The organism is Nonomuraea terrae, assembly GCF_044465245.1.
Taxonomy (GTDB): domain Bacteria; phylum Actinomycetota; class Actinomycetes; order Streptosporangiales; family Streptosporangiaceae; genus Nonomuraea; species Nonomuraea terrae.
Window position 1 is genome coordinate 496917 of sequence record NZ_JBITLL010000004.1, and the last position, 57311, is coordinate 554227.

Annotated in this window: 51 protein-coding genes (2 of these 51 cut by a window edge); 31 read left to right on the forward strand and 20 right to left on the reverse strand. The window is 71.1% G+C overall.

Annotated elements, in window-relative coordinates:
* Both ACIBP6_RS20600 and ACIBP6_RS20605 read right to left on the reverse strand, forming a co-directional pair.
* Nucleotides 1-480: the 5' portion of a class I SAM-dependent DNA methyltransferase gene (locus tag ACIBP6_RS20600; protein ID WP_397054314.1), read on the reverse strand. It extends 285 nt beyond the left edge of the window; the window shows 480 of its 765 coding nt (coding positions 1-480); it begins with the start codon at nucleotides 478-480; its stop codon lies beyond the left edge, outside the window.
* A gap of 15 nt (nucleotides 481-495) precedes the next feature.
* Nucleotides 496-1824 (reverse strand): MFS transporter, encoded by a 1329-nt coding sequence (locus tag ACIBP6_RS20605; RefSeq protein WP_397054316.1) that lies wholly within the window; start codon nucleotides 1822-1824, stop codon nucleotides 496-498.
* Nucleotides 1825-1998: 174 nt separating this feature from the next.
* On the opposite strand from ACIBP6_RS20605, the gene ACIBP6_RS20610 reads away from it, so the two are divergent.
* A complete protein-coding gene (locus tag ACIBP6_RS20610) occupies nucleotides 1999-2574 on the forward strand; it encodes a hypothetical protein (protein ID WP_397054318.1) in 576 nt (191 codons plus the stop codon).
* A 157-nt stretch (nucleotides 2575-2731) separates the two neighbouring features.
* Here the strand turns inward: ACIBP6_RS20610 and ACIBP6_RS20615 are convergent, their stop codons facing one another.
* Complete coding sequence (locus ACIBP6_RS20615) at nucleotides 2732-3445, reverse strand: IclR family transcriptional regulator (protein ID WP_397054320.1); 714 nt, start codon at nucleotides 3443-3445, stop codon at nucleotides 2732-2734.
* Between the two features lie 86 nt (nucleotides 3446-3531).
* Between ACIBP6_RS20615 and ACIBP6_RS20620 the strand changes: the two genes are divergently transcribed.
* Genes ACIBP6_RS20620 through ACIBP6_RS20630 form a run of 3 tightly spaced genes read left to right on the forward strand, consistent with a single transcriptional unit; the run spans nucleotide 3532 to nucleotide 8902 of the window.
* A complete protein-coding gene (locus ACIBP6_RS20620; protein WP_397054322.1) occupies nucleotides 3532-4671 on the forward strand; it encodes a pyridoxal-phosphate-dependent aminotransferase family protein in 1140 nt (379 codons plus the stop codon).
* Nucleotides 4668-7433 carry an FAD-binding and (Fe-S)-binding domain-containing protein gene (locus tag ACIBP6_RS20625; RefSeq protein WP_397054324.1) on the forward strand — a complete coding sequence of 922 codons (2766 nt, stop codon included), beginning with the start codon at nucleotides 4668-4670 and terminating at the stop codon, nucleotides 7431-7433. The genes ACIBP6_RS20620 and ACIBP6_RS20625 overlap by 4 nt, the downstream gene beginning before the upstream one ends.
* A 26-nt stretch (nucleotides 7434-7459) precedes the next feature.
* On the forward strand, nucleotides 7460-8902 hold the full coding sequence (locus ACIBP6_RS20630) for an SLC13 family permease (RefSeq protein ID WP_397054326.1): 1443 nt from the start codon (nucleotides 7460-7462) through the stop codon (nucleotides 8900-8902).
* Nucleotides 8903-9038: 136 nt separating this feature from the next.
* Here ACIBP6_RS20630 and ACIBP6_RS20635 read toward each other — a convergent pair whose 3' ends face one another.
* From ACIBP6_RS20635 to ACIBP6_RS20645, 3 genes are all read right to left on the reverse strand, one after another.
* Nucleotides 9039-9350, reverse strand: a complete 312-nt coding sequence (locus tag ACIBP6_RS20635; RefSeq protein ID WP_132613011.1) for an EthD family reductase — start codon at nucleotides 9348-9350, stop codon at nucleotides 9039-9041.
* A gap of 171 nt (nucleotides 9351-9521) precedes the next feature.
* Entirely contained in the window at nucleotides 9522-10856 is a 1335-nt protein-coding gene (locus tag ACIBP6_RS20640) for a YbfB/YjiJ family MFS transporter (RefSeq protein ID WP_397054328.1), read from the reverse strand.
* Nucleotides 10853-11626 carry an alpha/beta hydrolase family protein gene (locus ACIBP6_RS20645; RefSeq protein WP_397054330.1) on the reverse strand — a complete coding sequence of 258 codons (774 nt, stop codon included), beginning with the start codon at nucleotides 11624-11626 and terminating at the stop codon, nucleotides 10853-10855. The genes ACIBP6_RS20640 and ACIBP6_RS20645 overlap by 4 nt, the downstream gene beginning before the upstream one ends.
* A gap of 68 nt (nucleotides 11627-11694) precedes the next feature.
* Here ACIBP6_RS20645 and ACIBP6_RS20650 point away from each other — a divergent pair, with 68 nt between their 5' ends.
* Nucleotides 11695-12306, forward strand: coding sequence for a TetR/AcrR family transcriptional regulator (locus ACIBP6_RS20650; protein WP_397054332.1), 612 nt, complete (start codon nucleotides 11695-11697; stop codon nucleotides 12304-12306).
* A 199-nt stretch (nucleotides 12307-12505) separates the two neighbouring features.
* On the opposite strand, the gene ACIBP6_RS20655 is transcribed toward ACIBP6_RS20650, so the two are convergent.
* On the reverse strand, nucleotides 12506-13153 hold the full coding sequence (locus ACIBP6_RS20655) for a TetR/AcrR family transcriptional regulator (protein WP_397054334.1): 648 nt from the start codon (nucleotides 13151-13153) through the stop codon (nucleotides 12506-12508).
* A 130-nt stretch (nucleotides 13154-13283) separates the two neighbouring features.
* On the opposite strand from ACIBP6_RS20655, the gene ACIBP6_RS20660 reads away from it, so the two are divergent.
* Together ACIBP6_RS20660 and ACIBP6_RS20665 are read left to right on the forward strand one after the other, a co-directional pair.
* Nucleotides 13284-14336, forward strand: a complete 1053-nt coding sequence (locus ACIBP6_RS20660; RefSeq protein ID WP_397054336.1) for an aldo/keto reductase — start codon at nucleotides 13284-13286, stop codon at nucleotides 14334-14336.
* A 45-nt stretch (nucleotides 14337-14381) separates the two neighbouring features.
* Nucleotides 14382-15371, forward strand: a complete 990-nt coding sequence (locus ACIBP6_RS20665) for an SDR family NAD(P)-dependent oxidoreductase (RefSeq protein WP_397054338.1) — start codon at nucleotides 14382-14384, stop codon at nucleotides 15369-15371.
* 15 nt (nucleotides 15372-15386) lie between these two features.
* Here ACIBP6_RS20665 and ACIBP6_RS20670 read toward each other — a convergent pair whose 3' ends face one another.
* Nucleotides 15387-16373: a hypothetical protein gene (locus ACIBP6_RS20670; RefSeq protein WP_397054340.1), complete on the reverse strand. Its 987-nt coding sequence runs from the start codon at nucleotides 16371-16373 to the stop codon at nucleotides 15387-15389.
* 219 nt (nucleotides 16374-16592) lie between these two features.
* Between ACIBP6_RS20670 and ACIBP6_RS20675 the strand changes: the two genes are divergently transcribed.
* From ACIBP6_RS20675 to ACIBP6_RS20690, 4 genes are all read left to right on the forward strand, one after another.
* The gene (locus ACIBP6_RS20675; RefSeq protein ID WP_397054342.1) at nucleotides 16593-17531 is read left to right on the forward strand and encodes an ATP-binding cassette domain-containing protein; all 939 of its coding nucleotides are present in this window, start codon (nucleotides 16593-16595) and stop codon (nucleotides 17529-17531) included.
* Complete coding sequence (locus ACIBP6_RS20680; RefSeq protein ID WP_397054344.1) at nucleotides 17528-18283, forward strand: ABC transporter permease; 756 nt, start codon at nucleotides 17528-17530, stop codon at nucleotides 18281-18283. The genes ACIBP6_RS20675 and ACIBP6_RS20680 overlap by 4 nt, the downstream gene beginning before the upstream one ends.
* A complete protein-coding gene (locus ACIBP6_RS20685; protein WP_397054346.1) occupies nucleotides 18276-19073 on the forward strand; it encodes an ABC transporter permease in 798 nt (265 codons plus the stop codon). The genes ACIBP6_RS20680 and ACIBP6_RS20685 overlap by 8 nt, the downstream gene beginning before the upstream one ends.
* A 443-nt stretch (nucleotides 19074-19516) precedes the next feature.
* Nucleotides 19517-20029, forward strand: coding sequence for a GtrA family protein (locus ACIBP6_RS20690; protein ID WP_397054348.1), 513 nt, complete (start codon nucleotides 19517-19519; stop codon nucleotides 20027-20029).
* A gap of 212 nt (nucleotides 20030-20241) precedes the next feature.
* Here the strand turns inward: ACIBP6_RS20690 and ACIBP6_RS20695 are convergent, their stop codons facing one another.
* The gene (locus ACIBP6_RS20695; RefSeq protein WP_397054350.1) at nucleotides 20242-22104 is read right to left on the reverse strand and encodes an ABC transporter ATP-binding protein; all 1863 of its coding nucleotides are present in this window, start codon (nucleotides 22102-22104) and stop codon (nucleotides 20242-20244) included.
* Between the two features lie 467 nt (nucleotides 22105-22571).
* Nucleotides 22572-23387: a TetR/AcrR family transcriptional regulator gene (locus tag ACIBP6_RS20700; RefSeq protein WP_397054352.1), complete on the reverse strand. Its 816-nt coding sequence runs from the start codon at nucleotides 23385-23387 to the stop codon at nucleotides 22572-22574.
* A gap of 84 nt (nucleotides 23388-23471) precedes the next feature.
* Between ACIBP6_RS20700 and ACIBP6_RS20705 the strand changes: the two genes are divergently transcribed.
* Both ACIBP6_RS20705 and ACIBP6_RS20710 read left to right on the forward strand, forming a co-directional pair.
* The gene (locus ACIBP6_RS20705; RefSeq protein ID WP_397054354.1) at nucleotides 23472-24524 is read left to right on the forward strand and encodes a saccharopine dehydrogenase NADP-binding domain-containing protein; all 1053 of its coding nucleotides are present in this window, start codon (nucleotides 23472-23474) and stop codon (nucleotides 24522-24524) included.
* Entirely contained in the window at nucleotides 24521-25363 is an 843-nt protein-coding gene (locus ACIBP6_RS20710; protein ID WP_397054356.1) for an NAD(P)H-binding protein, read from the forward strand. The genes ACIBP6_RS20705 and ACIBP6_RS20710 overlap by 4 nt, the downstream gene beginning before the upstream one ends.
* Before the next feature lie 48 nt (nucleotides 25364-25411).
* Here ACIBP6_RS20710 and ACIBP6_RS20715 read toward each other — a convergent pair whose 3' ends face one another.
* The 6 genes from ACIBP6_RS20715 to ACIBP6_RS20740 all read right to left on the reverse strand — a co-directional run bounded on the left by ACIBP6_RS20715 (nucleotide 25412) and on the right by ACIBP6_RS20740 (nucleotide 33052).
* Nucleotides 25412-27124 (reverse strand): ABC transporter family substrate-binding protein, encoded by a 1713-nt coding sequence (locus tag ACIBP6_RS20715; RefSeq protein ID WP_397054358.1) that lies wholly within the window; start codon nucleotides 27122-27124, stop codon nucleotides 25412-25414.
* Entirely contained in the window at nucleotides 27121-29190 is a 2070-nt protein-coding gene (locus tag ACIBP6_RS20720) for a dipeptide ABC transporter ATP-binding protein (protein WP_397054360.1), read from the reverse strand. The genes ACIBP6_RS20715 and ACIBP6_RS20720 overlap by 4 nt, the downstream gene beginning before the upstream one ends.
* Nucleotides 29187-30029: an ABC transporter permease gene (locus ACIBP6_RS20725; protein ID WP_397054362.1), complete on the reverse strand. Its 843-nt coding sequence runs from the start codon at nucleotides 30027-30029 to the stop codon at nucleotides 29187-29189. The genes ACIBP6_RS20720 and ACIBP6_RS20725 overlap by 4 nt, the downstream gene beginning before the upstream one ends.
* A gap of 1 nt (nucleotide 30030) precedes the next feature.
* Nucleotides 30031-31008 carry an ABC transporter permease gene (locus tag ACIBP6_RS20730; protein WP_397054364.1) on the reverse strand — a complete coding sequence of 326 codons (978 nt, stop codon included), beginning with the start codon at nucleotides 31006-31008 and terminating at the stop codon, nucleotides 30031-30033.
* Nucleotides 31009-31351: 343 nt separating this feature from the next.
* Entirely contained in the window at nucleotides 31352-32332 is a 981-nt protein-coding gene (locus ACIBP6_RS20735) for a phosphotransferase family protein (RefSeq protein ID WP_397054366.1), read from the reverse strand.
* Between the two features lie 63 nt (nucleotides 32333-32395).
* Complete coding sequence (locus ACIBP6_RS20740; RefSeq protein ID WP_397054368.1) at nucleotides 32396-33052, reverse strand: aspartate/glutamate racemase family protein; 657 nt, start codon at nucleotides 33050-33052, stop codon at nucleotides 32396-32398.
* A 146-nt stretch (nucleotides 33053-33198) separates the two neighbouring features.
* Between ACIBP6_RS20740 and ACIBP6_RS20745 the strand changes: the two genes are divergently transcribed.
* The 6 genes from ACIBP6_RS20745 to ACIBP6_RS20770 are packed head-to-tail and all read left to right on the forward strand — an operon-like array spanning nucleotide 33199 to nucleotide 38680.
* A complete protein-coding gene (locus tag ACIBP6_RS20745; RefSeq protein ID WP_397054370.1) occupies nucleotides 33199-33927 on the forward strand; it encodes a FadR/GntR family transcriptional regulator in 729 nt (242 codons plus the stop codon).
* A gap of 26 nt (nucleotides 33928-33953) precedes the next feature.
* Complete coding sequence (locus ACIBP6_RS20750; protein ID WP_397054372.1) at nucleotides 33954-34718, forward strand: enoyl-CoA hydratase/isomerase family protein; 765 nt, start codon at nucleotides 33954-33956, stop codon at nucleotides 34716-34718.
* On the forward strand, nucleotides 34718-35908 hold the full coding sequence (locus ACIBP6_RS20755; protein WP_397054374.1) for a CaiB/BaiF CoA transferase family protein: 1191 nt from the start codon (nucleotides 34718-34720) through the stop codon (nucleotides 35906-35908). Before ACIBP6_RS20750 ends, ACIBP6_RS20755 begins: the two co-directional genes overlap by 1 nt.
* Complete coding sequence (locus ACIBP6_RS20760) at nucleotides 35896-36936, forward strand: hypothetical protein (RefSeq protein ID WP_397054376.1); 1041 nt, start codon at nucleotides 35896-35898, stop codon at nucleotides 36934-36936. The genes ACIBP6_RS20755 and ACIBP6_RS20760 overlap by 13 nt, the downstream gene beginning before the upstream one ends.
* Nucleotides 36933-37637: an SDR family NAD(P)-dependent oxidoreductase gene (locus ACIBP6_RS20765; protein ID WP_397054378.1), complete on the forward strand. Its 705-nt coding sequence runs from the start codon at nucleotides 36933-36935 to the stop codon at nucleotides 37635-37637. Before ACIBP6_RS20760 ends, ACIBP6_RS20765 begins: the two co-directional genes overlap by 4 nt.
* Nucleotides 37634-38680 (forward strand): aldose 1-epimerase family protein, encoded by a 1047-nt coding sequence (locus ACIBP6_RS20770; RefSeq protein WP_397054380.1) that lies wholly within the window; start codon nucleotides 37634-37636, stop codon nucleotides 38678-38680. The genes ACIBP6_RS20765 and ACIBP6_RS20770 overlap by 4 nt, the downstream gene beginning before the upstream one ends.
* A 16-nt stretch (nucleotides 38681-38696) precedes the next feature.
* On the opposite strand, the gene ACIBP6_RS20775 is transcribed toward ACIBP6_RS20770, so the two are convergent.
* Complete coding sequence (locus ACIBP6_RS20775) at nucleotides 38697-39527, reverse strand: amidohydrolase family protein (protein WP_397054382.1); 831 nt, start codon at nucleotides 39525-39527, stop codon at nucleotides 38697-38699.
* 284 nt (nucleotides 39528-39811) lie between these two features.
* Here ACIBP6_RS20775 and ACIBP6_RS20780 point away from each other — a divergent pair, with 284 nt between their 5' ends.
* Nucleotides 39812-42220: a glycoside hydrolase family 95 protein gene (locus ACIBP6_RS20780; RefSeq protein WP_397054384.1), complete on the forward strand. Its 2409-nt coding sequence runs from the start codon at nucleotides 39812-39814 to the stop codon at nucleotides 42218-42220.
* 3 nt (nucleotides 42221-42223) lie between these two features.
* On the opposite strand, the gene ACIBP6_RS20785 is transcribed toward ACIBP6_RS20780, so the two are convergent.
* Nucleotides 42224-43303 (reverse strand): FCD domain-containing protein, encoded by a 1080-nt coding sequence (locus ACIBP6_RS20785; RefSeq protein ID WP_397054386.1) that lies wholly within the window; start codon nucleotides 43301-43303, stop codon nucleotides 42224-42226.
* 162 nt (nucleotides 43304-43465) lie between these two features.
* Between ACIBP6_RS20785 and ACIBP6_RS20790 the strand changes: the two genes are divergently transcribed.
* The 10 genes from ACIBP6_RS20790 (at nucleotide 43466) to ACIBP6_RS20835 (ending at nucleotide 55379) form a co-directional block, all read left to right on the forward strand.
* Nucleotides 43466-44743 (forward strand): ABC transporter substrate-binding protein, encoded by a 1278-nt coding sequence (locus tag ACIBP6_RS20790; RefSeq protein ID WP_397054388.1) that lies wholly within the window; start codon nucleotides 43466-43468, stop codon nucleotides 44741-44743.
* Nucleotides 44740-45669 carry a carbohydrate ABC transporter permease gene (locus tag ACIBP6_RS20795; RefSeq protein ID WP_397054390.1) on the forward strand — a complete coding sequence of 310 codons (930 nt, stop codon included), beginning with the start codon at nucleotides 44740-44742 and terminating at the stop codon, nucleotides 45667-45669. Before ACIBP6_RS20790 ends, ACIBP6_RS20795 begins: the two co-directional genes overlap by 4 nt.
* Entirely contained in the window at nucleotides 45666-46472 is an 807-nt protein-coding gene (locus ACIBP6_RS20800; RefSeq protein ID WP_223189989.1) for a carbohydrate ABC transporter permease, read from the forward strand. The genes ACIBP6_RS20795 and ACIBP6_RS20800 overlap by 4 nt, the downstream gene beginning before the upstream one ends.
* Before the next feature lie 31 nt (nucleotides 46473-46503).
* Nucleotides 46504-48420 carry a hypothetical protein gene (locus ACIBP6_RS20805; RefSeq protein WP_397054392.1) on the forward strand — a complete coding sequence of 639 codons (1917 nt, stop codon included), beginning with the start codon at nucleotides 46504-46506 and terminating at the stop codon, nucleotides 48418-48420.
* 8 nt (nucleotides 48421-48428) lie between these two features.
* The gene (locus ACIBP6_RS20810; RefSeq protein WP_397054394.1) at nucleotides 48429-49196 is read left to right on the forward strand and encodes an RraA family protein; all 768 of its coding nucleotides are present in this window, start codon (nucleotides 48429-48431) and stop codon (nucleotides 49194-49196) included.
* A complete protein-coding gene (locus ACIBP6_RS20815) occupies nucleotides 49193-51013 on the forward strand; it encodes a right-handed parallel beta-helix repeat-containing protein (protein WP_397054396.1) in 1821 nt (606 codons plus the stop codon). The genes ACIBP6_RS20810 and ACIBP6_RS20815 overlap by 4 nt, the downstream gene beginning before the upstream one ends.
* On the forward strand, nucleotides 51013-52812 hold the full coding sequence (locus ACIBP6_RS20820; RefSeq protein WP_397054398.1) for a right-handed parallel beta-helix repeat-containing protein: 1800 nt from the start codon (nucleotides 51013-51015) through the stop codon (nucleotides 52810-52812). Before ACIBP6_RS20815 ends, ACIBP6_RS20820 begins: the two co-directional genes overlap by 1 nt.
* A 284-nt stretch (nucleotides 52813-53096) precedes the next feature.
* A complete protein-coding gene (locus tag ACIBP6_RS20825) occupies nucleotides 53097-53462 on the forward strand; it encodes a hypothetical protein (protein WP_397054400.1) in 366 nt (121 codons plus the stop codon).
* A 187-nt stretch (nucleotides 53463-53649) separates the two neighbouring features.
* Entirely contained in the window at nucleotides 53650-54723 is a 1074-nt protein-coding gene (locus tag ACIBP6_RS20830) for a sensor histidine kinase (RefSeq protein ID WP_397054402.1), read from the forward strand.
* Nucleotides 54720-55379, forward strand: coding sequence for a response regulator (locus ACIBP6_RS20835; protein WP_397054404.1), 660 nt, complete (start codon nucleotides 54720-54722; stop codon nucleotides 55377-55379). Before ACIBP6_RS20830 ends, ACIBP6_RS20835 begins: the two co-directional genes overlap by 4 nt.
* Nucleotides 55380-55523: 144 nt before the next feature.
* Here the strand turns inward: ACIBP6_RS20835 and ACIBP6_RS20840 are convergent, their stop codons facing one another.
* Nucleotides 55524-56210 carry a MerR family transcriptional regulator gene (locus ACIBP6_RS20840; RefSeq protein ID WP_397055373.1) on the reverse strand — a complete coding sequence of 229 codons (687 nt, stop codon included), beginning with the start codon at nucleotides 56208-56210 and terminating at the stop codon, nucleotides 55524-55526.
* 86 nt (nucleotides 56211-56296) lie between these two features.
* Here ACIBP6_RS20840 and ACIBP6_RS20845 point away from each other — a divergent pair, with 86 nt between their 5' ends.
* Nucleotides 56297-56767, forward strand: coding sequence for a DUF6194 family protein (locus tag ACIBP6_RS20845; protein ID WP_397054406.1), 471 nt, complete (start codon nucleotides 56297-56299; stop codon nucleotides 56765-56767).
* A 96-nt stretch (nucleotides 56768-56863) separates the two neighbouring features.
* On the opposite strand, the gene ACIBP6_RS20850 is transcribed toward ACIBP6_RS20845, so the two are convergent.
* Nucleotides 56864-57311, reverse strand: partial view of an NAD(P)/FAD-dependent oxidoreductase gene (locus ACIBP6_RS20850; RefSeq protein ID WP_397054408.1) — the final stretch only. It continues 644 nt past the right edge of the window; the window shows 448 of its 1092 coding nt (coding positions 645-1092); its start codon lies off the right edge, out of view; it ends in the stop codon at nucleotides 56864-56866.

The window sequence follows — 57311 nt, forward strand, 5'->3', positions numbered from 1 at the left end:
AAGGATACGAAGTTCGGGCACGCCCAGCTCGATCACGAACCGGCCGCCCGGCTCGAGGTGGCGGGCGGCGTTGCGGAAGCATTCGACCTGCTCGGCCTGGGTGAGCAGGTTGGAGATCGTGTTGAAGACGAGATAGACGAGCGTGTACGTGCCCGGCGCGGTGGCGGTCGCCATGTCGCCGTTGACGACGGGGATGGCCGACTCGTCCGCCTTGGTGCGCAGCTGGTCGATCATCGGGCGCGACAGCTCGATGCCGGTGACGGGCACGCCCCGCCCGGCGAGCGGCACGCCCACCCGGCCGGTGCCGATGGCGAACTCCAGCGCCCGGCCGCCGCCCGCCAGCTCGGCCAGGCGGTCGACGGTGGGCCCGAGCACGTCGGGGGCGAACATGCCGGTGCCGGGGGTGTCGTAATGCTGGGCGGCGTAGGCGTCCCAGATGTCCTCCTGTCGCATGCCGCCCACGATGTCCGCGGGCGGCATGCGCTGTCCACTGATTTAACGTCCGCTCGGTTCCGCCTCGTCGTACTCGACGGCGTAGTCCTGCCGCGAGCGGTCCTTGAGCAGGTACGCCGCCACCACGCTGATCAGGGCGCAGACCGCCATGTAGACGGCGATGGCGAAGGAGCTCTGATACGTCTCGTACAGCCAGACCGCGATCAACGGGGCCGGGCCGCCGGCTGTCACCGAGGCGAGCTGGTAGCCGAGGGAGGCGCCGCTGTAGCGCAGCCGCCCGGTGAAGCTCTCGGCGATGAACGTCGCCTGCGGGCCGTACTGGATGTCGTGGATGGGCGCGGCCAGCACGATGGCGAGGAAGACCAGCGCCGGCACGCGGGTGTCGAGCAGCGGCCAGTAGACGAACGACCACGCCACCATGAGGGCGGCGCCGACGATGTAGAGCTTCCTGCGGTTCACCAGGTCGGAGATGTAGCCCCAGAACGGCACGGTGACCAGCGAGACGAGGCCGGCCACGATGACGTACAGATAGACGTCCGACGCCTCGAAGCCGAGGGTCCTGGTGGCGTAGGTGAGGATGAAGACGGTGAAGATGTAGAACGGCGCCTGCTGGCCGGTGCGCAGCAGCGCGCTGAGCACGATCTCGCGCCAGTTCTTCTTGATGACCTCGCGCACGGGCACGCGCTCGATCTTGTTCTCGCGCAGCACCTTCGCGAAGACGGGCGTCTCCAGGATGCCGAGCCTGATGTAGAGACCGACGCCGGCCATGACGATGCTGAGCAGGAACGGGATGCGCCAGCCCCAGTACGGGTCGAGCGGCTGGAAGATCTGCAGGCCGACGTAGCCGAGCACGAGCCCGACGGGCACGCCGAACTGCGGCCAGCTGCCGAGGAACCCGCGCCGGCGGCCCCGGGTGTCGCCCCACTCGGTGGCCAGCAGCACCGAGCCGCCCCACTCGCCGCCGACGCTGATGCCCTGCAGCAGGCGGAGCAGGGTGAGCAGGATGCCGCCCCAGATGCCGATCTGGTCGTACGTCGGCACGAGGCCGACGAGCGCGGTGGCGACGCCCATGGTCATCAGGGTGATGATCAGGGTGGCCTTGCGGCCGATGCGGTCGCCGTAGTGGCCGAAGATCGCCGCGCCGATCGGACGGGCGGCGAAGCCGCCGAAGTACGTGCCGAGGGCGAGCAGGAGGCCGGTCGTGGGGTCGCTGTTGGGGAAGAACAGCTCCGCGAAGATGGTGCTGGCCGCGAAGCCGTAGAGGAAGAAGTCGTACCACTCGATCGAGGTGCCCACGGCGGAGGCGACCACCGCCCGGGTGAGCTGCCGTTTTCTCTCGGGGCCTGTCGCGTCGGGTTCGTGCTCAGTCATCTACCGCACCTCCGGTAGCTCCCGCATTACCGGTGACGGTACATCAGAGTTGATCGCCGGTCACGGGCCTGAAATCTCGCGGAATGCGGCTGTGCCGGGCATGCCGGACGGCGCTGGTTCAGAGGCACTTCTCCGGGTACCCATGGGGCAACGCTGTGAGGAGGGCATGAGCCGATGCGTCCCATCGTCACCGCCATGACCGTGCTGGCCCTGGCGGCCACCGGGTGTGCCGCCGCGGGATACGACACCCTGCGGCCGCCGCCGAACGAAGGCGCCAACGGCGGCGTGACAGGCACGGTCTCCGTACGCAACGCCTTCCTGGTGGGCGGCTCGGACCCGGCCTCTCCCCCTCCTCAGCAGCCGCTGTTCGCCGTGCTGATCAACGAGAGCGCCCGCCCGCAGCGCCTGGAGCGGATCACCGTCGAAGGCGGCGGTTCCGTGCAGCTCGCCGGGCCGCTCACGCTGCCGCCCAACCAGCCGGTCGGCACCGGCAGTCAGCCGATCGGCACGGTCACCGGCGTGCGCGGCACGACGGTGCCGATGACGTTCACCTTCTCCGACGGGAGGTCGACGCGGCTGATGGTGCCGGTCAAGCGGCGCGCGGGAGACTTCGCCCAGCTGCCCACCGCGCCCGCGGGCCCGCCGTCGCCCACCAGCCCGGCCACCGCGCCGCCGAGCCCGGCGGGGTCGCCGAGCCCCGCCGGATCGCCCAGCCCCGCGGGGTCGCCGAGCCCGTCGCCCACCGGCTGACCTGATCGGCCCGCGGTTCACCCGCACGGCACGACGGCGCGATGCGGCTACGTCCCGTGGGCAGCGGCGCGCGTCCGGGACGCCGCCGGCCGCCTGCGACGGCATGACAGTGGAGCTCTGAGCCCTGCCCACGGGTCAGCGGGCTCGGGAGCGGCGGTCAGCCGAGAGAGTCGGTGAGCGTGCCGGCCGCCTGGGTGACGAGCTTGCCGTACTGCGCGCGCAGGTCCTCGGTCATGCGGCTGGCCGGGGTCGAGACGCTGAGACTGGCGATCGGGGCGCCGTCCGGGCCGAGGATCGCGGAGGCGACGGCGGCGATGTCGGCGCGCCACTCCCCGCGGTTGTCGGCGTACCCGCGCGCCCTGACCGCCTCCAGCTCGGCCCGCAGCGCCCGCGCGTCCGTGATCGTGGTCTCGGTGTACGCCGGCAGCTCGTCGAGCCTCCTGCCGAGGTGGGCCAGCACGGCCTTGCCGTTGGCGGAGGCGTGCAGCGGCAGCCGGATGCCGAGCGGCAGCACGATGCGCAGCGGCTTGTCGGTCTCCAGCCGCTCGATCAGCACGACCGCCTCGCCCTCGGGGACCATCAGGTGGATGGTCTCGCCGGTGCGCTGGCGCAGCTCCTCCATGACGGGCACGGCCGCGTCGCGCAGCCCCAGCTCGGTACGGCGGGCGACCTGTAACGCCTTGCTGGTGACCTGCCAGCGGGTGACCTCGCCCCCGGCGGGCCGGATCCAGCCGGCCTCGTGCAGCGTCCTGAGCGAGCGCTGCACCGTGCTCTTGGGCAGCCCGAGCAGGCGGGCCAGCTCGCCCACGCCGATGGGCTGGCGGGCGGAGACCTCTTCGAGCACGCGAAGGGCGGTGATCACGTTCCGCACATTGACTCCTTCCTGAGGCGATCTTAAGGTTAGTGAACCGTACGACGGCACGGTGTGCCGTGACATGGCACAGAGGGGAAGAGACAGTGGGCCGGCATTTCCTGCAGATCCCCGGGCCGACCAACGTTCCCGACCGGGTGCTGCGCGCGATCGCCCAACCCACGATCGACCACCGGGGGCCCGAGTTCGCCCGGCTCGCCTCCGAGCTGCTGGAGCGGCTGAAGGGCGTCTTCCAGACCGCCGGTCCCGTGGTCGTCTACCCGTCGTCGGGCACGGGCGCGTGGGAGGCGGCGCTGGTCAACACGCTGTCGCCGGGCGACAAGGTGGTGGCGTTCGAGACCGGGCACTTCTCCACTCTGTGGTGCGAGATGGCCGCCCGCCTGGGGCTGGTCGTCGACCTGGTGCCGGGCGACTGGCGGCACGGCGCCGACCCCGACGCCCTCGCCGAGCGCCTGACCCCCGACGTCGCCGCCGTCATGGTGGTGCACAACGAGACCTCGACGGGCGTGCGCAGCCGCGTCCCCGAGATCCGCGCCGCCCTCGACCGGGCCGGGCACCCGGCGCTGCTGCTGGTCGACACGATCTCGTCGCTCGGCTCGATGGACCACCGCCACGACGAGTGGGGCGTGGACGTCACCGTCGGCTGCTCGCAGAAGGGCCTCATGCTGCCGCCCGGCATCGGCTTCAACGCGGTCAGCGACAAGGCCCTCGCCCATCGCGGGCGGCTGCCCCGCTCCTACTGGGACTGGGAGCCGATCATCGAGGCCAACCGGCGCGGCTTCTACCCGTACACACCTCCCACCAACCTCCTGTACGGCCTGCGCGAGGCGCTGATCATGCTGGAGGAGGAGGGTCTTCCCGCCGTCTTCGTCCGGCACGACCGGCACGCCGAGGCGACCCGGCGCGCCGTGCGGGCGTGGGGGCTGGAGGTGCTCTGCGCCGACGAGCGCGAACACTCCAGCTCGCTCACCGCCGTGCTCATGCCCGAGGGCCACGACGCCGACGCGGTCAGACGGCTGATCCTGGAGCGGTACGACATGTCGCTCGGCACCGGCCTGGGCCGGCTCGCCGGACGCGTCTTCCGCATCGGGCACCTCGGCCACTTCAACGACCTCATGCTCGCGGGCACGCTGAGCGGGGTCGAGATGGGCCTGGCCGCTGCCGGCGTGCCGATCAAGGAGGGCGGCACGCGGGCGGCGCTGGCGTACCTGGAGGGCGGACGATGAGCCTGGCGCGCACGCTGGCCCCGCTGATCGCGGGCGACGTCCGCGACGACCCGTACACCCGGCACCTGTACTCCTCCGACGCCAGCATGTACGCCATCGAGCCGCTCGCGGTCGCCTTCCCCCGGCACGCCGACGACGTCCAGTCGCTGGTCGTGGCCTGCGGCGAGCTTGGGGTGCCGCTGCTGCCGCGCGGCGCGGGCACCAGCCTGGCCGGGCAGACGGTGGGCGCGGCCGTGATCGTCGACTTCTCCCGGCACATGAACCGCATCCTGGAGATCGACGGCCGCACCGCCCGCGTCCAGCCCGGCGTGGTGCAGGACCAGCTCAACCGGGCGGCCCGCAAGCACGGGCTGATGTTCGGGCCCGACACCTCCACCAGCAACCGCGCCACGATCGGCGGGATGATCGGCAACAACTCCGCCGGCAGCCACTCCGTCCTGTACGGCTCCACGATCGACCACGTCGAGGCACTGCGCGTGGTGCTCGCCGACGCCACCACCCCCGACCTGACCACCGACACCCGGCTGAACACGGCGGTCGCCGAGGTGCTGCGCGGCGTGGACCTGTCGGGGTTCCCGCGCTTCTGGCGGCACTCGGGCGGCTACCGCCTCGACGCCGCCGCCCGCGACGGTCTGACGAAGCTGATCGTCGGCTCCGAGGGCACCCTCGCCGTGGTCACCGAGGCCACGGTGAGGCTGGTGGACCGGCCGCGCGCCAAGGCCATCGCCGTCGGCCACTTCACCTCCACCGCGGCCGCCGTCGCCGCCACCGCCGACGCCCTGTCCTTCGGCGCCGCCTCGGTCGAGCTGCTCGACAAGGCCATCCTCGACCTGTCCAAGCAGCGCGTCGACTACGCCGGGCTCGGCGACATCCTGGAGGGCGAGCCGGAGGCGCTGCTGTTCGTGGAGTTCTTCGGCGACACGCCGCGCGAGGTGGCCGACCGGGTCGACAAGCTGGCCGCCACCTGGAAGTCCGGCGGCCACGGCTACCACACCCTGCGGGCTGTCACCGGAGAGCAGCAGGCGGCCGTGCTCAAGGTGCGCAAGGCCGGGCTGGGCCTGCTCATGGCCTCCAGCGTGGGCAGCCGGCGGCCGCTGGCGTTCGTGGAGGACACCGCCGTGCCGCCGGAGCGGCTGCTGCCGTACGTCGAGGAGTTCGCGCAGATCCTCGACCGGCACGGGCTGCGGGCCGGCTTCTACGGCCACTGCTCGGTGGGCTGCCTGCACATCCGCCCGTTCGTCGACCTGCGCGCGCCCGGCGAGATCGGCACGATGCGCGCGGTCGCCGAGGAGATCGCCGAGCTGGCCGCCCGGCACGGCGGCGTGAACTCCAGCGAGCACGGCGACGGCCTGGCCCGCTCGGAGTTCAACCGCCGGCTGTTCGGCGACCAGATCTACGAGGCGATGCGGCAGGTCAAGCGTATCTTCGACCCGCACGACCGGCTCAACCCCGGCAAGATCGTCGATGCGCCGCCGATGACCGAGCACCTGCGCGACCCTGCACAGCCCGAGCCGCGCCCGCTGGCCACGACGCTGACCTTCGCCGGCGGCATGCACGCCGCCGCCGACCGGTGCATGAACGTCGGCGTGTGCCGCAAGGACGACACGGGCGTCATGTGCCCGTCGTACATGGGCACCCGCGAGGAGGAGCACTCCACCCGGGGCCGGGCCAACGCCCTGGTCAAGGCCCTGTCGTCGCCCGACCCGCGGCAGGCGATGGGCGACGAGCGGCTGCACGGCATCCTCGACCTCTGCCTGGAGTGCAAGGCGTGCCAGTCGGAGTGCCCGCTCGGGGTCGACATGGCCGCGATGAAGAGCGAGTTCCTCCACCAGTACCAGGAGATCCACGGCGTGCCGCTGCGCGCGCGGGTCTTCGGCGCGATCAGGACGCTCAACCGGCTCGGCTCGGCCACCGCACCGGTGTCGAACTGGCTGGCCGGCGCCGTGCGCGGCCCGCTCGGGCTGAGCCGCCGCCGCCCGCTCCCCCGCTTCCACCGCGACAACCTGCTGCGCTGGTACGCCCGCCGCCCGGCTTCGCGCGGCACCCGCGAGGTCATCCTGCTCGCCGACTCCTTCACCACCTTCAGCGAGCCCGCGATCGGGCGGGCCGCCGTCGAGCTGCTGGAGCGCGCCGGCTACCGCGTACGCCTGGAGTCCGAGGGCTGCTGCGGCCGTTCCAGCATCTCCAAGGGCCTGCTCGACCAGGCGCGGACGATGGCGGAGGCGATGGTCACCCGCCTGGCCGCCTCGGACGCGCCGATCGTCGGCCTGGAGCCGTCCTGCCTGCTGACGCTGAAGGACGAGTACGCCGCGCTGCTGCCCGGCGACCCGCGCGTCCGGCAGGTGGCGGCGCGCGCCCGGCTCGTCCCCGAGCTGCTGAGCGAGGCGATCGACGACGGCTCGCTCGTGCTCGGCGACGCGCTCCGCGGACGCACCATCCTGCTGCACGGCCACTGCCACGAGAAGGCCGTCACCGGCACCGCCGCCACACGCGGCCTGCTGTCCAGGATCCCCGGAGCGGAGGTGACCGAGATCGACGCCGGCTGCTGCGGCATGGCCGGATCGTTCGGCTTCGAGGCCGAGCACTACGACCTGTCCATGAAGATCGGCGGCCTCCGGCTCTTCCCGGCGATCGCCGAATCCTCACCCGACACCCTGCTCGCGGCCACGGGGGTCTCGTGCCGCCAGCAGATCGCCCACGGGGCGGGCCGCGCCGCCCGCCACCCGGTCGAGCTCGTCCATCGGGCGGCCGGCATGCCATAACGCTCGGGGGAGATCGGAGTACGCAGTTGTCCGCAGAGCTCCTGTCCATCCTCGCCCTCATCGTCATGTTCCTCGTGGCCACCGTCTTCCCCGTCAACCTCGGGGCGCTGGCCCTCGTCGGAGCCTTCCTCGTCGGCACGCTGGCCGCCGGGATGAGCACCGACGACATCCTCGGGGCGTTCCCCGGCAGCCTGTTCGTGATCCTCGTCGGGGTGACGCTCTTATTCGCGATCGCCACCAACAACGGCACGGTCGACTGGCTCGTCAGGGCCGCCGTGCATCTCGTACGGGGACGGCTGGCCGCCATCCCGCTCGTCGTGTTCGTCATCTCCGCCCTGCTGACCGCCGTGGGCGCGCCGGCGCCGGCGGTGGCGGCGATCCTGGCGCCGATCGCGTTCGGGTTCGCGGCCGACTACCGCATCCATCCGATGCTGATCGGGCTCATGGTGGCGCACGGGACGCAGGCCGGGGCGTTCTCGCCGATCAGCGTGCTGGGCGGCATCGTGAACGGCGTCACCCGCGACTCGGGCCTGCCCTACGACAACCTGGTGCTGTTCCTGTCGAGCTTCGCGTACAACGCGGCGGCGGCCGCGATCGTCTTCTTCGTCTTCGGCGGCCACCACCTCTTCGGCCGCACCCACGTCGCCACCCCTGACTCCCCCGGCTCCGCCTCCCCCGCTTCCCCGACGACCCCCGGCTCGGCATCCGGCACAGGCACCGACCCTGGCGCTCCCGCCCCCGTTCTCAGCCCAGCCGCCCCTTCCGGCCCCGGCTCTCCCAGCGGCGAGGTGACCACCACGATCGTCCCCGGCACATCGTCGGGTACGTCCCCCGGCGCCACCTCCGCTCCCGATGCCGGTGGGCTTCGGCTCACGGCGCATCAGGCGCTGACGTTGACCGGGATCCTCGCGCTGTGCGTGGCCGTGCTGGCGTTCCAGCTCGACGTGGGCCTGACCGCCGTCACCGTCGCCGTGATCCTCTCCCTCACCTCCCCGAAGGCGAACAAGGGCGCCGTCGAGCGCGTCGCCTGGCCGACCGTGCTGCTGATCTGCGGCGTCGTCACGTACGTGGGCGTCCTGCAGGAGATCGGCACCATCGACTACGTCGGCTCGGCGGTGGCCGCGATCGGCATCCCGCTGCTGGTGGCGCTGCTGATCTGCTACGTGGGCGGCGTCGTGTCGGCGTTCGCCTCGACGGTCGGCATCCTGGGCGCGCTGGTGCCGCTGGCCGTACCGCTGCTGTCGCAGGGCACCCTGGGCCCGATCGCGATGATCGCGGCGTTGTCGGTGTCGTCGGCGATCGTGGACGTCAGCCCGTTCTCCACGACGGGCGCACTGCTCGTGGCCAACGTCAGGGGCATGGAACGCGACCAGTTCTACCGCAAGCTCCTGGCGTACGGCGCCGCCGTCGTCGCCGTGGGCCCCCTGGCCGCCTGGGCCGTCCTGGTGGCCCCGGGCTGGCTCGGCTGACTGAGCCGTCCAGGTCGCCCCGGGCTGACTCGGCCCACCGGGGCGGCCTGGCGGTCTCGAATCGGGCGGACCGCCGGGCGGTGCGGGCGGCCTGAGTGCCGTACCGCATCGTCCGGGCGGCCCGCCCCGGCGCGCGTCAGACGATCAGGCCGGCCGGGCCGGTCAGCATCGTGGTGCCCGCGCCGGCGAAGTTCGCCAGGTCGGCGACCGCCGCCCGGCCCTCCTCACCTGCCATCGCCGCGTTGAAGGCGTTCTCGTCGTCGAACGTCAGCACCGCCGCGAGATGGTACGCGGGCCGATCACCTCTGGGGGCGACGGGCCGCATCACCGAGTACGCGCGCAGCCCCGGCAGCCGGGCGGCGAGCGGGGCGTGCGTCTCGTCGTAGTGCTTGTCGAAGGCCTCGGTGCTCTCGGGATGGTGGTAGAGCACGATGAGCTGATAAGCCACTGTCCGCCTCCAAGGTCGGGATGTCCTTCGATCAAACCCCGCCCCGGCCCACCGCGATAGAGCCATCGCCGGCCGGCCGCATGCCCCGCGAGGAGCCACGTCGCCCAGCACCGTCCCGAACGGGCGGCTCGAAGGCGGACCCGGCAGACGGTGCCGTCCTCTGGCACTCCCCTATGTGCCCGGGGCGGTACCCGTTGAGGCTCGGTGGTGCGGTTCTGTCGCCTGCCAGGTCAGTGCGACGAGCGCGGCGCAGCCGCACAGTGCCGCGTTCCAGGCCAGCGCCATGCCGGGGGTGGTGAGGCCGGCCAGCGCGCCCGCCACCCACGGCCCTGCGGTCTGACCGGCGGCGAACACCACCGTCAGCGCGCCCAGCACACCCGTCCACGCCGCCTCCGGGACGGTGGCGCGGACCAGCGCCGTCACCGCCGACGGGATCACCATGAGCGTGAGCCCGAACGCGATCGCCGACAGCAGGGGCGCCGCACCCGCCAGCGGCGCCGTGGCGGCGACCGCCTGCACCGCCAGGAGGACGGCCAGCGCCCGCGCGTCCCGCCAGGCCGCGATGGGCCTGTTCCAGAGGGCCGGCGCGACCAACGCGCTCACGCCCACGACCGTCCACGTCAACGCCACCTGGACCGGACTCGCCCGCTGACCGGCGAGAAACTCCGACAGGAACGTGAGATAGGCCAGATACCCCGCGCCGAACAGCGCGTACACCACCGCGATCCGCCACAGCCGCGCCAGGTGTGGACGCGCCGCCCCCTCCTCCACCGCCGGCCGTGGCGGGCGAGGACGGACCACACCCTTCCCCGTCCGCGCCGGCCGTGGTGGACGGGAGCGTGCCGCCGCCTCGCCCACCTCAGCGGATGCCCGGCCGGGGGCGTCGGTCTTCGCCCCGGCTGACAGGGCGGCGCGCCAGCCGAGGGCCGTGCCGGCGAGTGCGGCCAGCCCGAATCCCAGCCACACCAGCTGCCATCGATCCGGTGCGACGAAAGGGACGACGGCGCCGCTGAGGACGATGCCGAGCCCGCCGCCCGCGTAGTAGACGCCGATCGGGGACGCCGAGCCGGACCGGGCGGCCAACCGGCCGGCGAGTACGCCCCCGGTGACGAAGACGAGCGCGCAGCCGAGCCCCGCGACGGCGCGCAGGACGACCTGCGCCGCCGCCTCTCCGCTGACGGCCGTGGCCGCCAGCGACACGGAGGTGAGGATCATCCCGGCGCGGAAGGTGACGGAGAGCCCCAGGCGGCGGGTCACGGCGGCGGTGACGAGCGCGCCGGCCAGGTAGCCCGCGCCGTTGGCCGTGGTCATCGCGCCCGCCTGGGCGAGACTCCATCCCAGCGCCGTACGCATGCCCGGGACCAGCAGCCCGTACGCGAACCGTCCCAGTCCGAGCGCCGCCGCGACCCCCAGGGAGAGCCCCGCCGCCTGCCACAGCGCGCGGCGGGCGGCCGACCGGCGGCTCGCGTGATCGCGAAGACCGGCGTCCTGGGAGGAGCGCGTCACAGCCGGCCGTCGAGAAAGGCGCGGACGGTCTCGATGAGGCGCCCCCGGTGGTCGGAGAGGGCGTGGTCGGTGGGCCACTCGTGATGGTCGAGCGCGGCCTGGTCGTATGCCTTCACCAGTGGCCGGTGGTGTACGTCCGCCGGGGTCACGGTGTCGTCCGAGGTGCCGATGAGCAGCACCGGCCGGCCGGCGAGCCGGGGTGACAGGCCGGCCAGGCTCCACCGGTCACCCGCCCGCTCCATCTCGGCGACCAGCGCCTCGCCGCTCGTCCCGCGCAGCGGCAGGAGTTCCTCCCCGAACGCCTCGACGTAACGCGCCCGGGCGGCCGGGTCGAGCGTGCGGGACACCGTACCGAAGTCGAAGCCCGACACCGACACCACGGCCGCGACGAACGGGTCGGCGGCGGCGATCATCAGCGCGGCGAATCCCCCGAAACTATGCCCGAACAGCGCCAGACGTCCCGGATCCAGCCGGTACGCCGACGCGAACGCCTCGGTCCGCACGGCATGCGCCACGGCGGCGGCGTCCTCCAGCGCGTTCGCCCACGACCAGGTGCCTCCCATGCCCCACGAGCCGCGGTAGTGGAAGGCGACGGCTGCGTAGCCCGCGGCTCGCAGCGCCTGCGCCAGGTCGAGGTTGCGCTCGTTGCCCGGAAAGCCCTGCAGGAGCAGCACGACGGGATGCGGCCCCGGCCCGGCCGGCAGGTGCAGCAACCCGGCCAGCGGCACTCCGCCGCTGTCGAACGTCACTGCGGGGGTGGCGGCTCTCACGATGATCCTCCTTAGATCGAACCGGTCGGTACGATAACAGTAATCGAACCGCCCGTTACCATCTAGGGGTGCCTGTACCGAAGGGAAGCACTCTCGACCCGGAGCGAACCCGCGCCGCGATCATCGAGTCGGCCATGCCGATCCTGTACGAGCGGGGCCTGGACGGCGTCGGCGTGGCCGAGCTCTGCGCCGCCGTCGGAGTGTCGAAAGAGACGCTCTACCGGCACTTCGGCTCCAAGGAGGGCCTGATCGAGGCGGTGCTGGAGGCCAGGAGCGACCGCGTGACGCGCTGGCTGCGCACATCCGCCGAGGCTGCGGGCGAAGACCCGGCCGACCAGCTGGCCGCGGTCTTCGACGCGCTGGCCGACTGGCACGCCGAGCCCGACTTCCGCGGCTGCGCCCTGCTCAACGCCGCCGCCCAGCATCACGGCGCGCCCGAGCTGGACCTCGCGGGGCGCCACCTCGAACGCCGGCTGGCGCTGCTGACCGAGATCGCCACGAGGGCAGGGGCGACCGACCCCGGGGCGCTGGCCCGTCAGCTGCTCATCCTGGTGACCGGCTCCACCGTCGTGGCGGACCAGCACCCCGCCACACCCGACGCCGCCCGCCTCGCCCGGCAGGCCGCGCTCACGCTGCTGCAAGCGGCCGGCTCACCGCCATCAAGCCGCGAGCACCGGTGAAGTCGACGCGCCACACGGCAAAGCCCCAGCTCCTGATTCGCCCCCGGGGCCGGGAGGCGCCGTCCCACCCCGGCACATCGTCTGCGCCATCACAGCGGATGGCGCCCGTCGCGGCTGCGCGGGCTGGAGCCGACGCCGCGATCGGCAACGAGCCGGTGGGCGCCCCGTACGCCATCGACCCGAGATCGCATGGCCCCGTTCAGGAGCGAGACGGGCTCGTTCCGGCGCCGTAGCGTAGCCCGTCGACGAGGAGCGCGACCATGCGCCGGCTGTAGGCGACCCCTCCGCCCTCCACCGGCAGGCACAGGTTGGCGACGGCGTACAGCAGATCCTTGGCGCTGATCTCGGCGCGGATCTCGCCGCTCGCGGTCGCGGTTTCGAGCAGCGAGTCGAGGGTGGGGCCGAGTCGTCGCATGAAGTAGCCGGGCAGGGCGTCGAACGCCGGATCGCCGGAGTGCAGGGCGGTGGCGAGCCCTCGTTTGGTGGCGAGGAATTCGGTGTAGCGCAGGAGCCACCTCTCGAGTGCCTCGCCTGGCTCGTGGGCGGCGCTGAGCGCCGGGGCGGCGTCGGCGCAGGCGTCCACTTCGCGCTGGAACACGGCCTTGACCAGGTCGGAACGCTGGGGGAAGTGCCGGTACAGCGTTCCGACTCCCACGCCGGCCAGATCGGCGATCTGTTTGGCGGGGGCGTCGACGCCTGAGGTGCCGAAGACCGTCTTGGCCGCTTCGAGCAGGGAGTCGACGTTGCGCTGGGCGTCGGCGCGCAGGCGGCGCGGCGCTCGTTCGCGTGCGCCCTGATCCGCGGAACCGGTCGAGTCGGCTCCGGTGGGCGCCGTTTTCTCGGGCACGGCTCTCCTTCGCTCTTGCATAACCGGAAAGCCTTTCCGTATAGTTCTGGAAAGACGTTCCACTTAGGTCCAGGGTACGGCATGCACACTCGCCGGCGACACCTCGACCTCCCGTCTCAGGAGAATCCGCATGCAGTACCGCACTCTCGGCAGGACCGGCATCAAGGTCAGCCCGTACGCGCTCGGCGCCATGATGTTCGGAGCCGTCGGCAACCCCGACCACGACGACTCGATCAAGATCGTCCACAGGGCTCTCGACGCCGGGATCAACTTCATCGACACCGCCGACATGTACTCCCACGGCGAGTCAGAAGAGATCGTGGGCAAGGCGCTCAAGGGGCGCCGCGACGACGTCGTGCTCGCCACCAAGGCCCGGTTCCCCGTGGACTACGACCCCAGCGGCGCCGCCCCGGCCCTCCCCAACCGGTCGGGCGCCTCACGCCGCTGGCTGATCCGCGCCCTGGACGACTCGCTGCGCCGCCTCGGCACCGACTACGTCGACCTGTACCAGATCCACCAGCCCGACCCCGACACCGACATCGAGGAGACCCTCTCGGCGCTCACCGACCTGGTGCGCGCCGGCAAGGTCCGGGCCATCGGCACCTCCTCCCTGCCCGCCTCGGACCTCGTGCACGCCCACTGGGTCGCCGAGCGGCGCGGCCTGGCCCGGCTGCACACCGAGCAGCCTCCGTACTCGATACTCAACCGCGGCATCGAGCGCGAGGTCCTGCCCGTGGCCCAGCAGTACGGCATGGGCACCCTGGTCTGGAGCCCGCTCGCCGGCGGCCTGCTCACCGGCCGCTACCGCAGGTACCAGCCGAACACCACGCATCGTTCCCGGTTCGGCTTCCGGCACCTGACGGACGAGCGCCGCCTGGACGCCGTCGAGGAGCTCATCCCGCTCGCCCAGGACGCCGGGATCCCGCTGACCCACCTGGCCATGGCCTTCGCGATCGCCCACCCCGGCGTCACATCCGCGATCATCGGGCCGCGCACCATGGAGCAGCTCGACGGCCTCCTCGCCGGCGTCGAGGTCACGCTCACCGACGAGGTCCTCGACCGCATCGACGAGATCGTGCCGCCCGGCACCGACATCGGCGCCCTCGACATGGCCTACGACCCGCCCGCCATCCAGCACGCCCGCCTGCGTCGCCGGCCCGTCGACGAACGCGCCGCCGCCTGACCGCATCCCCGTACCCGCGAGGCCCCACCACGAAGGACCGCTCTCATGACCCACAGGCAACACCCCATCGGGACAGGGTTCACCGCCGCGTCGACGACCGCCGACGTCCTCGCCGGCATCGACCTGACCGGTACGAACGTCATCGTCACCGGCGGCCACTCCGGGCTCGGTCTGGAGACCACCCGGGCGCTCGGCAACGCCGGCGCCGCCATCACCGTGGGCTCGCGCGACCCGGACCGCGCCGCCGTCGCGCTGGCCGGGATCGAGCGCGTCGAGGTCAGCCGGCTGGACCTGCTCGACCCGGCGTCGATCGACGACTTCGCGACCCGGTACCTCGATCTCGGCCGTCCGCTCCACGTCCTGATCAACAACGCCGGCCTCCCGGCCCCTGACGAACCGGTCCGCGACGCGCGCGGCTATGAAGCGCAGTTCGCCACCAACCATCTGGGCCACTTCCAGCTGACCCTGGGCCTGCTGCCCGCACTGCGCGCCGCGCACGGCGCCCGAGTCGTCAACGTGTCGTCCGGTGCGCAGCGAATGTCCGACATCCGCTGGGACGACCCGCACTTCACCACCGGCTACGACCCTCACCTCGCCTACGCCCAGTCCAAGACCGCCAACGTGCTGTTCGCCGTCGAGCTGGACCGCCGATGGGCCGAGGACGGGATCCGCGGCTACGCCGCGCACCCGGGCGTCGTCGTCGGCACGAACCTGAACAGCGCGGCGGGCGAGGACCAGCTGCGGGCCATGGGGCTGATCGACGAGTCCGGCCGGCCGATCATCGCCCCCGACCGCGGACTGAAGACCCCGCAGCAGGGGGCCGCCACCATCGTGTTCGCGGCGACCAGCCCGCTGCTCGCCGCGATCGGCGGTGTCTACCTCAAGGACAACGACGTCTCACCGCTGGACGAGGACCCGAAGCCCATCGTCTTCGGCGCCGACCAGGACGTCCCGGCCGACATCGTGCCGCACGCCATCGACCCCCGCTCCGCCCAGCGACTCTGGGAGCTGAGCGAGCAACTGATCAAGGCCTGACACCCGCAGGAGGGCTCAGTTGACCGACGCCGCGGGCGCGGGACCGGGCACCCGGCCCTGGTACGGGTCAGTACGGCTGAGCGCGGCGTTGCAGATGTCTTTCACGTCGGAGTCCTTGAATTCGTCTGTCAGCGGGATGCCCAGCACCTCGAACAGCCGCCGGGCCTCCTCGGCCGTGGGCGGGGAGCTGAGCGGCGAGGCCTTGCCGATCTCCAGCACCCGGGTCTGGTCGAGGCTGTTCTCGAGCTCGACGTACCAGGGGTTGTAGTGAGGGCTGTCACGGGGGATCGCCAGGCCGGGGAACTCGGGGCCGCGCTGTGTGATCACCAGGTTGTGCGAGGTGAGGTCGCAGCGGAACAACGAGATCGTGCCAGAAAGGCCGATCTTCAGATCGAGGAGATGGCTGTTGTGCTGCCGGAACCAGCAGGCGGCCAGAATCGTGGAATAGACGTCCTTGCGGGTGCCGAGCACCGTCCACTTCTTCTCCTCGCCCCCGTCGCCCGCCAGATTCTGATGCAATCTGGTGTACGCCTTGCACAACTCCTTATTCGTCGGGTCGAGTAATTCCAGCAGGAAACGCATTCTGCTGCGCGTACGTTTCGCACGTTCGATGCATTCGGGCAGCGTGACCGCCCGGATATACGTGCCGGTGCCTCCTTTGAACAGCCACATGTCGCTGCCCGCCCGCGCCTCGGCCAGCAGACGCGTGATGGCCGCCCCGTTGAGCGACTTGACGGAGTCGCCAGTGGAGAGCACCCGCCACATGCCGTCCGCCGTACGGCCCAGGGCGGCGATCTGGTCGGCCACGCGCGCCTGCCGGTTCCTGTCCCTGATCCACACGAACGCGAGCAGGGCCAGCACCGGCAGGATCAGCTCGTCGGCGTTCTGCTCGGGAAGCACTTCCAGCAGGTCGAGCACGCTCACCACGGCGCCCACGAGCAGCACGATCCCAAGGTCGATATTGGTGAGCGCGCCGCGGAGCCGCATTTTGACGGACGTCATAGCTGTCGTTTAGCCCTCCCCCACGCTCCCCGTCAAGCTCAGACCAGAAACCCACGATCATATAACGCTTGCCAAACTACGACAGGTCCACACAAATGTGAAAATTCTGCGATTAAGGGGCCACCCGAAACCGCAGCCCAGCCCGTCACGGTGGCGACGCCCGGCGGACGGCCGTGAAAACAACTTGCGACGTGCGCGTCCGGCGGAAAGTATCTCTGCATGATCCGGGTCAAGGGGTTGACCAAGGTGTTCCGCCGGCCGCGCACCTTCTCCGGCCCCTTCGGGGCGGTGCGCACGCTGGTCACTCGCCAGCACGTGGAGAAGACCGCCGTCGACGACGTCAGCTTCGAGATCCATGAGGGCGAGGTCATCGGCTACCTCGGGCCGAACGGCGCCGGCAAGTCCACCACCATCAAGATCCTCACCGGGATCCTCACCCCGACGAGCGGCACCGTGGAGGTCAACGGCCTGGTGCCCTGGCGCGACCGCTCGGTCAACGCCCGCAACGTCGGCGTGGTCTTCGGCCAGCGCAGCCGGCTGTGGTGGGACTTACCGTTGATCGAGTCCCTGCGACTGGTCGGTGCCCTCTACGATGTCCCCGCCCCGCGCTTCGAGAGGTCACTGAAGAAGCTGCGCGACCTCCTCGGGCTCGACGAGTTCCTCGACACTCCCGTGCGCCAGCTCAGCCTGGGCCAGCGGATGCGCGGCGACCTGGCCGCGGCCGTGCTGTACGAACCTCCACTCCTCTACCTCGACGAGCCGACCGTGGGGCTGGACGTGGTGGCCAAGGAGGCCGTGCGCGAGTTCATCGTCGAGACCAACGGCGCCGGACGCACCACCGTCATCCTGACCACACACGACCTGGCCGACGTCGAAGCCCTGTGCAACCGGATCATCCTCATCGACCACGGCAAAGTGCTCTTCGACGGCGCCATCGACGCCCTGGTCAACGAGCCCCGGCGGCTGGTGGTCACGCTGGAGTCCGAGCCGGAGGAGGTGCGCGGCGTGCCACGGGACGCCGAGGGCCGCTACGTCTTCGAGATCCACGACGACCTGCCGGGCATGATCTCCTCGATCGCCGCCGAACACACCATCCGCGACCTGTCGATCGAGGAACCCGACCTGGAAAGCGTGATCAAAGGGATCTACACCCGATGACCCGCATCGGCTTCCGCCTCGCCCTGGCCTACCGCAGCAACATCATCATCACCTGCGTCACGCTGGTCGCCCAGGTGTTCCTCCTGCGCATGATCTGGACCTCGGTGTACGGCTCGCGCCCCTCGGCCGCAGGGCTCACGCTGGACGCGCTGCTGGCCTACTTGACCCTGGCCAACCTGCAGGCGTTCGCCACCCACACCATCGTCGCCCGCACCATCCACGACCGCATCCGCACCGGCACGGTCTTCTTCGACCTGGCGCGCCCGGTCGGCTACCTGAGGCAGATGGCCGGCTTCCAGATCGGCAACACCGGCGGCGGGCTGCTGCTGCTCGCCCCTGTCATCCCGGTGGTCCTCCTGGTCGGCTCGATCACCGTGCCGGTCAACGGCCTCGGTTACCTGGTAACTCTGGCGCTGGGCTACGTGATCGCCGTACAGCTGGCGCTGCTGATCAGTCTGATCGGCTTCTGGACGATGGAGACCGGGGCGATCTCGCTGTTCTACCGGCTGGTCAGCCAGTTCTTCGCCGGGACGATGGTGCCGCTCACCTTCTTCCCCGGCGCTCTGGGAGCGCTGGCCGAGATCCTGCCCTTCAAGTACATGGGTTACGTGCCCGCGGCCATCTACGTCGGGCACATCTCCGACGTCTCGGGCCCTGTCCTGGTCGAGGTCGGCTGGATCGTCGGACTGGGCGGGCTGCTCGTGCTGACCTGGTCCCGGGCTCGCCGGCGGGTGGTGATCCAGGGTGGCTGAGGTCTTCCGTTCCCTGCGCCTGTACGTCCTGCTCCAGCGTGCCGCCGCCCGCGGCGCCCTGCAGTACCGCCTCAACACCGTGATCGGCATCCTCAGCGGCGCCATCTGGCAGGGCACCGGGTTCGCCTTCATCTGGGTGGTGATGCACACCTTCCCCTCGCTGGCGGGCTGGGGGCTGGCGGAGATCGCCTTCCTGTACGGTCTGCGCCTGACCGCCCACGCCCTGGCGATGATCCCCTTGATGAGCGAGAACGACATCCAATGGGTGGTGCGCAACGGGGAGTTCGACCGGTTTCTGCTACGCCCGCTCAACCCCCTCGTCCAGCTCATGGGCACTCGGATGGGCATCGCCCAGTTCGGCGACCTGCTCGTGGGAGTGACGCTGCTCGCCGTCGCCGGGCAGAACGCGCAGATCTCGTGGAACGCCTGGCTGATCGCCTTCTGCTTCGTGGCGATCATCGGCGGCGCCCTCATCGAGGCCGCCTTCTTCCTCGCGCTGTGCTCGCTGGCACTACGCCTGATCGACACCTTCGCCCTGCGCGTCTTCGTCGACGACGTCTTCAGCAAGTTCGGGTCCTACCCGATGAAGATCTTCGGCGGCGTGACCGAGTGGCTGCTCACCTTCGTGCTGCCGGTCGCCTTCGTGGCGTACATACCCGCGAGCGTCGTGCTGGGCAAGCTCGACACCCCCTTGGCGCTGGCCGCCCCGCTGCTGGGCGTAGTCCTGGTCGCGCTGGCCTACCTCATCTGGCGACGTCAGCTCGACCACTACCAGAGCGTGGGCCACTGAGCCCGGCCGGAACGCCGCACACAGGAATCGATCGGCTTCGAGGATGAGCCCCTCGACCCCACGGCGACGGGTCGCGCCAAGGGCGCCGGCCGAGCACCTCGGGCACGCGGCTGTGGCGCTTCACCATGGCGGCCAGCGGATTCGGTGAGCATCGGCCCCTGCGGAAACACCAGGAATCCGGGAACGCGAGCACCCGGACACCATCCGGCCGATGAGCAATCGGCCTGGTTCGGCTCTGGTCACTCGGTGTGTGCTTCCAGGAGCCTCAGAAGGTGTCGCGCTGCGCCAAAGGAAAGCCTGCCCGGCCTCGGCAGGCGCCAAGCGTTGGGCGCGGTCGATGATGGCGGAGCCGGGCAAGCCGTGTCCGCAAGTCTTGTCACCAGGGTGTTCGGCTGGTGAGAAGATCGGGGGTGCTCCGAATAGCAAACGCAGTACTCGCGAGGTTGCCGGAACCGCTGCACGCACGTGTGCTGAAGCACCGTGAACTGCTGAAGTTCGTCGTGGTGGGTGGCACAGCGTTCTTAGTGGACAACCTGGTGTTCTATGGGCTGAAGCTGACCATTCTGGAACCGAAGCCGGTGACCGCGAAGATCATCGCGGTGCTCGTGGCGACGATCGTGTCCTACGTGTTGAACCGCGAATGGTCGTTCCGGACCAGGGGCGGCCACGAGCGCCGCCACGAGGCGGCGTTGTTCTTCCTGGTCAGTGGCGTCGGTCTCGTGCTCAGCTCCGCGCCGCTGTGGATCTCCCGGTACGTGTTTCGCCTGGAGACCCCGGATGTGAGCCTGGTGACCCAGGAGATCGCCGACTTCATGAGCGCGCAGGTCATCGGCACGCTGATCGCCATGGTCTTCCGCTTCTGGGCGCTCCGGAAGTGGGTCTTCCCTGACGAGAAGACCCGGTCCGGCAGCGTGCGGTTGGCTCGCGCCCCCGATTCCACGGACGAGGCGGCTTGATGGCAGCGAACCCAGACGCCGTTTCGGCGGCTGGACTGCCTCATGCCGCTGCTGCGTCCCACGGGCCGGCCCCCGTGGATGACCGCCGAACAGACTGCGATCAAAGGTAAGTCCGGCATCACAGAGCGTTGGCAAAAGCTCATGATCACGCGGTTTCGCCCGGACAGTGCCGCACGTGCTCACGGAGTCGCGGACCCTACCGCGCGAGGTCGTCAGCGGTAGGCGCTGGCCTGCAGGGTGTAGAGGTCGGCGTAGAGGCCGGCCAGTGCCATGAGGGTGCTGTGGTCGCCCTGCTCGGTGATCGTGCCGTGGTCGAGGACGTAGATGCGGTCGGCGTAGCGGACGCTGGCCAGGCGATGGGTGATGAGCAGGACGGTGCGGCCGTCGGAATGGGCGCGAATGCGTTCGAACAGGGCGTGTTCGGCGCGGGCGTCGAGGGCGGCCGTGGGCTCGTCGCAGATGAGCAGGACGGCGTCGCGGTGGAAGCCGCGCGCGACGGCGATGCGCTGCCACTGGCCGCCGGACAGCTCGTGGCCGTCCTTGAAGCGGCGGTCGAGCAGCGTGCGGTAGCCGTGAGGGAGCTCCTCGACCACCTCGTCGGCCCCGGCCACGGCGGCGGCCGCGTGGAGGGCGGGCTCGCCCTTGTCGGTGCCCATCGTGATGTTGTAGCGGGCGGTCAGGGGCCAGCGGGTGTGGTCCTGCGCGATGACGGCGGTACGCGAACGCAGCTCGTCGGGGCTGACGTCGCGCAGGGCGGTGTCGTCCCAGTGGACGGTGCCGGAGTCGGGCTCGTAGAGGCCCGCGAGGATCTTGGCGAGGGTCGTCTTGCCGGAGCCGTTCTCGCCGACCAGCGCGATGACCTCGCCCTGTTTGATCTCGACCGAGACGCCGCGCAGGGCGGGCGTCTCGGCGCCCGGGTAGGTGAACGTCACGTCGCGCGCCGTGATGCTGGAGAAGCCCTCGGGGACGGTGAGAGGGCGGGGGCCGGTCAGGCGCTGCTCGGCCTGGGCGCAGAACTCCAGGAAGTCGGTGAAGTAGAGGCCCTGCTCGTAGAGGCGGTTGGTGGCGAACATGAGGGTGGCCAGGGAGGACTGGCCGGAACGGATGGCGAGCACCGCGGTGCCGGCCACGGCCAGCGGGATCGCGGCGGTGGCGAGCAGGACGCCGAGGGCGACGTAGACCAGGGCGGCGCCGATGCCGCCGAGCGCCTCGCCCACCAGCCTGGCGGTGGTCTGCCTGCGGGCCAGCGTGAGCATGACGTCCTGCTCGGCCCTGGCCACCGCGTCGTACATGCGCAGCAGGAAGCCGCGCATCGTGAACGAGCGCACCTCGGCCGCCGAGCGGCGCTCCGCCAGCAGGTCGGCGATGATCCACTTGCGGCGGCGGGCGGGGATCAGGGAGTACATCGTGGAGTAGCGCATGCGGGCGGTGCGCACCGCGGCCCAGGCGTCGGGCAGCACGGCCAGCAGCAGGAGCGGGAGCAGCACCGGGTGCAGGACGCCCAGCACGCCGGCCACGGCCGTGATGCCGACGACGGCGGTGACGACGTCGACGGCCGCCGACACCACGTATTCGGCGGTGAACACCCCTCGGCTGTTGGCGCGTTCCAACGAGTCGTGGAAGTCGGGATCGTCGTAGGCGACCAGCTCGACCTGGCTGGTCAGACCGTAGAGGCGCTCCTCGGCGAGCCGGGTGATCTGCGGGGTGAGGCGGGACTGCGCCCAGCCGGCGCCCGCCTGCATGACGGTGCGCAGCACCGCCGCCACGCCGACCAGCGCGAGACTGGGCAGGGCGGCGACCACCCGGTCGGGGGTGGGGCCCTCGGAGAACAGCGCGGTCAGGACACCGGTGGTGGCCAGCAGGCCGAAGGCGGTGAACACGCCGCCGAGCAGGTTGAGCACGACCGTGGCCAGCGTGTCGCGCGGGCTGGCCTCCCAGGCCATGCGCAGCGCCTGGGAGACGAGGGAGGGGAGCCTTCTGGCGATGGTCAGGAACCCCACCTGCGCCATCTTGTCGGTGTGGGCGCTCCATGTGGGGAAGGAGATCTCGCCGAGTTCGAGGGGCTCGTTCTGCATGCTGCGAGTGTGCACGCGGGCACCGACAGTTTCGATGCCCGCCGAGGCTCGTATCGTCGATCTCCGGCGTGGGCGGTTACTGCCCTTGCGGTCCGGGCCATCAGGCGCTCACCACGCCCGTCTCACCGGAACTGCCCGTCCGTCCTGGCTGGTGTCCTTCTGGGGAAGGAGGTGGCGGGTCCGTTTGTCGACCGCCCTCGGGTTGAGGCGCCCTGCGTGGAAGGCACCTCAGGAACGGACCGCGCAACGGGTCTCAGGGACACTTCCCCGGGCTGGAGCCTCCTGGAGGCGATCCAGGAACGGAGTGCGTAACGCGCTCCCCGGGCTGAGGTCCGTGTGTGCAGGGCGATCACGAACGGACTGCGCGACGCAGGGTCCCTGTGTGAAGGGCGGTCAGGAGCGGACTCCGTACCGGTTTCAGGAGTGACGCTCCCTCGGGGTGCCATCTCGATCGTGGAGAGGTGGGGTCAGGGTTTCAGGGCGGTGAGGAAGCGGTCTGCTTCGGCGGCGAGGCGGGGTAGGTCGGCTGCGGGGTCGGCGGAGCGGGCCAGCAGCATGCCGGCCTCGCACAACGCCCCGAACAGCAGCTGCGCGCGGGCGGGCAGCCGCTCGTCCACATCCCCCTCGACGGGCGGCCGCGCGTCCGGCTCCCCCTGGGCAGGCAACCGTCCGCCGGGCTTCTGCTCGGTGGGCACCTGTCCGCCCGGCTTCTGCTCGGTGAGCGGCAGTCCGCCCGGCTTCTGCCCGGTGGTCGGCCGGAGCGTGCGTCCGTCCGGCTTCGCCTCGGTGAGCGGCTGTCCGTTCGGTCTCCCGTCGGTGGGTGGGTGGCCGGACGAGGCTGCTTCGGTGGGTGGGGTGGTGGCCTGGCGGAGGGCGGTGAGCAGGACGCGGAGGGTGTGGGAGTGTTCGATCTCCCGGACGGTCTCCCAGCCCAGGATCGAGGGGGCGTCCAGGAGGACGATGCGGCGGAAGCGGCGGTCGAGGCAGTGTTCCAGGAACGCGCGGGTGCCGCGGCTGAGTGCCGCCCACGGGTCGCGCTCCTCGGCGGCGGCCAGCTCCAGCCGGGTGGCCACGTCGGCCAGCTCGGCGGTGAAGGCCGCGCGGAACAGCTCCGCCTTGCCCGCGAAGTGGTGGTACGCGGCGCCCTTGGTCATCCCGGCCGCGGCGGCGACGGCGTCGATCGAGGTGGCCGCGTAGCCGTCGGCGCCGAACAGGTCACGCGCGGCGCGCACCAGCCGCGCCGTCGTGTCGTCAGAGCGCTCGGCCTGGGTACGGCGGATCATCGTGCTCCCCATTGACTTGCATACTCGCGGTACGTAACTTCGAGCGTAGTTACGTACCGACAGTATGAATCAGGGAGGTGGGCGATGTCCCCACCGCAGACCCCGCACCAAGACTCATCCCCCGTCGCCGTCTACGGCGCCACGGGCCACACCGGACGCCTGGTCGCGGCGGACTTACGCGCCCGCGGCCGGGACGTGATCCTGGCCGGCCGGGACGCCGGCGCGCTCAAGGCGCTGGCCGACGAGCTGGGCGGCGCCCCGGTCCACCAGGCGGCGCTCGACGATCACGACGCGCTGCGCGAGCTGACCGGACGGGCGTCCGTGCTGATCCACTGCGCCGGCCCGTTCACACACACGGGCCAGGCGGTCGCCAGGGCGGCGGCCGAGGGCGGCTGCCACTACGTCGACCACGCGCTGGAGCAGCACCACACGGCCTGGATGTTCGACGCGATGGACGAGCCGGCGCGCCGCGCCGGGATCACCATGGTCACCGCGATGAGCTTCTACGGCGGCCTCGGCGACCTGCTCGCGGGTGCCGTGGCCACCGGCATGACGGACGTCGAACGGGTGATCACCGCGTACGCCGTCAGCGGCTGGCGGCTCACCACCGGGGCCAAGAAGACGGCCGAGCTGCTGTTCGCCGACACGCGGCGCATCACGTACACCGACGGCGCCCGGCACGTCGGCTACGTCGAGCCGCGCAACGCCGTCTTCCCGTTCCCGCCGCCGCTCGGCCCGCGCACGGTGATCGCCCCGGTGCCGTTCTCCGAGGTCGTCACCGTGCCGCGGCACGTGCCGGCGCGGCGGGTGGAGGCGCAGCTGACGGCGCACACGTTCGAGGAGGAGCAGGCGTTCACCAGCGAGCACGTGGCCGCGGCCACCCGGGCGGGCTCGGAGTTCACGGTCGCCGCCCAGGTGATCGCCGGGGACGGCGGCAGCCGCGCGGGGCGGGCGAGCGGGCGCGACCTGTGGCGCATGAGCGCCGTGACCTCCGTCGAGGCCGCCGTCCGCCTGGCCGACGGCGGCGGGCCCGGCCCAGGCGTGTACGGGCCGGCCGAGGCGGTCCCCGCCGAAGCGTTCCTGCGCGACCTGGAACGGCTCGGCCTGTTCACCCTCACCCTCCCGGAGAAGCCATGATCCTCGTCACGGGAGCGGCCGGCGGGCCGCAGGGATCGACCGGCCGGCACGTCGCCGGACTGCTGCTGGCGCGCGGCGAACGGGTGCGGGCGTTCGTCCGCACCGACGACCACCGCGCGGAGGAGCTGCGCAAGCTCGGCGCCGAGGTGGCCGTCGGCGACCTGCGCGAGATCTCCGACGTGCGCCCGGCGATGCGCGGCGTGCGGCGGGCGTTCTTCACCTACCCGGTGACGGCGGGCCTGCTGGACGCCACGGCCGTGTTCGCGGCGGCGGCCAGGGAGGAGGGGGTGACGCGCGTCGTCGAGGTGTCGCAGCTCGACGCCTCCCCCGTGGCGGGCACGCCGCGCATGCGCCGGCACTGGGTGGCCGAACAGGTCTTCGACCGGGCCGGGGTGGGCGCGGTGCACCTGCGGGCGGCGGTGTTCTTCGAGAACCTGGCCGTCGTGGCCGCCGCGGCCGGCCGGCTGGCCCTGCCGCTGGGCCCGGCGGACACCTGGATCCCGCTGGTCGCGGGCGAGGACGTGGCCCGGGTGGCGGCGGGGCTGCTGCTCGACCCCGTGCCCGCCGACCCGGTGTGTCTCGTGACCGGGCAGATGGCGACGGCCGGCGAGGCGGCGCAGGCGCTCGGGGTCGCGTACGAGGACGTGCCGCCGACGGAGTGGGAGAGGTGGGCGACGGACGTGTACGGCGACCCGTACACGGTCGAGCACCTGACCCACCTGTGGGCGCTGTTCCGCTTCATCGGCTCCGGCGACCACCCGCTCTACCGGGTCACGCGGAGCATCGAACGTCACGGCGGCCGAGCGCCGCTGACGCTGAGGGCGTTCGCCCGGGCATGAGAGAACCCCCGGCCGGGGAACGGCCGGGGGTTCGTCACCTCAGGGGGATCAGCCGGTGAAGCCGACCTCCGTGTAGTCGAGGTACTTGTAGCCGCGCGCGCCCCAGTTGGCGAGCGTCTTCTTCGTCGCCTGGATGTTGGGCCGCTGGTACAGCGGGATGGTGTGCACCTGGTCCCAGATCAGCTTGTCGGCGGCGTTGGCGAGCTCGATGGCCTTGGCCGGGTCGGTCTCGGCCACGGCCGCGTCGATCGCGGCGTCGACCGCCGGGTCGCTGCCCTTCGGGAAGTTGCTGTCGGAGCCGGTCTTGTAGATCTGCGCGAGCGAGCCGATCGGCAGCGGCGTGCCGATCCACGAGAACGGCGTGAGGTCGAAGTCGCCCTTGATGATGTAGTCGTTGAAGAACTTGTCGAGCGGGACCGCCTGGATGTTGACCTTGATCCCGACTTCCTGCAGCATCGCCTGGGCCAGCTCACCCTCCGACTGCGACACCGGCGTGCCCGTCGGGATGACGAACCTCAGGCTGAGCTCCTTGCCGTCCTTCTTGCGGACCTGGCCGTCCAGCTTCCAGCCCGCCTGGTCGAGGAGCTGCTTGGCCTTCTCCGGGTTGTACTTGCCGAGGTCGCCGGAGTTGTCGACGTAGCCCTTGTGGTTGTTCATGAAGACGTGGTTGCCGAGCGTCTGGATCGGCCAGTCCATGTCCTTCAGGTCGGACTGCGTGACCGCGTCCCGGTTGATCGCGTACGCGACGGCGTGCCGGACGTTCTTGTCCTTCAGGATCTCGCTCTGGTTGTTGACCGTGAAGTGCCGCCAGTCGGGGCTGAGCGCCTTGCGGATGTCGACGTTCGGCACCTCCTTGGCCCGCTTGAGCTCGGCCGGCGCGCCGGAGGGGATCTCGACCCCGTCGATCTCGCCGTTGGCGAAGGCGTTCACCTGCGCCTCGGGCGACTCGATGCCCCGGAAGATGATCTTGTCGAGCTTGGGCTTCCTGCCCCACCAGTTGTCGTCACGCACGAGGCTGAGCGTCTTGGTGCCCTCGTCGATCTTCTCGACCTTGAAGGGTCCCGCGGTGACCGGGATCTTCTGCAGGTAGTCGTTGTCGAACTTCTCCGGCGTTTCAAGGTGCTTGGCCGGGACGAGGTGGAAGGTGCCGCGGTTGAACAGGCCCTCCCACTCCAGGTACGGCTTGGAGAAGGTGACGACGGCGACCTTCTCGGAGTCGCCCTGCTCGACCGACTCGATCTGCTTCCAGCCGTCCGTGGAGGCCGGCTTGTACTTGTCGTTCGAGCCGTTGGCGGCCTTCCACGCCCCTTCGAGGTCCTTCCAGGTGATCGGCGTGCCGTCCGACCACTGGGCCTTGTCGTTGAGCGTGTAGGTGACGACCTGCTTGCCGTCCACCGTCTCGTTCTTGACGTCGGTGACGTAGTCGGGGTTCGGGGTGAACGTGGCGTTCTCGTCCGCCATCAGCAGCTGGGGCAGGATCGGGTCCAGCATGTCGGCCGTGTCGGCCTGGTTGCCGTCGACGTGCGCGGGGTTCCACTGCGACGGCCACTGGCCGATCGCCAGCGTCAGGGTGCCGCCTTCCTTGACCTGCTCGTAAGGAATGGGGTTGATGCTGATGGCAGGGGTCTGCGTCATCGCCTGCTGGGCCTGCTGCGACTGCTCGGCGTTCGGCTGGTTTGTTTCGCCGCCACCTCCGCCGCACGCTGCGACGGCCAGGGACAGGACCGCGATGCCCGCGGCCGCCCGGTAACGAACCTTCACTTTTCCTCCTGATCGTCCGAGGCCGTGATGACCTCGATCTCCTCCGCGTAATGGCAGGCGGCACCGTGGTCCACGGTGTTCGCCAGCCGAGCAACCGAGGGCTCTTCGTCCACACACCGCCGCCGTTCGGCCTCGGTGAGGCGGGCGAACTTGGGGCAGCGGGTACGGAACCGGCAACCCGATGGCGGGTCTGCCGGGCTGGGCAGGTCCCCTTCGAGCAGGATCCGCTTGCGGCTGCGCTCCAGCTCCGGGTCCGGCAGCGGGATCGCCGACAACAGCGCCTGCGTGTAGGGGTGGGCGGGGTGGTCGTAGACGTTCTCGACCGTGCCGATCTCGGCGATCTTGCCGAGGTACATCACGGCGACCCTGTCGGCCAGGTGCCGGACCACGGCCAGGTCGTGCGCGACGAACAGATACGACAGCCCCAGAGTGTTCTTCAGCTCCTCCAGCAGGTTGATCACACCGGCCTGGATGGAGACGTCGAGCGCCGAGACCGGCTCGTCCAGGACGACCAGCTTCGGCTCCAGCGCGAGCGCGCGGGCGATGCCGATGCGCTGCCGCTGGCCGCCGGAGAACTGCTGCGGGTAGCGCTCGGCATGCTCGGGGGCGAGCCCGACCAGGTCCAGCAGCTCGGCGACCCGGGCCTGCACGTCCTTCCTGCCGTGGGCGCGCAGCGGCTCGGCGATGATGTCGCCGACCGGCATGCGCGGGTCGAGCGCGGCCATCGGGTCCTGGAAGACGATCTGCACGTCCCGGCGCAGCGCCCGGCGCGTCGCGGAGTCCATCTCGGCGCTGTCCTTGCCGAGCACGACGACCCGGCCGCCCTGCGGCGGCACGAGCTGCATGATCTGCTGCAGCGTGGTCGTCTTGCCGCAGCCGGACTCGCCGACCAGGGCCAGCGTCTCGCCCTCGGCGATGTCGAAGCTGATGCCGTCGACCGCGTGCACCGTGCCGACGCGGCGCTTGAAGACGGCGCCCTTCATCAGCGGGTAGTGCCGGATCATGTCGTTCAGCTCCAGCACGGTGGCGCGCTCGGCGCGCGGCACCCGTACCACGTCGCTCGGCGGGATCACCGGCACGGGGAACACGTCGGCGCCCGTCAGGCCCTTGTGCTCGATCTCCTGCGCGCGGATGCAGGCGACGTGCCGCCCGCCGCCGAACGGCACCAGCGGCGGCTCTTCCTCGTCGCACATGTCCACCTTCATGGGACAGCGCGGCGCGAACGGGCAGCCGGGCGGCAGCGACGCCGGTGAGGGCGGGTTGCCCTCGATCGGCACCAGCGCCCCCTCCTCGCCGTCGATCCTGGGGATCGAGGCGAGCAACCCCATCGTGTACGGCATGCGTGGCCGGTAGTAGATGTCGTCCACCGACCCCTGCTCGACCGGCCGGCCCGCGTACATGACGAGCACCCGGTCGGCCATGCCGGCGATGACGCCGAGGTCGTGGGTGATCATCACGATGCCGGCGCCGGTCTCCTGCTGCGCGGTCTTGAGCACCTCCAGGACCTGCGCCTGGATGGTGACGTCGAGCGCGGTGGTGGGCTCGTCGCAGATCAGCAGGTCGGGGTCGTTGGCGATGGCCATGGCGATCATCGCGCGCTGCCGCATGCCGCCGGAGAACTCGTGCGGGAAGGCCTTGGCGCGCACGTTCGGGTGCGGGATGCCGACCAGGTCGAGCAGCTCCACGGCCCGCTTGGCGGCCTTGTCCTTGTTCATCTTCTGGTGGACGCGCACGGCCTCGGCGATCTGGTCGCCGATGGTGTAGACGGGCGTGAACGCCGACAGCGGGTCCTGGAAGATCATGCTGATCGCCTTGCCGCGGACCTTGATCAGCTCGTCTTCCTTCATGCCGATCAGTTCGCGGCCGTGCAGCTTCGCCGAGCCGGTGACGACGGCGTTCCGGTGCAGCAGGCCCATGATCGCCAGCGAGGTGACCGACTTGCCCGAGCCCGACTCGCCGACGATGCCGAGCACCTCGCCGCGCTCGACCTCGTACGACACCCCGCGCACGGCCTGGATGCCGCCGGGGAAGGTGACGGTGAGGTCCTTGACCTCCAAGATGCTCACGAGTTGCTCCCGGGGTCGAGTGCGTCACGCAGGCCGTCGCCGATGAGGTTCACGCTGAGCACGAGGAGCACCAGGAGGCCCGCGGGGAAGGCGAACAGCCACGGATAGCCGGTGGCGTTGTCGGAACCGCTCGCGATGAGCGTGCCGAGCGAGACGTCCGGCGGCTGGATGCCGAAGCCGAAGAAGGACAGCGCCGCCTCACCGATGATCGCCGCGGAGACGTTCAGCGTCGCGTCGATGATCAGCAGGGAGGACATGTTGGGCACGATGTGCCGGAAGATGATCTTCCAGCGCGGGATGCCCATGTAGACGGCGGCCTGGACGTACTCGCGTTCGCGCAGCGAGATCGTCATGCTGCGCACCACCCTGGAGGTGACCATCCAGGAGAACGCGGCCAGCAGCACCACGAACCACAGCCAGGAGGCGTCGGACTTCAGCCGCGGCGAGACGATGGCGATGATGAGGAAGCTCGGCAGGACGAGGAGCAGCTCCACGCCCGACATGAGCAACCGGTCCACCCATCCGCCGAAATATCCGGCGAACGCGCCCACGATCGCGGCCAGCGCGGTCGAGATGACGGCGACCAGGAGGCCGATGACGATCGACTTCTGCATGCCGCGCAGGGTGATCGCGTACATGTCCTGGCCGATCGACGTGGTGCCCCACCAGTGGTCGGGACCGGGGGGCGACAGGAAGGACAGGAAGTCCTTCTCCGTCCAGTCGTAGTTGCCGAAGAGCGGGCCGACGTAGGCCAGCGCCACGAGGAGGATCAGCGCGGCGAACCCGTAGCGGGCCTGCCTGTTCTTGAACAGGCGCCTGAGGACGACCTTCGAACGCATCTCAGCTCACCCGCACCCGGGGGTCGAGGGCCGCCACCAGCAGGTCCGACAGGAAGGCGGCGAACAGGACGCAGATGGCGGTGAAGAACGTCACCGCGGCGACGGAGTTGACGTCGTTGGCGTTGATGGCGTCGATCAGCCAGGCACCCATGCCGTGCCAGGCGAAGATCTTCTCGGTGAAGATGGCTCCGGTGAACATCGTTCCGAACGCGAAGGCGAAGTACGTGGCGGACGGGATCAGCGCCGTGCGCAGCGCGTGCTTGGTGAGCGCGGTCCTGCGGCGCAGGCCCTTGGCCATCGCCGTGCGGACGAAGTCCTGGCCGAGCACGTCGAGCATCATGTTGCGCTGGATGCGGCTGTAGAAGGCGATCGAGCCCAGACTGAGGGAGATGGTCGGCAGGATCAGGTGGTTCAGCCGGTTGAGGAACTGATCGAAGCCCGACAGCCTGGGGTTGTACTCGCCGGTGTACTCGATCAGCGTGAACCCGAGGCCCCGGTTGAGGTTGTACGTGGCGATCGCGAGGAGAGTGGCCAGCACGAACACCGGGATCGCCATGATCACGAACGAGCTGACGCCTATTAACCGGTCACTGAGCTTGTACTGCCTGACCGCCGAGACCGCCCCCAGCGCCACCCCCACGGCGAAGCCGAGGACGGTGCCGATGAGCAGCAGCCGGAGGCTGACGAAGATCCGCCGGCCCATCTCGGCGTTGACGGATCCACCGTTCCAGGTCTTCCCGAAGTCGCCCACGATGACGCCGGAGGCCCAGGTCGCGTACCGCTGCAGGACCGGGGTCTTGTCGTTGAGGTTGTAGGCGTCGAGGGTCTGGTCGATGACCGCCTCGGGAATGGGAGGCTGGCGTCCCTGGTACGTGGCCCGCGGGTTCATGGTGGTGGCCGCGAGCATGTACGCGAGGCTGGCCGCTAGGGCGACCAGGATCACGTTTATTGCCAACCTGCGGAGCAGGTACTTGCCCATTACTCTCCGTTCGCGCTGACCGGGGCGCGAGCGTCCGCCTGGGGAGGCGGCGCCGCGACGTAAACCCGCCTCGTAGTTTGAAATTCAACTGACGAGTAGGTGGCGATCAGGGCGAAAGAATATAAGCAAATATATAACAGTCAGAAACGGCACCACATAACGGTCAGGTCACTCACAAACGATCATCCCGACCTGTCCGATACTCGATCACAACCCCCTGGCCAGGGAGAACACGCTCCGTAGTGATCATTCAGAGCGCCCTCGACCGCCCTGTACGTCACAGAATCCGGACATATATTGACGCGTGGAGAAAGTGATCCACGTCATAGGGCGTGACGCCGTGTCACGTCAGCTCCGCGAGCACGGCGGCCACCTCGGCGTAGGACGTCCGGACGCCGGCCGCGTCGCCGTGACGGTGGCGCTCCAGGCGGACGGCGCCGAGATGGCGGATCTCGTACACCAGGGAGCGCCAGAGCGCCGCGGCAGCACGGTCCGCCGGGCCGTACGCCTCCCAGAAAGCGACGCGCTCGTCCTGCTTGGCCGAGGCCAGGCGGATGGTCCAGTCAGCGGCCGGGTCACCCCACCAGGTGCGGTCGAGGTCGAACACCCCGGTGATCGTGGGCTCAGGGGCGTCGGGGGCGAGCATGGTGTTGACCGTCCACAGGTCGCCGGTGAGCAGGCGAGGCTCGATGATCTCGTCCAGGAGCTCGTGCCGGTCGGCCGCCAGAGCCGCCGCCCGGCGCACGTCGGCGGCGTCGAGGCCGGCGCCTTCCAGGTCGGCGGAGATCTCCGACAGCGACGCGGTGACCGCCTGGCTCCAGGTGGCGTACGCCGCATTCGCGACCGGGCCGAACGCCGGGCCGCGCACGTCGTGGACGGTGCGGGTGATCTCGCCGAGGCGCCGGTAGAAGGACGTCCAGGACGCCCGTGGGTAGCCGGGCAGGCGCTCCGGGGCCGGGACACCGTCGAGGAACGTCTGCACCAGGTAGTCGCGGCCGATCAGCTCGTGGGACCAGTCGGCCGCGATGACCCGCGGCATCAGCGGGGCGATCACCGACAGGTACGGCACGGTGGCGTACTCGTTGCGCATCAGCTCCCGCTCGGAGGCGAACTGGCGGGCCGGCTCGGGCGCGAACCGGAGCACGACCGGCCGCTCCAGCCCGGCGACGGCGACCCGGTAGGTGGTGTTGTACCTCCCCCAGCCGAGCTCGACCGCCGAGACCGCGTCCCGGCCGAAGACGCGCCGGCAGATCCGCCGGATGTGGCCGGAGGTCACCGGCTGCTGGAACGCGCCGCCATCCCGCGCGACAGACTGCAAGTCCACCCCGCCATCCTGCCGAACGCCCTCGGCGACCGGTCATGGTGGTCCCTCTGCAGCGCGCTCGGGTCACGAGTGCGCCAGTCGGGTCGCCAGGTGCTCCATGGCCGGCCGCGGGCTGGCCAGGACGGGCACAGGCGTCTCGACCGCGCCCGCCACCCGCGCCATCGAGGCCTGGGCCAGCACGACCACGTCCACCTGCGCGGCGAGCTCGCGCAGCGCTCCCGCCACGGCGGCGTCGTGAGCGGCGGCGTCGCCGCCCATCAGCGCCTCGAACGCGCCCTCGCACAGCCGCGTGGTGAGCTCGATCGGCCGGTCCGCCACCGCGGCGCGCCGCCGTACCAGGTCGGCGGTGGGGTCGAGGGTGGTGGACACGGTGGCGAGCACGCCGATCCGGCGTCCCAGGCAGACGGCCCGGTCGGCCATCGGCCGGTCCACGCGCGTCACCGGGACGCCGGTCAGCGGCTCGGCCGCCTCGACGGCCGGGCCGATCGAGGAGCAGGTGACCAGTACGTGGTCGGCTCCGGCGGCCTCCGCCGAGCCGATGTGATCGGCCACCCGGCGCGCGGTCAGGGGTGTGAGACGGCCGGCGGCGATGGTGTTCTTGATCAGACTGTCGTCGACGATGTTGAACGTCTCGACGCCCGGCAGGTGCTTCGCGCACAACGCGGCGAACACCTCCACCAAGGTCGCCGACGTGTGGATCAGTCCGAGGGTCTTCGTCAAGGCCGCTCCTGGTTCAGGCCGGTGAGGGACTTGTCCGGACGGTACTACCGACGGTGCGCCGTGTTAAGACCTTCATCTGATGAAAAAGTAACTTCATCCGATGAAAGGCTAGGAAAACCGGCGCGGCCGGGATACCGTGCGGAACCGTGGCAACTGATCCCCAGAGGGACTCGGCCCGGAACGTCCAGGTCGTGCAGGCCCTCGGCGCCCGCATCGTCGGCGGCTCGCTGGCCCCCGGCACGTCCATCCCCATCGAGGAGGAGCTGGTCTCCGAGCTCGGTGTGGGCCGCTCGGCCGTGCGCGAGGGCGTGAAGGTGCTGGCCGGCAAGGGCCTGCTGGAGACCAGGAGGAGCGCGGGCACGATCGTGCGCCCCCGCGCGTCCTGGAACCTCCTCGACGCCGACGTGCTGAGCTGGCGCTTCGAGCCGCAGCCGCGGCCGGAGGACATCCGGGTGCTGGCCGACCTGCGCGTCGCTCTGGAGCCGGGCGCGGCCAGAGTGGCGGCCGAACGCGCGGACGCGGCCGCCGTGCGCCGCATCGACGAGGCCCTGGCCGCGCTGTACGCCACAGCCGACGACCCCGAGCCGTTCATCGAGGCGGACCTGGCCTTCCACAAGGCCGTGTTCGCCGCGGCGGACAACGACCTGCTGCTCTACATCTACGACATGATCAGCATCGCCCTGCGGTCGGTGCGCCAGGTGCACACCCGCTCGGTCGAGCACAACAAGGAAACGCTGCCCGGCCACGAGCGCGTCGCCCAGGCGATCCGGCGCCGCCACCACCGCAAGGCCGAGGAGGCCATGCGGGGCGTGGTCGAGGTCGCCCGCGCCGACGCGGCACGGAGCGCCGATCAGCACGCACGTCTCTGCTGCTAGAAGAGCTGCCAGAAAAGAGCCGATCCGTGGACGTCCTGCTCGACGTCGACGGCCCCGTGGCCGTCGTCACCCTCAACAGACCCGCCAAGCTCAACGCCATCACCCCTGACATGGCCGCCGCGCTGCGCGCCTGCCTGGACCGGGTGGACGCCGACCCGGGCATCCGGGTGGCCGTGCTCACCGGCGCCGGAGAGCGCTCGTTCTGCGTCGGCAGCGACATCGGCGAGCTCGACGCGTACGCCACCCCGTGGGAGTTCCGCAACCGGGCCGACTACGGCGACGCCGTCCGCGCGCTGCGCAAGCCGATCGTCGCGGCCGTCAACGGCTACGCCTACGGCGGCGGCCTGGAGCTGGCCCTGGCCTGCGACATCAGGATGGCGGCCGAGACCGCCACGTTTGCCGCGCCGGAGATCAAGCTCGGCTGGATCGGCGGCAGCGGCCAGTCGGTGTTGCTCGCCCATGCCGTCGGGCCGGGCAACGCGGCCAAGATGTTGCTCACCGGCGACCCGATCGACGCCGCCAGGGCCGCAGCCTGGGGCCTGGTGACCGACGTGCATCCGCGGGAGGAGCTGATACCGGCGGCACGGAGGCTGGCCGAGACCATCGCCGCACGGCCGCCGATCGCCGCGCAGACCGCCAAGGCCAACCTCAGGGCGGCCTACTCGATGCCCCTCGACCAGGCCATCCGCTACGAACGGGACCTGCAGACCGTCTGCTTCGCCACCGCCGACGCGGCCGAGGGCCGCGCCGCCTTCGCCGCCCGGCGCGAGCCCGTCTTCGAGGGGCGCTGATGGGCGTCCTCGACGGCTACCGCGTGGTCGACCTGTCGATCGCGATGGCGGGCCCGCTGGCCGCCATGCGACTGGGCGACCTCGGCGCGGACGTGGTCAAGGTGGAGCCGGTGACCGGCGAGTGGCAGCGGCACGCCCCGGCGGGCGGCGCGACCGGCAACCGGGTGAACGCCTCGTTCCTGTCGCTCAACCGCAACAAGCGCAGCCTCGCCGTGGACCTCAAGTCGCAGGAGGGCCGCGAGATCGTGCACCGGCTCGCCGCGACCGCCGACGTGTTCCTGCAGAATTACCGGCCCGGCGTGGCCGAGCGGCTCGGCATGGACCACGCCACGATCAGCGGGCTCAACCCCTCCGTCGTGTACGTCTCCATGTCCGGCTACGGCGAGAGCGGCCCGTACGTGTCCAGGCCCGGCCAGGACCTGCTGCTCCAGGCCATGAGCGGCGCCATGCTGAGCACCGGCCGGGACGGCGACCCGCCCGCGCCCGCCGGCACGTACGCGATCGACGCCATCACCGCCTACAGCGCGTTCGAGGGCGCGCTGGCCGCGCTGCTGCACCGCGAGCGGACCGGCGAGGGCCAGCGGGTGAGCGTGAACATGCTGGACGCGGCCGTCGCCGTGCAGATGCAGGAGCTGTCGGTCTTCACGGTCGGCAAGGTGCCGCAGCGGCGCGGGCGCGAGCCGCACGGCCACACCTACATCCGGGCCCCGTACGGCGTGTTCGCCACCGAGGACGGCTACCTCGCGCTCGCCATGCCGCGGCTCGACGCGCTGGCGGTCGCCCTCGGCCTGCCGGAGCTGGCCGCCATGGACGGCGACGCCGACGGCCACACCAGGCGGGACGAGATCACCGCGATGGTGGCCCGCCGCCTGCCGGAGCGCACGACCGCCGAGTGGCTGGAGATCTGCGCCCGCCACGACCTGTGGGCCGGGCCGGTGTACGGCTACGCGGAGCTGGTGAACGACCCGCAGGTCAGGCACAACGGCTCGTTCGTCACCTACGAGCACCCCACCGAGGGCACCGTCACCACACCGGGCTTCCCGTACGGACTCAGCGCGACCCCGCCGCAGGTGCGCAGGGGCGCCCCGCTCGCGGGCGAGCACACCAGGGAGCTGCTGGAGGAGCTCGGCTACCCGGCGGAGCGCACGGCGGAGCTGCTGGCGAAGGGCCTGCTGGCATGCTCGGACTGACCTGGGACCACCCGCGCGGGTACGCCCCGCTGGACGAGCTGACGCGGCTCGACCTGGCCGGGCGCAACCCGTACGGCGACGTGCCGGAGCCGATCAGGTGGGACCGGCAGCCGCTGGAGGGCTTCGAGTCGGAGCCGATCGCGCGGCTGTGCGAGACGTACGACGTGCTGGTGGTCGATCATCCCGGTCTCGGGGCGGCGCTGGACGCGCTGATGCCGATGGAGGAGCTGTTCACGACGGACGAGCTGGCGGCCGTGCGGGCCGGCACGGTGGGCCGCGGCTACGACAGCTACCACCTCGACGGCCGCCAGTGGGCGCTGCCGCTGGACGCCGCCGCCCAGGTGGCCGCCGCCCGCCCCGGCGTGACCGTCCCGGCGACGTGGCCCCAGGTCGTGGAGCTGGCGCGGGGCACGCGGACGGCGTTGTGCCTGGGCGGGCCGCACGCGTTCCTGATGTTCTGCGCGCTGTGCGAGGGCGACTTCCTCGGCGAGGAGACCGGGGAACGTGCGCTGGAGACGATGGCCGAGCTGCTGGCGCTGTCCGATCCGGAGGTCTCGCTGCGCAACCCGATCGGCGTGCTGGAGGCCATGACGGCCGGCGGCCCCGACCTGTGCCCCCTGCTGTACGGCTACGCCTCCTACCCGCTGGCCTGGGCCGACGCCCCCGCCTGGCCGGGCGGCGCGCCGGGCAGCGTGCTCGGCGGCACCGGACTCGCGGTCTCCCGCCGGCGCGCCGAGAGGATCCGCGAGGCCGTCCGCGCCAACCTGCTGCGCCTGGTGTCCAAGCCGGTGCAGACCCGGCTGTTCCCGGCGACCGGCGGGCAGCCCGCCGCCCGCGCCGCGTGGGAGCGCGCCGGCTTCCACCGCGACACCCGCGCCACCGTGGAGGCCGCCTGGGTCAGGCCGCGTTTCCCCGGCTACATCGCCCTGCAGGAGAGGTCGTCCGCGCTGATCCGCGACGGGCTGCTCGCCCGCGTGAAGACCCGCGACGTGCTCAAGGAGCTGCACGAGGAATGGAGGAACGCATGACCACGGCACTCGTCACCGGCGCCGCCGGAGCGCTCGGCCGCGCGATCGCGGCCCGCCTGGCCGCCGACGGCCACCGGGTGGCGGCACTCGACGTCGACGCGAGCTCGCTCGACGGCGACCTCACACTCAAAGCGGATCTGCGCGACCCGGCGGCGATCGAGGCCGCGTTCGCCGAGACGGCCGCACGGCTCGGGCCGGTCGGGATCCTCGTCAACAACGCCGCCGTCTACCCGGCCCGGCCGTTCCTGGAGGTGCCGCTGGCCGAGTACGACGACGTGCACGCGGTCAACCAGCGCGCCTACTGGCTGTGCGCCCAGCACGCGGCCCGCCAGATGAACGCGAACGGCGGCGGCGCGATCGTCAACGTCGCCTCGATCACCATGCACGGCGGCTGGTCCGATCTGGCCGCGTACGTGGCCACGAAGGGCGCGGCGGCCTCTTTGACCCGGGCGCTGGCCCGCGAGCTGGGCCCGGGCGGGATCCGGGTCAACTGTGTCTCCCCCGGCGCGTTCCCGACGGCCGCCGAGGAGATCCACGAGGACCCGGAGGCGTACAACGCGATGGTGCTGGAGCGGCAGGCGCTGCGGCGGCGCGGCAGGCCCGAGGAGCTGGCCGCCGTGGTGGCGTTCCTGGCCGGGCCGGACGCCTCCTTCGTCACGGGCCAGACCATCGAAGTCAACGGAGGGTGGGTGATGGCATGACGCCGGACCGCAGGCGGCTGGCCGAGCTGACGGGCGACCTCGGCGCGGCCGGAGGGGTGCGCCTGGTGACGCTGGGCGACGGGGTGGAGCGCGGCATCAGGGCGCTGGAGTTCCGCACCGGATCGGGTCTGGCGTTCGACGTGCTGGTGGACCGGTGCATGGACATCGGGCACGCCGAGCACGCCGGGCGCTCGTTCGGCTGGCGCTCCCCCACCGGCTTCCGGCACCCGGGGCTGCACGAGCACGCCGACGAGGACGGGCTGTCGTGGCTGCGCTCGTTCTCGGGGCTGATCGTCACCGCCGGGCTCGACCACACGTTGTTCGGGGACGAGGTGCCCGCCGACACCTACCGGTATCCGCCACGGCAGTCCGTACGGCACGGGCTGCACGGCCGGGCCGGCAACCTGCCCGCCCGGCTGACCGGCTACGGCGAGCGGTGGGACGGCGAACGCTGCGTGCTGTGGGCGGAGGGCGAGGTGCGCCAGGCGGCGGTCTTCGCCGAGAAGCTGCGCCTGGTGCGCCGGATCGAGGCCGATCTCGGCGGCGACGAGATCCGGCTGGTCGACACGGTGACCAACGCCGGGTTCGAGCCGGCGCCGCACATGTACCTGTACCACATCAACCTGGGCTGGCCGCTGCTCGACGAGGGCGCCAGGTTCGAGGCCGACATCCGCGAGACGCTGTGGCAGAGCGACAGCGTGGCCGAGCAGAAGGCCGACCACGTCGTCTTCCCGGGGCCGGCTCCGGGGTTCGTGGAGCAGGTGTACGAGCACGCACTCGTGCCGCGCGCCGACGGGCTGCACCGGGTGGCCGTGGTCAACGACCGGCTGGGCATGCGGGTGGCGGTGGAGTGGCGGGCCGCGGAGTTCCCGTACTTCTTCGAGTGGCTGAACCTGCGCTCCGGCAACTACGCGGTGGGGATGGAGCCGTCCACGCACCACGTGGCCGGCGACGCGGCCGCGCGCCGGGACGGCGCCATGATCTGGCTCGGCCCGCAGGAGTCGCGGACGTACCACACGACGTTCCGGGTGGAGGCCCCATGAGTTGACGGGCCGAGGCTCAGCCCAGCCGGTACGCCCGCCGTGCCGTGCCGGCGAAGACCTGGGCACGCTCGTGCTCCGACAGCCCGGCGCACAGCTCGTCGGCGGCCGCGGCGACCTGTTCGTACTCGGCGGCCAGCAGGCAGACCGGCCAGTCGGAGCCGAACATCACCCGCTCGGGCCCGAACGCCTCCAGCACCACCTCGGCGTACGGCCTCAGGTCTGCCACCCGCCAGGAGGCCCAGTCGGCCTCGGTGACCATGCCGGACAGCTTGCAGAAGACGTTGGGGTGGGCGGCCAGCTCGCGGACGCGCGCACGCCACGGCTCCAGCTCGCCGGAGGCGATCGGCGGCTTGGACAGGTGGTCGAGCACGAACGTCAGCTGGGGCAGCGCGGCCACGGTCTCGATGGCGGCGGGAAGCTGGTGCGGCAGCGTGAGCAGGTCGTAGGCCAGCCCGGCGGCGGCCACGGCGGCCAGGCCCCGGCGCACGTCGGGGCGGGTGAGCCAGGCCGGGTCGGGCTCGGACTGCACGCCGTGGCGCACGCCCACGAGACCGGCGGGCAGCGCGGCCAGCGTGCCGGCGACGTCGGGCGCGGTGAGGTCGATCCAGCCGACCACCCCGGCGACCAGCTCCGACGCGGCGGCCAGGGCCAGGAACTCGCGCGTCTCGTCGAGGTCAGGCAGCACCTGCACGAGCACCGTGCCGGTCACCCCGGCCGCGCCAGCGTGACCGGCGAGATCGCCGAGGGTGAACGAGCGGCGCACGGGCGCCATCTGCTCCGGCTCCAGCCAGGCGTGCGGGCGTGCGGACAGGTCCCAGACGTGGTGGTGGGCGTCGATGCGGCTCATGGGGTTCCAGCTCCGTGCGGGTCGGTACGGCTCGGTCAGGATCATGCCACGGCCGGGGGACGACGGCCGCACGCAACCTAACAGACCTCCTATGTTTTGCCCGAATTGCCGCCAGGTATGGACAGATCTCACTGTTACGCGTAGACATACATCCGACGTGTCCGAGTAATCTCCACGAAACCCCTCGCCTTCGACTCCCCGCGTACGCGGGTCCGACGTCCGGCGAGCGCGCCGATACGGCGCGGCCCTCCCGACTCCCCTCGGCTCACTGAACAGGAGTGACGGTGACCAACGACGGCTACACACGGCGAGGCGTGATCACGACCGGCTTAGGCGCGGCGGCCGGGACCCTGCTGGCGGGCGGCGTCACCGCCGGCCCCGCGCGGGCGGCCGACCCGGCCGGCCCGCTCACCCTCTGGTACACCCGCCCGGCCACCGAATGGCTGGAGGCATTGCCGGTCGGTTGCGGGCGGCTCGGCGCCATGGTCTTCGGCGGCGTGACGACCGAGCGGCTGCAGCTCAACGAGGACAGCATCTGGGCCGGCGGGCCGCACGCCTATGACAGCCCCGAGGCCCTGGCCGCACTTCCGCAGATCAGGCAGCTGGTCTGGGAGGACAAGTGGCAGGCCGCGCAGAACCTGGCCGACCAGAAGTTCCTCGGCCGGCCCAGCGAGCAGGCGGCGTACCAGGTGCTGGGCGACCTCACGCTGACGTACCCGGGGGCCGAGGAGTTCGGTGAGTACCGGCGCGAGCTCGACCTGACGCGGGCGGTCACCACCGTGACGTTCGTCCGCGACGGCGTACGGCACACGCGCGAGGTCTTCGCCAGCCGGCCCGACCAGGTCATCGTCGTCAGGCACACGGCCGACAGAGCGGGCGCGGTGACGTTCCGTGCGGCCTTCTCCAGCCCGCAGAGCTCGGCCACGTCGGCGGCCGGCCGCGACTCGATCGCGCTCGACGGGGTCAGCGGCGCGTCCCAGGGCCGCCCGGGCGAGGTCCGCTTCCGCGCCCTGGCCAGGGCCGAGGCGAAGGGCGGCACGGTCACCACGGACGGCGGCACGCTGGCCGTCGAGGGCGCCGACGAGGTCACGCTGCTGATCTCCATGGGGTCGAGCTACCGCAGCTTCAAGGACGTCGGCGGCGACCCGGCCGAGGTGGCAGGGCGGCATCTCGTCCGGGCGAAGGAGCGGCCGTACGAGATGCTGCTGCGCCGGCACGTGGAGGACCACCGGCAGCTGTTCGGGCGGGTGGAGATCGACCTCGGCACCTCGGAGGCGGTCGCGCTGCCGACCGACGAGCGCATCGCCCGCCGTCAGCTCGACACCGACCCGCAACTCGCCGCGCTCTACTTCCAGTACGGCCGTTACCTGCTGCTCTCCAGCTCCCGCTCGCCCGGCTACGCCGCCAACCTGCAGGGCATCTGGAACGACTCCCTCGCGCCGGCCTGGGAGTCGAAGTACACCATCAACATCAACTGCGAGATGAACTACTGGCCGGCCGGGCCCGCCAACCTCATCGAGTGCATGGATCCGCTGTTCGACCTCATCAAGGACCTTGCGGAGACCGGCGCCCGGACGGCGAGGACGATGTACGGCGCCAAGGGCTGGGTGGCCCACCACAACACCGACGGCTGGCGCGGGACCGCGCCCGTCGACTTCGCCTTCTACGGCGTGTGGCCCACCGGCGGCGCGTGGCTGTGCCTGACGCTGTGGGAGCACTACCTCTACACGGGTGACGAGCGGCGGCTGCGTGAGCACTTCCCGCTGATCAGAGGCTCGGTGGAGTTCTTCCTCGACACCCTGCAGACCGACCCCAGGACCGGCTACCTGGTGACCAACCCCTCGCACTCCCCCGAGGTCGGCCACCACGAGGACGGCGGCGAGAACGTCAGCATCTGCGCCGGCCCGACCATGGACATGCAGATCCTGCGCGACCTGTTCGGCGCGTTCGCCGAGGCGTCGGAGGTCCTCGAGGCCGAGGCAGGCATGCGGGCGCAGGCGCTGGAGGCCCGCGAACGGCTCGTGCCCCACCAGATCGGTCATCTGGGACAGATTCAGGAATGGCAGGAGGACTACCGGGGCGACGCCGCGCTCTCGCGCAGCCGCCACATCTCCCACCTGTGGGGGCTGTTCCCCGGGCACCAGATCGACCCGCGCCTGTCTCCCGACCTGGCCAGGGCCGCCCGGCGCACGCTGGAGCTGCGCGGGGAGGCGGGGGCCGGGTGGTCGCTGGCCTGGAAGATCAACTTCTGGGCGCGGCTGCTGGACGCCGCCGAGGCGTACAAGCGGCTGGGGAACCTGCTGGTGCCCGCGCGGACCGCGCCCAACTTGTTCGACCTGCACCCGCCGTTCCAGATCGACGGCAACTTCGGCGGCGTCTCCGGCATCACCGAGATGCTGCTGCAGAGCCACGGCGGCCAGGTGCACCTGCTGCCCGCCTTGCCCGCCGCCTGGCCGGCCGGGTCGTTCCGCGGCCTGCGGGCGCGCGGCGGTTTCGAGGTGGACGTGGAGTGGGCCGGTGGCGCGCTGCGCCGCGGGCGCGTCCGCTCCGACCTGGGCCGCCCGCTCACCCTGCGCACCGCGACCCCTGTCACGGTGACGGAGGACGGCCGGCCGGTGCGCGTGGAGCGCCCGGAGCCGGGCGTCGTCACCTTCCCCACCCGGCGGGGCGCCCCCTACGAGATCACCGCCTGACCGTCACGGCTCCGTGGACGTGGAGGGACGCGTGCGCGGGCGGGTGCGGGAGGCCTCGCCGCGGGCGTGGGCCGCGAAGAGCCGGGCGGCCTCGTCGGGGTCGCCCGCGGCCAGCACGGCCACCAGGTCGTCGTGGTGGCCGGCCATGGCCGTCCAGTCCCCGTCGTAGAGGGGGTTGCCGACCACATGGAGGCTCCACAGGTTCGACTCGATCGTCCGCCACAGCCGCAGCAGGAAGGAGTTGCCGCAGGCCGCGCAGACCCGCCGGTGGAAGGCCAGATCGGCGTCACGGAACGCGCCGATGTCGCCGTCGCGGGCGGCCCGGCGCATGGCCAGCACGTCGGCCGAGAGCTGCCGCAGCGTGTCGGGCAGGATGCGGACCGCGGCGCCGCGTGCGGCATACTCCTCCAGCAGCACCCTGATGTCGCGGACCTCCCTGGCCTGCTCGTCGGAGATCTCCGCGACATAGCTGCCCCGGTTGGGATAGGAGATGACCAGGCCCTCATGCGCCAAGCGCTTGATCGCCTCTCTCGCCGGGGCCTGGCTGGTGCCGACGCGCCTGGCGATCTCGGCCTCGACCAGCCGCTGCCCGGCCACGAGCTCGCCGGAGACGATCCAGCCGCGCAGCAGCGCGTAGACCCGGTCCGACAGCAGCTCCCTGGGCAGCACGCGGTCGGCCGGCGGCGCGAGCTGCTGCTCCTGCCAGATGCGCGCCACCGTCGACTGCGACAGGCCGAGCTGCTTGGCCATCGTCCGGGTGGACGGCACGGCGCCGCCGCCGCCCGCGGCGGCGATCACCCGCTCGGCCTCCTGGCGCTCGCGGCTGCGCGGGCGGCCGGGGCGCGGCGCGTCGGCCAGGCCGTCCAGGCCGCGCTCCACGAAGCGGGCCCGCCACTTCGCCACGGTCGCCGGGCTCACCGCGAGCCGTGTCGCGATCTCCTTGCGCGGCGACCCGTCGGCGCATGCCAGCACGATGCGGCTGCGCAGGGCCAGCCCTTCCGACCGCCCGGCCGCCCAGTCGCGCAGCGTGGCCAGCTCTTCAGCGCTCAACACCAGGCGCTTGTCGTCTCCGCGTCCCACCATGCGGACGACTTTAACGTATTTATGACTCAGCGTCCCAGAGGACACATATTTGTAGCGCCCTGTTCTCCCTTGACGACCCCATATGACCAACGTATTAAATAATCGCTAATCGAGTATCGACCCATTAATAGGCGTCGCAGATCTCGCCCCCTTGGAGGTGCGATGCGTTCCCCCCGCCCATCCCTCTTCCCGCTCTGGCCGGCTCTCGGCTCCGTGCTCCTGCTCACCGGCTGTGGCGGGGGCGGCTTCGCCGGCGACTCGCAGGCCCGGCAGGACGAGAACGGCCAGGTCACGGTCAGGATGCTGGTCAACATCAGCCCGAACCTCACCCAGGCGTACTGGGACGGCCTGGTGAAGCCGTTCGAGCAGGCCAACCCCGGCATCGACGTCGAGATCGAGGCGCCGACCGGCAAGGGCGTGGCCGACACGCTGCCGCAGCAGCTGGCGGCCGGCAACGCGCCCGACGTGGTGGAGACGCTGATGGCGGACGAGACGCTGGCGAAGCAGATGCTCGACCTGACCGACCAGCCGTGGGCGAAGGACACCCCGCTCGCCGAGCAGGCCAAGCTGGGCGGCCGGATCTACACGGTGGGCGTGGGCGTGCAGGCGCAGTCGCTGGTCTTCTACAACAAGACCGCCTTCGACAAGGCCGGGATCGAGCGGCCGCCGACCACGTTCGACGAGTTCGACGCCGCGATGGGCAAGCTCAGGACGGCCGGCTACCTACCGCTGCAGACCGGCGGCGACTTCCTCACCGGCCTGCAGCTGCTGCAGCTGACCAACCCCAGCCGGGCCCAGACCCACCCCACCTGGCAGCAGGACGTCAAGGCGGGCACGATCAAGGCGGGCGAGTCGATGCTGCCCCACCTGGAGCGCTACCGCACCTGGATCGACAAGGGGTACGTCGACAAGAACGCCCTCGGCATGAAATACGCCGACGCCGAGACGGCGTTCCTGTCCGGCAAATCCGGCATGTACGTCATGGGGAGCTGGTTCACCGCCACCGAGGCCAAGGCGGACAAGGACTTCGAGGTCGGCGTCTTCCCGGCCCCCGTCGACGAGGGCCAGCAGTACCCGGGCCCGCAGGGCGCCACGCTCGCGGCCCCGTACATGATCCTGAAGTCGACCCCGATCAAGGACGCGGCGCTCAAGCTCGTCCAGTGGCTGGTCACCGACCCTGCCGCGGTCAAGAGCCAGCTCGCCCAGGACGGCAACTTCCGCACCGGCGTCGAGCGCGACTTCACCCCGCTGGAGAAGGAGGTGCAGGCGATTCTCGACGCCGCGCCCGCGGGCGTCCCGCAGGGCGAGGGGTACGGCGACGCCAGCCTGCCCAAGGGCTTCAACTCCGCCTGGAACACCGAGGTCCAGGGCCTGTATGTCGGCAAGTCGCCGAAGGACGTGGCCGAGGGCGTCGACCGCTGGCTGGCCGGGCGATCGTGACGCTCACCCGGGAAGCGCCCGTCGTCGCGGCACCGCCTGCCGCCCGCGCCCGGCCGAGGCGCGACGGGCTGGCCAACGCGCTCATGGTGGCCCCGGCGACGGTCCTCTACACCGTGATGCTCATCGTCCCGGTCGGCCTGGCGTTCTACCTGAGCCTGACCGACTGGGACGGCTTCAGCGCGAACCCGGCCTTCGTCGGCGCCGGCAACTACGCCGACCTGCTCGACGACCCCGAGCTGCGCCGAGCCGCCGCGGTCACGCTGCTGATCGCGGCCGCGGGCACGGCCGGGCTGAACCTGCTCGGCCTCGGCTTCGCCCTCCTGGTGAACGGCGCCTCCAGGGCCAACACGTTCTTCCGGATCGTGCTGTTCTACCCGCACGTGCTCAGCGCCCTGGTGGTCGGCTTCCTCTGGTCGGCCATCCTCGGCACCACCGGCGCGGTCAACAACCTGGTGACCTCGTGGGGCGGCGAGGTGCTGCCGTTCCTGTCGGACCCGGAGTGGGCCACGGTCACCATGATCGCGGTGCTGGTGTGGGCCGGGTTCGGCGTCAACGTGGTGCTCTACCTGGCCGGGCTGCAGGCGGTGCCGCACTCGCTGATCGAGGCGGCGCGGATCGACGGCGCCACCCGGTGGCAGGTGTTTCGGAACGTGACCCTCCCGGCGCTGGGCCCGTCGGTGACGGTGAACATCGTGCTGTCGCTGGTGACGCTGCTCAAGACGTACGACCTGGTGGTCTCGCTGACGGCGGGCGGACCGGCCGGTCAGACGCAGACCGTCGCCTACCTCATCCTGTGGAACTCCTTCCACGACGCCCGCCTCGGCTTCGGCTCGGCCCAGTCGGTCATCCTCATGCTGGTGACGGCCGCGCTCGCGTTCGTGGTGACGAGGCTGCGCAGGCGCGGCGAGCTGGCGGTGCACCAGTGAGGAAGACGTTCCTGTGGCTGAGCGCTGTCTTCATGCTCGTCCCGCTGTACGTGCTGACGGTCAACGCGTTCAAGGGGCAGCAGGAGATCCTGGCCGACCCGTTCGGGCTCGCCGGTCTGACGCTGGAGCCGCTGGCCAGAGCGCTGACGAACCCGCAGTTCAACGTGGTCAAGGGGTACGCGATCACGCTGCTGTTCGTGGTGGCGGTCAACGTGCTGTCGGTGGTGCTGGCCGCCCCGGCGGCGTACGTGATCGCGCGCAGCCCGAAGCGCCGCTTCCGGGTCCTCATGCTGTTCTTCCTCGCCGGGACGTTCATCCCGGGCCAGGTGCTGGTCATCCCGGTCGTGTACGTGCTCAAGACCCTCGGCCTGATGGGCACCATCCGCGGGTTCGTGTTGTTCGAGACCACGCTCACGCTGCCGTTCTCGATCTTCCTGTACGCCGGCTACATCGCCACCATCCCGGCCGTGCTCGACCAGGCGGCGGCCGTGGACGGCGCGGGCAGGCTGCGGACGTTCTGGCAGATCGTCTTCCCGCTGATGCGGCCCGCGGTCGCCACGATGGTCATCCTCAACACCTTCTCGGTGTGGAACGACTTCGTGAACCCGCAGATCATCCTGGGCCCGGGCAGCGGCCTGTACACCGTCACCACCGGCGTCTACGCGGCGGTCAGCCAGTACGCCACCGACTACACGGTGGTCTTCCCGACGCTGCTGCTGGCCATCGCGCCCCTGCTGGTCTTCTTCGTCTTCATGCAACGGCACATCATCAGCGGCCTCACCGCCGGGGCCACCAAGGGATGACCCTCTCGACAACCACAGGGAAGGGTGGAAGATGCGGGAAATCATCGCGACCGTCCCGCTCGGCGAGCCGCCGGCCTGGGCGGTGCTGGAGCGCAGGCTGTTCGACGCGCTGGACGAGGCCTGGCGGGCCTTCGCCGCACGCTACTGCGGGCCCGACGGCCGGCTGATCTACCACGGCCCGGCCGCCGACCGCGACGGCGCCGACGACTTCTACGAGGCGTTCTTCAACTGGCCGACGCTCTACCAGCTCGGCGGGGCCGACGACCTGCTCGATGCCGCCAAACACCACTGGGAGGGCGTGACCACGCAGCTCACCGAGCTGGGCTACCTGGTGGACGAGTTCGAGCGCGGCTACGACTGGTTCCACCAGGGCGAGTCGCTGCTGCTGTTCTACGGCATCTGCGCCGCCGACCCGCGCGACGAGCGCTTCCGCGACCGGGCCCGCCGCTTCGCCGACCTCTACCTGCCGGGCTCGGCGAACTACGACGCCGAGCACGACATCATCCGCGCCCCGCACAACGGCGCCGGCGGCCCCCGCTACGGGCTGCAGCGGGAGTGGGCCTCCTACCACACCGACCTGGTGAGCATGCGGCCGTACGGGCTGCCGCTGCGCGACCTGCCGGGCATCTCGCGGTGGGAGGACCTGGCGGACCCGTGCAACGCCGCGCGGATGGGCGCGGCCATGACCGAGCGCATCGGCCGCGGCGACGTCGCCGTCAACCTCGCGGCGACCAGCCTGGCCGTCAACGCCTGGTTGTACGACGGCGACGACCGCTACCGCGACTGGGCGCTGCGCTACATCGGTGCCTGGCAGCGGCGGGCGGAGGCCAACGACGGGATCCTGCCCGACAACGTGGGCCCGTCCGGCGTGGTCGGCGAGCTGCACGGCGGGCGCTGGTACGGCGGCAACTACGGCTGGCAGTGGCCGCACGGCCTCTACAGCGTCGGGGCCGCCGCCGCGATCGCCGCGGTCAACGCCCACCTGCTGACCGGCGACGAGAGCGCGCTCGCCATCGGGCGTGGCCCGCTGGACACCGTGTACGCCCGCGCCACGCAGGCGAGCGTGACCGAGACGGAGATGAGCATCAGCGACCGCTGGCTGGCCGAGCTCGGCGACGAGGCCGGCAAGCCGACCATGCTGGTGCCCAACCGGCACGACGACGACGGCTGGTTCGACTTCCAGCCCCCGCAGCTGGGCCTGCCGGTCTGGCTGTGGCACACGAGCCGGGCGCGGGCGGACGCCGAGCGGCTGGAGCGGGTGCGCGCCGCCGCCGGCTACGACTGGGCCACGGTGCGGCCGTTCCGCAACAAGGAGGAGGCGGGGCACGAAGCCCCCTGGCTGGAGTTCCTGCGTGGCGCCAACCCCGGCTACCCCGAGCGGATGCTCACCACCGCACTCGGGCAGGTGCAGCGGCGCACGGCGCTCATCGACGCCGACCGCGCCGACCTGGCCACCGTCCACGTCCACCACTGGCAGCGGCTCAACCCGGTGCTCACCGAGGCGCTGCTGCAACTCGTCACCGGCACCCCGCAGGTCCTCTACAACGGCGGGCTGCTGCCTGCGCGCCTCGCCTACTTCGACGCCGACCGGCACCGTCCAGGACTGCCTCAGGACGTGGCGGCCCTGGTCGGCTCGGTGCGCCCCGGCGGCACCACCGTCGACCTGGTCAACCTCAGTCTCGGCCGCACCCGCCGGGTCGTCGTGCAGGCGGGCGCGTTCGGCGAGGACCGCATCGACGGCGTCACCATCACCCAGGCCGGCACCCGCGCCGGCGAGGGCTACCCGGGCGACCCCCGCGACTACACCTCTCCCCCCGTCACCGAGACCGAGCACGAGGTGGCGGTGAACGGCCCGCGGCTGCTCGTGGAGCTGCCGCCCGGCCGCCGCATCCGGCTCGACCTGCACACGACCGCGCGCGTCCGCACGCCGTCGCACCAGCACTACTGAGGAGTTTCATGGACGACGCCATCTGGGATCTGCCTGTTCGCGGGCCGCTGCCCGCCGAACCCGATCCCGTCCTCGTGGAGGGTTTGTCCCGGATCAGCTCGGCCACCGCCTGCGCCAAGCTGCACGCCCAGGGCATCCGGCGCACCTTCATCGAGGGACCGCGTCCCATCGCACCAGGACAGAAGATCGCCGGACGGGTCCGGACGCTGCAGTTCATGCCGCAGCGCGAGGACGTCGCCTCCGGACTCGGCCAGGAGTACGTCGAGCGGCACACCGCCCTGTGGGCCGTCCTGGAGGCGGTGCAGCCCGGCGACGTGCTTGTCGTGCAGGCGTACGGGAGCGCCTACACCGGCTGCTTCGGCGACATGCTGGTCCGGTATTTCCGGCGCAAGGGCGGCGCGGGCATCGTCGTGGACGGCCGGATCCGGGACCTGCCCCGGGTGAGCGGGCTCGGCGTGCCGATCTGGTGCACCGGCGCCACCCCGCACTACGCCTCGCAGGCGGAGCTGTTCCCGTGGGCGTACGACGTGCCGGTGGCGGTCGGCGGCGCGCTGGCTCTGCCCGGCGACCTGTGCGTGGCCGACGACGACGGCGCCGTGGTGGTGCCGCGCCGCCGGGCCGGCTCGGTGCTGGAGGCCGCCGCCGACCACGAGCAGTGGGAGCGCTACAGCCGTGCCCGCATCGAGGAGGGCGGGGCGCTGTCCGACTACTACCCCCTCACCCCCGAGACCCGCGCCGAGTTCGAACGGTGGCGGGATGTAAAGGAGAGCCAGTGATCCTCAGGTCCGTTGGCGCGATCGTCTTACTTCTGGGCGGCCTGACGGCGCCCACTCCGGCGGCCTCCCGGCCGAACTGCGACTACCACGTCTCCCCCACCGGCAGCGACCGGGGCGACGGCAGCGCGAGAAACCCCTGGAAGTCCATCGAGCAGGCCCGCGATCACCTGAGGGCCAAGAAGAACCACCAGACCTGCGACATCGTGGTCAACGTCAAGGCCGGCGACTACCAGGTCGACCGCACCATCGAGTTCACCGAGGCCGACTCAGGCCAGAACGGCCACACGATCACCTACCGCAGCGCCGACGGCCCCGGCAAGGCCCGGCTGCTCGGCGCCAGGCCGCTGACCGGCTGGCAGAAGTACAAGGACGACATCTACAAGACGAAGATCGACCGTACCTTCTACACGCTGTTCGAGGACGGCAAGCGCGCCACGACGGCCCGTCACCCGAACAGGACCAGCGACGACCTGTGGTCGCCGTACCTGTTCTCCGTGCTCGGGGAGCCGGAGAAGGAGGCGGTGCGCCAGTGGCTGTACTTCAAGCCGGAGGACGTGCCCGTCGAGTGGGACGCCGACTTCGACGAGAACGCGCAGGTCGTGGTCTGGTCGGGCGGCTCGTGGAGCTGGTTCACCGACACCGTGCCGCTGGGCGGCGCCGACTTCCGCAAGAACTTCTTCACGCTCGATCACTGGGCCCGCTACTCGTTCGTCAACAGCCGCAGCGGCTCACGCTACTTCCTGCAGAACACGCTGCGCTTCCTCGACCAGCCGGGCGAGTACTACTTCGACTTCGCGGCCGGTGAGGTCTACTACTGGCCGCGCACCTCGATCGACAAGGTGATGGCCCCGACGGTCAAGACGATCCTATCGGTGAAGGGCAGCAGCCCGGAGCAGCGCGTGCAGAACCTGTCGTTCGACGGCCTGGCCCTGCAGTACAGCGACTTCGTGGACTGGTACCGGGCCGGCTGGATCAGCGAGGGCGACTCGGGCTACGAGCACAAGTACCCCGTCTACGACCGGCAGATCGAGATGCCGCGCAACCGGTTCGGCATGATCACGCTGGAGAACACCCGGGACATCGGCCTGACCCGGCTCCACCTGTCGGACAGCGGCTTCATGGGCGTCTACCTGCTCTTCGCCAACGAGCGGGTGAGGGTGTCGGACAGCCTGCTGGAGAACATCGGCGCCGACGGCATCAAGGTCGAGGGCGGCTACCCCGGCGAGGGCGACATTTCAGGACATCACACGATCTCGAACAACTACATCCACCACGTCGGCGAGCTGGTGCCGGGCGACGCGGCCGGCATCGAGCTGATGAGCACGGGCAACAACACCGTCAGCCACATCAACGTCAAGCACAGCGCCCGCTACGGCATCAGCCTCGAGGTCCGCCCGGAGATCAAGGACGAGGACAACTACGCGCGCAACAACTCCTTCTCCTACATCAAGCTGGAGGAGACCGGCCTCGACAGCGGCGACATGGGTGCCTTCTACACCTACGGCGTCAGCAACACCGAGCCGCACCTGCGGGACAACAGCGTCGAGCAGATGGTGATCACCGACGTGATCAACGACCCCGCGGGGGCGATGCCGGACAGTGGCACGCGCGGCGTGCACATGGACGCCGGCGGCTGCGGGTTCACCTTCGCCAACATCGAGGTCGGCGAGGTCAGCGACGACAAGTACCAGAGCTACCAGTGCAACGAGGTGACGAACGCCAACTGGCAGGACGGCTTCGACGCCTCGAAGATGGAGTACGACAAGATCGGCGTGACGAGCGCCTTCCCGTACCCGATCCCGGGTCAGGGGGCGTGATGAAGGTCATCGGCGCGGCGGCGGTCGTCCTGGCGGCCCTCGTCGTCACCCCCTCGGCCGGCGCGCAGGCGCCGTGCAAGCCGATCGAGTTCTACGTCGCCCCGGACGGCACCGACGGCGGCCCGGGCAACGCGCAGCGCCCGTGGCAGACGATCGAGCACGCCCGCGACCAGCTGCGGGCCAAGAAGCGGCAGCAGAGCTGCGACATCGTGGTCAACGTCAAGGCCGGCGACTACCACGTCGACGAGACGATCGAGTTCACCGAGGCCGACTCCGGCGAGCACGGCCACACGATCATCTACCGCAGTGCCGACGGCCCGGGCAAGGCCCGGCTGCTGGGCGCACGCCCGGTGACCGGGTGGGAGAAGGTCAAGGGCGAGATCTACAAGACGAAGGTCGACCGTACGTTCTACACGCTGTTCGAGGACGGCAGGCGGGCCACCACCGCGCGCTACCCGAACCGCAGGTCGGACGACGAGTGGGCGCCGTACCTCACCTCGGTGCTCAAGGAGCCGGAGAAGGAGGCCGTCCAGCAGTGGCTGTACTCCAACCCCGGCGACTGGGACAAGAGCTGGAACTTCGACAACGCGCAGGCCGTGGTCTGGTCGGGCGGGTCGTGGAGCTGGTTCACCGACACCGTGCCGATCCAGAACCCGTCGTGGGACGACAACCAGATCACCCTCGAACACTGGACGCGCTACGCCATGGTCAACAGCCGCGGCGGCTCGCGCTACTTCCTGCAGAACTCGCTGGACTTCCTCGACCAGCCGGGCGAGTACTTCTTCGACTTCGACAAGCAGGAGGTGTACTACTGGCCGCGCGGCTCGATCGACAAGGTCGTGGCGCCGACGGTCAGGACGATCCTGTCGCTCAAGGGCAGCAGCCCGGACAAGCGCGTACGGAACCTCGCCTTCGACGGCCTGGCCCTGCAGTACAGCGACTTCGTGAGCTGGTACCGCAACGGCTGGATCAGCGCGGGCGACGCCGGCGAGCCGCACAAGTACCCGGAGTACGACCGGCAGATCGAGATGCCGCGCAACCGGTTCGGCACGGTGACGCTGACGAACACGCGCGACGTCGACCTGACCCGGCTGCGCATCTCCGACACCGGCTTCACCGCCGTCTACCTGCTGTTCGCCAACGAACGGGTCAGGGTGTCGGACAGCCTGCTGGAGAACATCGGCGCCGACGGCATCAAGGTCGAGGGCGGCTACCCCGGCGAGGGTGACCTCACCGGGCACCACACGTTCACGAACAACTACATCCACCACATCGGCGAGCTGGTGCCCGGTGACGCGGCCGGGGTCGAGCTGATGAACACCGGGAACAACGAGGTCAGCCACTCCGTCGTCCGGCACAGCGCCCGCTACGGCATCAGCCTGGAGGTCCGCCCCGAGGTCAAGGACGGCGACGGCTACGCCCACGGCAACGAGTTCTCCTACCTCCGCATCGAGGAGGCGGGCCTGGACAGCGGCGACATGGGCGCCTTCTACACCTACGGCGTCGACAACGCCGAGCCGCATCCGATCAGCAACCGCGTCTCCCAGGTCGTCATCGGCGACGTCATCCCTGACGCGTCGATGCCCGACAGCGGCACCCGCGGCGTGCACATGGACGCCGGCGGCTGCGGCTTCGCCTTCGACAACATCGAGGTCGGCGAGGTCACGGACGACAAGTACCAGAGCTACCAGTGCAACGAGGTGACGAACGCCAACTGGCAGGACGGCTTCGACGCCTCGAAGATGGAGTACGACAAGATCGGCGTGACGAGCGCCTTCCCGTACCCGATCCCCGGCTAGCCACGGCCGGCACGGGGCGGTCACACCCGCGGGTGTGACCGCCCTTTCGTGTTGTCAGGGACGCCGGCACCTCTCCGGCCGGGGCGCGGGACGTCATCCCGCAGCGGAACGAGCACTCGCCTCGCGACAGCCGCCGTCTGCTTCTTTCGGTGCAGGGACTACGGCGAACGGAGCAGAGGCGAGTGACAGTCGATGGACGACGCGGTGCCGCCGCGGCGCGGCATAGCGTTCCGCCATGAGCAAGAGAACGATCAATGTGGTGGCCGCGCTCACCTTGACGGCCGGTGCGCTGGGACTGGGCGTCCGGAGGCGCGTCCGCCGCAGGCGGCCGGACCGCCGTCACGCAGGCCGCGCCGAAGCCGCCGAAGGGCGCCAGGGCGGTGGTCCAGGTCAGCCCCAACCCCACCACCCGGCGAGGCCAGGAAGTGACGATCACCGGCAACTGCGGCGGGGGCGAGCAGCTCCAGGCGGTCATCGCCGGAATCGACAGGAAGAACCCGGTCCTGCGGAACATCCGCATCGTCGACGCCGATCCCCAGCGGTTCGTGGCGAAGGCGACCCTGTCCCCCACGATCGGCAACGGCGTCGGCCCCGTGTTCGTCAGCTGTGGCGACGAGGCGGGTGTGACCCTGCTGGTCACCCACGTCTGACATCCAAGCTCGTCAGCACGCCCGCCGCCGGGAGCAGGCCGCTCCCGGCGGCACTCGAGAAAGGGCCTTCGTGACTCCTCCGCTGCCTGTAGCGAGCGGCCTCTCGCCGAGCCCGAGCCGCTCCCGCGGTCTGGCCGGATCGCCATCGCGACGTGAACCCCTTCACGTCCGGCACTCCGCGCTGCTCGTGGACGTCGGTCTGGCCGCCGTCGCCGTGGTGCTCTTCGTCGCCGTCGCCCTCGCCACCGGAGTGCGCAGCCCGTGGCAGGGCGTGATCCCGCTCGCCCTGTTCCTCGGAGCCCTCCTGCTGGTCAGGCGCCGCCTGCCGATGACGGTGCTGCTGCTGTCGGTCGCCGGGATCTTCGTCTACCACCTCACCAGCTTTTCCCCCGCCGGCTGGATCTGGCCGGCGTCGGCCGCCTACTTCACCGCCGCCGCCACCCGCCACGTGCGCTGGGTGGCCGTGGTGGGCCTGGCGCAGCTCGCCTACTCCGCGATCGACTTCCGATTCGCGCTGGAGACGAATCCGTCCCGCTACGTCTTCCACGTCGCCGGAGAGGGACTGCTGCTCGCGATCCTCGTCGTCGCGGGCCTCACGTACGCCGCTTCGGTGCGCTCGCGCGAGCGGCTGCGCGAATCCGACGCCCGCGTCCGCGTCGCCGAGGAACGGCTGCGCGTGTCGCACGAGGTGCACGACATCGTCGCGCACACCCTGGCCGTCGTCGGTGTCCAGCTCAACGTCGCCGCCGACACCCTGAAGGAGGAGCCGGCCGAGGCCGCCGCCGCGCTGCGCCTGGCACAGGACGTGAGGAACCGGGCGATGGCCGACCTGACCTCCCTCATCGACGTTCTGCGCGACGACCACGGCGGCACCGGGCCCCAGCCCGATCTGGGCTCCCTGGGCACGCTCGTCGCCGACGCCCGCGCCGCCGGGCTCGACGTCACCCTCGACGAGGACGGCGACCCCGGGCGGGTCCCCGCCGTCGCCGCCATCGCCGTCCACCGCGTCGTCCAGGAGGCGCTCGCCAACACGCTCAAGCACGCGCGCGCGGCCAAGGCCGAAGTGAAGATCCGCTACGGGCCCCGCTCGGTCACCGTCGAGGTCACCGACGACGGCGACGGCGGCGCCGGCCCGCCCGGACACGGCCTGACCGGCATGCGGGAACGGGTGGACGCCCTCGGCGGTGTGCTCACCGCGGGGCCGGTCCCCGGCGGCTTCTCCGTGCGGGCCGACATCCCTGTGGCAGGCTCGATGGTGTGACGATCAAGGTGCTCCTCGCCGACGACCAGGCACTCGTACGCGCCGGTTTCCGCAGCCTGCTGGCCCGCTCCAGGGACGTCACGGTCGTCGGCGAAGCCGCCGACGGTGAGGAGGCCGTACGGTTGGCGACGAGCGCCCGGCCCGACGTCGTCCTCATGGACATCCGCATGCCCGGCACCGACGGCATCACCGCCACCCGGCGCATCGTCCAGGCCGTTCCCCGGTGCCGTGTCGTCATCCTCACCACGTTCGACACCGACGAGCACGTCTTCGCCGCGCTGCGCGCCGGTGCCAGTGGTTTCCTCACCAAGGAGGTCGAGCCCGCCGAGCTGCGCCGCGCGATCGCCGCCGTCGCCGCCGGTGACGCGCTGCTGTCCCCCGGCGTCACCCGCCGGGTCATCGAGCGGTTCGCCCACCGGGAGGGCGTGGCCGCCGGCGCGGACGAGCGGCTGGCCGCCCTCACCTCCCGGGAGCTGGAGGCGGTCCAGCTCATGGCGCTCGGCCTGTCCAACCAGGAGATCGCCGAGCGCCTCGTCATCAGCCCGCTGACCGCCAAGACCCACATCACCAGGGCCATCGCCAAGCTGAACGTCCGCGACCGGGTCCAGCTGGTCATCCTGGCCTACGAGAGCGGCCTGATACGGCCCGGCGGTTGACCCGATCGAACGACCTACCCCGGACCTGTCGGCAAAGCTGTCACCCCAACAGGTCAGGGGAAGATGGCCACGGGCCGGCGCCGGCGAGGGACCGCGGTGCTCCAGGAACCGGTCGCGGGTCCGCGGCATTCTCATCGTCGGTTCTCAGCGGGCGAGCAGCGTGTTGAGCGCGGCGGCGGCTTCCAGGAGGGCTCTCGAACGGGTGTCGATGCTCGCGTCCCGGGCGGCCAGCGTGCTCAGCACCTCCTCCCAGCGACGACCGCGGCGCAGCTGCGGCATCAGGGCCTTGAGCGGGGCTGTGCGGTAGCCGGCCATGCGCAGCTGGTGGACGACGCGGGCGTCGCGCACCTGGTCGGGCGAGTAGCGGCGCGGGCCTCGTACGGAGTCGCGGCCGGGGACGACGAGACCTTCCGCGTCCCAGTGCCGCAAGGTCGACGGGCGCACGCCGAGCGCGGCGGCGAGCTCGGCGATGCTCATCGCGTCCGAGGGGCGCACGGCGTCGATCGGCTCCGCGGTGATGGCCTCGGCGGCCTTCTTGGCCAGTGCGAGTTCACGGCGCTCCGTGTCGAGCCGGGCGTGCGCCGCGTCCAGGAGGGCCAGCGCCTCCGACAGCGGGTGCGCGTGCGCGGCGCGCATGATCCTCTTGGCCTCGACCGGGCCCGTGCCGGCCGCGAGCGCTCGATAGGCCAGCACCGCGTGCACGTGCGGATCGCCGTAGATCCGGTAACCGGTGGGAGTGCGTCCCACGGGCGGCAGCACACCGTCTCGCTCCAGATTGCGGATCTGCTGCACGGAGTACCCGGTCCGCCGTGCGATGTCGGCGGTGCGCATTCCTGGCGAGTTGCGGCTTCGCACCCTGCGACCTCGGCTCTTTCGTGAAAAGTCTCCATAAGCGCTTCAATGGAATGCTAGAACGCATGGACGTTGACGAGATCATCAAGTTCATCGACGACCTCGGCGGAGTTCTCACGCTCAGGCCGGGGCCCGGTGACGGTTCACCCGAGATCAGCTGGGGCGACACGTTCTTCTCCTACGCGCCCGATGGCGTCGTTCCGACGACGACGCAGCCCTTCGCCACGATCGTGACGAAGGACTATCCCGGCGACGAGAGATCGCGGCTGAACCGGCCGGACGTCTTCCGCCTGAACCTCTTCGCGGGCAAGGACGCCTTCGTCAGCTGGACCGGCAGGCAGCCGCGCGACCCGGGCACGGACGACACCGACCCCGCCGTGGCCGACACCGTGATCGCACATCCGGTCTACGGCGAATTGGGGTGGCTCGCCGTCGTGAACCCGGGCCCGCGCACGGAGGCGGCGGTCCGTGACCTGCTGCGCACGGCCCACCGCCTCGCCCGCGCCCGCTACGAACGGCGGGCCGAGACGCGCTGACGTCAGCGGGGGTGGACGACCGCCCCGTCCGGTCCTGACCCCCGTCATCCGGCCCGGGGACGCCGTCGGCCCCGGGCCGGAGTCCTTCCCGGCGCGTCAGGCGTCGAAGTGGCCGGTGATCATGTCCATCAGCATGGCCCGGCCCTTGACCTGCGACGTCACCTCGCGGCCCACGAGCCCGCCGAAGTCGGGCAGGTGGCCGGCGCCGCCCTCCGGGCCCAGCGGGACGAGGATGACCGGCGGCTGCCGTTCGTAGTCCTGCTGCTCACCCTCGCCGGTGATCAGCGCGCGCAGGTTCGCCGCGAGCAGCTCGCCCTGGGCGCCGGCGAAGCCGGCCATCTTGCGGTCGGCGTCGGCGATGTCGCCGATGGCGAACACCCTCTCGTGCCCGGCGACCCGCAGCCGCTCGTCCACCCGTACGTAGCCGCGCTCGTCGCGGGCGGCGGCGAGCGAACCGCGCAGGTAGTCGGTGTGCGGCACGACGCCGAAGCAGCGGAACCAGATGTCGGCCGTCAGCTCCTCCCCCTCATCCGTGACGACGCTG

Excerpts from the sequence above, each read along its gene's own strand:
- ACIBP6_RS20605 (WP_397054316.1), bottom strand. The coding sequence starts at position 1,824 with ATGACTGAGCACGAACCCGACGCGACAGGCCCCGAGAGAAAACGGCAG.
- ACIBP6_RS20610 (WP_397054318.1), top strand. The coding sequence starts at position 1,999 with ATGCGTCCCATCGTCACCGCCATGACCGTGCTGGCCCTGGCGGCCACC.
- ACIBP6_RS20625 (WP_397054324.1), top strand. The coding sequence starts at position 4,668 with ATGAGCCTGGCGCGCACGCTGGCCCCGCTGATCGCGGGCGACGTCCGC.
- ACIBP6_RS20660 (WP_397054336.1), top strand. The coding sequence starts at position 13,284 with ATGCAGTACCGCACTCTCGGCAGGACCGGCATCAAGGTCAGCCCGTAC.
- ACIBP6_RS20665 (WP_397054338.1), top strand. The coding sequence starts at position 14,382 with ATGACCCACAGGCAACACCCCATCGGGACAGGGTTCACCGCCGCGTCG.
- ACIBP6_RS20670 (WP_397054340.1), bottom strand. The coding sequence starts at position 16,373 with ATGACGTCCGTCAAAATGCGGCTCCGCGGCGCGCTCACCAATATCGAC.
- ACIBP6_RS20675 (WP_397054342.1), top strand. The coding sequence starts at position 16,593 with ATGATCCGGGTCAAGGGGTTGACCAAGGTGTTCCGCCGGCCGCGCACC.
- ACIBP6_RS20680 (WP_397054344.1), top strand. The coding sequence starts at position 17,528 with ATGACCCGCATCGGCTTCCGCCTCGCCCTGGCCTACCGCAGCAACATC.
- ACIBP6_RS20695 (WP_397054350.1), bottom strand. The coding sequence starts at position 22,104 with ATGCAGAACGAGCCCCTCGAACTCGGCGAGATCTCCTTCCCCACATGG.
- ACIBP6_RS20700 (WP_397054352.1), bottom strand. The coding sequence starts at position 23,387 with ATGATCCGCCGTACCCAGGCCGAGCGCTCTGACGACACGACGGCGCGG.
- ACIBP6_RS20705 (WP_397054354.1), top strand. The coding sequence starts at position 23,472 with ATGTCCCCACCGCAGACCCCGCACCAAGACTCATCCCCCGTCGCCGTC.
- ACIBP6_RS20710 (WP_397054356.1), top strand. The coding sequence starts at position 24,521 with ATGATCCTCGTCACGGGAGCGGCCGGCGGGCCGCAGGGATCGACCGGC.
- ACIBP6_RS20725 (WP_397054362.1), bottom strand. The coding sequence starts at position 30,029 with ATGCGTTCGAAGGTCGTCCTCAGGCGCCTGTTCAAGAACAGGCAGGCC.
- ACIBP6_RS20730 (WP_397054364.1), bottom strand. The coding sequence starts at position 31,008 with ATGGGCAAGTACCTGCTCCGCAGGTTGGCAATAAACGTGATCCTGGTC.
- ACIBP6_RS20755 (WP_397054374.1), top strand. The coding sequence starts at position 34,718 with ATGGGCGTCCTCGACGGCTACCGCGTGGTCGACCTGTCGATCGCGATG.
- ACIBP6_RS20760 (WP_397054376.1), top strand. The coding sequence starts at position 35,896 with ATGCTCGGACTGACCTGGGACCACCCGCGCGGGTACGCCCCGCTGGAC.
- ACIBP6_RS20765 (WP_397054378.1), top strand. The coding sequence starts at position 36,933 with ATGACCACGGCACTCGTCACCGGCGCCGCCGGAGCGCTCGGCCGCGCG.
- ACIBP6_RS20770 (WP_397054380.1), top strand. The coding sequence starts at position 37,634 with ATGACGCCGGACCGCAGGCGGCTGGCCGAGCTGACGGGCGACCTCGGC.
- ACIBP6_RS20775 (WP_397054382.1), bottom strand. The coding sequence starts at position 39,527 with ATGAGCCGCATCGACGCCCACCACCACGTCTGGGACCTGTCCGCACGC.
- ACIBP6_RS20785 (WP_397054386.1), bottom strand. The coding sequence starts at position 43,303 with ATGGTGGGACGCGGAGACGACAAGCGCCTGGTGTTGAGCGCTGAAGAG.
- ACIBP6_RS20790 (WP_397054388.1), top strand. The coding sequence starts at position 43,466 with ATGCGTTCCCCCCGCCCATCCCTCTTCCCGCTCTGGCCGGCTCTCGGC.
- ACIBP6_RS20805 (WP_397054392.1), top strand. The coding sequence starts at position 46,504 with ATGCGGGAAATCATCGCGACCGTCCCGCTCGGCGAGCCGCCGGCCTGG.
- ACIBP6_RS20810 (WP_397054394.1), top strand. The coding sequence starts at position 48,429 with ATGGACGACGCCATCTGGGATCTGCCTGTTCGCGGGCCGCTGCCCGCC.
- ACIBP6_RS20820 (WP_397054398.1), top strand. The coding sequence starts at position 51,013 with ATGAAGGTCATCGGCGCGGCGGCGGTCGTCCTGGCGGCCCTCGTCGTC.
- ACIBP6_RS20840 (WP_397055373.1), bottom strand. The coding sequence starts at position 56,210 with ATGCGCACCGCCGACATCGCACGGCGGACCGGGTACTCCGTGCAGCAG.
- ACIBP6_RS20845 (WP_397054406.1), top strand. The coding sequence starts at position 56,297 with ATGGACGTTGACGAGATCATCAAGTTCATCGACGACCTCGGCGGAGTT.